The 55,587-nt window shown below is 44.2% G+C and carries 71 protein-coding genes (2 of these 71 running past the window's edge); 63 read left to right on the forward strand and 8 right to left on the reverse strand.

Features of this window, described 5'->3' with window-relative positions:
- From UQ64_RS03275 to UQ64_RS03320, 12 genes are all read left to right on the forward strand, one after another.
- A protein-coding gene (locus UQ64_RS03275; RefSeq protein WP_280818146.1) for a replication protein crosses the window boundary here: on the forward strand, positions 1–170 show its final stretch. 844 nt of this gene lie to the left of the window's left edge; the window shows 170 of its 1,014 coding nt (coding positions 845–1,014); its start codon lies off the left edge, out of view; its stop codon occupies positions 168–170.
- Positions 103–1,422, forward strand: a complete 1,320-nt coding sequence (locus UQ64_RS03280; protein WP_245237840.1) for a replicative DNA helicase — start codon at positions 103–105, stop codon at positions 1,420–1,422. Before UQ64_RS03275 ends, UQ64_RS03280 begins: the two co-directional genes overlap by 68 nt.
- 12 nt (positions 1,423–1,434) lie before the next feature.
- Complete coding sequence (locus tag UQ64_RS31200) at positions 1,435–1,596, forward strand: DUF6906 family protein (RefSeq protein ID WP_167348450.1); 162 nt, start codon at positions 1,435–1,437, stop codon at positions 1,594–1,596.
- Positions 1,597–1,598: 2 nt separating this feature from the next.
- Complete coding sequence (locus UQ64_RS03285) at positions 1,599–1,802, forward strand: hypothetical protein (protein WP_060622087.1); 204 nt, start codon at positions 1,599–1,601, stop codon at positions 1,800–1,802.
- Positions 1,783–1,980, forward strand: a complete 198-nt coding sequence (locus UQ64_RS30630; protein WP_156417430.1) for a hypothetical protein — start codon at positions 1,783–1,785, stop codon at positions 1,978–1,980. Before UQ64_RS03285 ends, UQ64_RS30630 begins: the two co-directional genes overlap by 20 nt.
- Positions 1,931–2,344: a RusA family crossover junction endodeoxyribonuclease gene (locus UQ64_RS03290; protein WP_060622088.1), complete on the forward strand. Its 414-nt coding sequence runs from the start codon at positions 1,931–1,933 to the stop codon at positions 2,342–2,344. Before UQ64_RS30630 ends, UQ64_RS03290 begins: the two co-directional genes overlap by 50 nt.
- A gap of 22 nt (positions 2,345–2,366) precedes the next feature.
- The gene (locus tag UQ64_RS03295; RefSeq protein WP_060622089.1) at positions 2,367–3,191 is read left to right on the forward strand and encodes a hypothetical protein; all 825 of its coding nucleotides are present in this window, start codon (positions 2,367–2,369) and stop codon (positions 3,189–3,191) included.
- A gap of 32 nt (positions 3,192–3,223) precedes the next feature.
- Positions 3,224–3,406, forward strand: coding sequence for an IDEAL domain-containing protein (locus UQ64_RS03300; protein WP_060622090.1), 183 nt, complete (start codon positions 3,224–3,226; stop codon positions 3,404–3,406).
- 4 nt (positions 3,407–3,410) lie between these two features.
- Complete coding sequence (locus UQ64_RS03305) at positions 3,411–3,842, forward strand: DUF5348 domain-containing protein (RefSeq protein WP_060622091.1); 432 nt, start codon at positions 3,411–3,413, stop codon at positions 3,840–3,842.
- A 34-nt stretch (positions 3,843–3,876) separates the two neighbouring features.
- Positions 3,877–4,107: a hypothetical protein gene (locus UQ64_RS03310; RefSeq protein WP_060622092.1), complete on the forward strand. Its 231-nt coding sequence runs from the start codon at positions 3,877–3,879 to the stop codon at positions 4,105–4,107.
- A 3-nt stretch (positions 4,108–4,110) separates the two neighbouring features.
- Positions 4,111–4,701 (forward strand): HNH endonuclease signature motif containing protein, encoded by a 591-nt coding sequence (locus tag UQ64_RS03315; RefSeq protein ID WP_060622093.1) that lies wholly within the window; start codon positions 4,111–4,113, stop codon positions 4,699–4,701.
- Between the two features lie 144 nt (positions 4,702–4,845).
- Positions 4,846–5,337, forward strand: coding sequence for a hypothetical protein (locus UQ64_RS03320; RefSeq protein ID WP_060622153.1), 492 nt, complete (start codon positions 4,846–4,848; stop codon positions 5,335–5,337).
- Positions 5,338–5,428: 91 nt separating this feature from the next.
- Here the strand turns inward: UQ64_RS03320 and UQ64_RS03325 are convergent, their stop codons facing one another.
- Positions 5,429–5,932, reverse strand: coding sequence for a hypothetical protein (locus UQ64_RS03325; RefSeq protein ID WP_060622094.1), 504 nt, complete (start codon positions 5,930–5,932; stop codon positions 5,429–5,431).
- Positions 5,933–6,378: 446 nt separating this feature from the next.
- On the opposite strand from UQ64_RS03325, the gene UQ64_RS03330 reads away from it, so the two are divergent.
- The 41 genes from UQ64_RS03330 to UQ64_RS03530 all read left to right on the forward strand — a co-directional run bounded on the left by UQ64_RS03330 (position 6,379) and on the right by UQ64_RS03530 (position 43,855).
- A complete protein-coding gene (locus UQ64_RS03330) occupies positions 6,379–6,990 on the forward strand; it encodes a restriction endonuclease (RefSeq protein ID WP_245237841.1) in 612 nt (203 codons plus the stop codon).
- Positions 6,991–7,488: 498 nt separating this feature from the next.
- Positions 7,489–8,133 carry a helix-turn-helix domain-containing protein gene (locus tag UQ64_RS30635; RefSeq protein ID WP_167348451.1) on the forward strand — a complete coding sequence of 215 codons (645 nt, stop codon included), beginning with the start codon at positions 7,489–7,491 and terminating at the stop codon, positions 8,131–8,133.
- A gap of 292 nt (positions 8,134–8,425) precedes the next feature.
- On the forward strand, positions 8,426–9,238 hold the full coding sequence (locus UQ64_RS03340; protein WP_060622095.1) for a hypothetical protein: 813 nt from the start codon (positions 8,426–8,428) through the stop codon (positions 9,236–9,238).
- A 59-nt stretch (positions 9,239–9,297) separates the two neighbouring features.
- Positions 9,298–9,834, forward strand: coding sequence for a ParB N-terminal domain-containing protein (locus UQ64_RS03345; protein ID WP_060622096.1), 537 nt, complete (start codon positions 9,298–9,300; stop codon positions 9,832–9,834).
- Positions 9,831–10,868, forward strand: a complete 1,038-nt coding sequence (locus UQ64_RS03350; protein WP_060622097.1) for a DNA cytosine methyltransferase — start codon at positions 9,831–9,833, stop codon at positions 10,866–10,868. The genes UQ64_RS03345 and UQ64_RS03350 overlap by 4 nt, the downstream gene beginning before the upstream one ends.
- Before the next feature lie 79 nt (positions 10,869–10,947).
- Positions 10,948–12,177 (forward strand): HEPN domain-containing protein, encoded by a 1,230-nt coding sequence (locus UQ64_RS03355; protein WP_156417432.1) that lies wholly within the window; start codon positions 10,948–10,950, stop codon positions 12,175–12,177.
- 243 nt (positions 12,178–12,420) lie between these two features.
- Positions 12,421–12,630, forward strand: coding sequence for a hypothetical protein (locus UQ64_RS03360; protein WP_060622099.1), 210 nt, complete (start codon positions 12,421–12,423; stop codon positions 12,628–12,630).
- Positions 12,631–12,731: 101 nt separating this feature from the next.
- Positions 12,732–13,061, forward strand: coding sequence for a nucleotide pyrophosphohydrolase (locus tag UQ64_RS03365; RefSeq protein WP_060622100.1), 330 nt, complete (start codon positions 12,732–12,734; stop codon positions 13,059–13,061).
- Positions 13,062–13,071: 10 nt separating this feature from the next.
- A complete protein-coding gene (locus tag UQ64_RS31945) occupies positions 13,072–14,076 on the forward strand; it encodes an HNH endonuclease (RefSeq protein WP_245237842.1) in 1,005 nt (334 codons plus the stop codon).
- Positions 14,077–14,140: 64 nt separating this feature from the next.
- Positions 14,141–15,040, forward strand: a complete 900-nt coding sequence (locus UQ64_RS03375; protein WP_060622101.1) for a phage terminase small subunit-related protein — start codon at positions 14,141–14,143, stop codon at positions 15,038–15,040.
- A gap of 67 nt (positions 15,041–15,107) precedes the next feature.
- A complete protein-coding gene (locus UQ64_RS03380; protein ID WP_425339566.1) occupies positions 15,108–16,343 on the forward strand; it encodes a PBSX family phage terminase large subunit in 1,236 nt (411 codons plus the stop codon).
- Positions 16,344–16,346: 3 nt separating this feature from the next.
- A complete protein-coding gene (locus tag UQ64_RS03385; protein WP_060622103.1) occupies positions 16,347–17,825 on the forward strand; it encodes a phage portal protein in 1,479 nt (492 codons plus the stop codon).
- The gene (locus tag UQ64_RS03390) at positions 17,818–18,648 is read left to right on the forward strand and encodes a phage minor head protein (protein WP_060622104.1); all 831 of its coding nucleotides are present in this window, start codon (positions 17,818–17,820) and stop codon (positions 18,646–18,648) included. Before UQ64_RS03385 ends, UQ64_RS03390 begins: the two co-directional genes overlap by 8 nt.
- 201 nt (positions 18,649–18,849) lie before the next feature.
- Complete coding sequence (locus UQ64_RS03395; protein ID WP_060622105.1) at positions 18,850–19,341, forward strand: NUDIX hydrolase; 492 nt, start codon at positions 18,850–18,852, stop codon at positions 19,339–19,341.
- 155 nt (positions 19,342–19,496) lie between these two features.
- Entirely contained in the window at positions 19,497–20,489 is a 993-nt protein-coding gene (locus UQ64_RS03400) for an aminoglycoside phosphotransferase family protein (protein ID WP_167348452.1), read from the forward strand.
- Positions 20,490–20,750: 261 nt separating this feature from the next.
- Positions 20,751–21,986, forward strand: a complete 1,236-nt coding sequence (locus UQ64_RS03405; RefSeq protein ID WP_060622107.1) for an XkdF-like putative serine protease domain-containing protein — start codon at positions 20,751–20,753, stop codon at positions 21,984–21,986.
- Positions 21,987–22,007: 21 nt separating this feature from the next.
- Positions 22,008–22,955 (forward strand): P2 family phage major capsid protein, encoded by a 948-nt coding sequence (locus UQ64_RS03410; RefSeq protein ID WP_060622108.1) that lies wholly within the window; start codon positions 22,008–22,010, stop codon positions 22,953–22,955.
- The gene (locus tag UQ64_RS03415) at positions 22,955–23,260 is read left to right on the forward strand and encodes a Rho termination factor N-terminal domain-containing protein (RefSeq protein WP_060622109.1); all 306 of its coding nucleotides are present in this window, start codon (positions 22,955–22,957) and stop codon (positions 23,258–23,260) included. Before UQ64_RS03410 ends, UQ64_RS03415 begins: the two co-directional genes overlap by 1 nt.
- Positions 23,238–23,624 (forward strand): hypothetical protein, encoded by a 387-nt coding sequence (locus UQ64_RS03420; protein WP_060622110.1) that lies wholly within the window; start codon positions 23,238–23,240, stop codon positions 23,622–23,624. The genes UQ64_RS03415 and UQ64_RS03420 overlap by 23 nt, the downstream gene beginning before the upstream one ends.
- Positions 23,621–23,947: a hypothetical protein gene (locus UQ64_RS03425; RefSeq protein ID WP_060622111.1), complete on the forward strand. Its 327-nt coding sequence runs from the start codon at positions 23,621–23,623 to the stop codon at positions 23,945–23,947. The genes UQ64_RS03420 and UQ64_RS03425 overlap by 4 nt, the downstream gene beginning before the upstream one ends.
- Positions 23,940–24,428 (forward strand): HK97 gp10 family phage protein, encoded by a 489-nt coding sequence (locus tag UQ64_RS03430; protein ID WP_245237845.1) that lies wholly within the window; start codon positions 23,940–23,942, stop codon positions 24,426–24,428. The genes UQ64_RS03425 and UQ64_RS03430 overlap by 8 nt, the downstream gene beginning before the upstream one ends.
- The gene (locus UQ64_RS03435; protein ID WP_060622113.1) at positions 24,425–24,901 is read left to right on the forward strand and encodes a hypothetical protein; all 477 of its coding nucleotides are present in this window, start codon (positions 24,425–24,427) and stop codon (positions 24,899–24,901) included. The genes UQ64_RS03430 and UQ64_RS03435 overlap by 4 nt, the downstream gene beginning before the upstream one ends.
- Before the next feature lie 87 nt (positions 24,902–24,988).
- A complete protein-coding gene (locus UQ64_RS03440) occupies positions 24,989–25,465 on the forward strand; it encodes a hypothetical protein (RefSeq protein ID WP_156417433.1) in 477 nt (158 codons plus the stop codon).
- A 117-nt stretch (positions 25,466–25,582) separates the two neighbouring features.
- Positions 25,583–25,828, forward strand: coding sequence for a hypothetical protein (locus UQ64_RS03445; RefSeq protein ID WP_060622115.1), 246 nt, complete (start codon positions 25,583–25,585; stop codon positions 25,826–25,828).
- Positions 25,809–27,161 carry a phage tail sheath subtilisin-like domain-containing protein gene (locus UQ64_RS03450; RefSeq protein WP_060622116.1) on the forward strand — a complete coding sequence of 451 codons (1,353 nt, stop codon included), beginning with the start codon at positions 25,809–25,811 and terminating at the stop codon, positions 27,159–27,161. The genes UQ64_RS03445 and UQ64_RS03450 overlap by 20 nt, the downstream gene beginning before the upstream one ends.
- 3 nt (positions 27,162–27,164) lie before the next feature.
- Positions 27,165–27,608 carry a phage tail tube protein gene (locus tag UQ64_RS03455; protein WP_060622117.1) on the forward strand — a complete coding sequence of 148 codons (444 nt, stop codon included), beginning with the start codon at positions 27,165–27,167 and terminating at the stop codon, positions 27,606–27,608.
- A 128-nt stretch (positions 27,609–27,736) separates the two neighbouring features.
- Positions 27,737–29,077: a DUF4062 domain-containing protein gene (locus UQ64_RS03460; protein ID WP_060622118.1), complete on the forward strand. Its 1,341-nt coding sequence runs from the start codon at positions 27,737–27,739 to the stop codon at positions 29,075–29,077.
- A 69-nt stretch (positions 29,078–29,146) separates the two neighbouring features.
- The gene (locus UQ64_RS03465) at positions 29,147–29,557 is read left to right on the forward strand and encodes a hypothetical protein (RefSeq protein ID WP_060622119.1); all 411 of its coding nucleotides are present in this window, start codon (positions 29,147–29,149) and stop codon (positions 29,555–29,557) included.
- A 179-nt stretch (positions 29,558–29,736) separates the two neighbouring features.
- Positions 29,737–33,903, forward strand: coding sequence for a lysozyme family protein (locus tag UQ64_RS31525; RefSeq protein ID WP_060622120.1), 4,167 nt, complete (start codon positions 29,737–29,739; stop codon positions 33,901–33,903).
- Between the two features lie 3 nt (positions 33,904–33,906).
- Positions 33,907–34,536 carry a hypothetical protein gene (locus tag UQ64_RS03475; RefSeq protein WP_060622121.1) on the forward strand — a complete coding sequence of 210 codons (630 nt, stop codon included), beginning with the start codon at positions 33,907–33,909 and terminating at the stop codon, positions 34,534–34,536.
- A 14-nt stretch (positions 34,537–34,550) separates the two neighbouring features.
- Positions 34,551–35,531, forward strand: coding sequence for an XkdQ/YqbQ family protein (locus UQ64_RS03480; protein WP_060622122.1), 981 nt, complete (start codon positions 34,551–34,553; stop codon positions 35,529–35,531).
- A 2-nt stretch (positions 35,532–35,533) separates the two neighbouring features.
- Positions 35,534–35,875, forward strand: coding sequence for a hypothetical protein (locus UQ64_RS03485; RefSeq protein WP_060622123.1), 342 nt, complete (start codon positions 35,534–35,536; stop codon positions 35,873–35,875).
- Positions 35,865–36,302 carry a GPW/gp25 family protein gene (locus tag UQ64_RS03490; protein WP_245237844.1) on the forward strand — a complete coding sequence of 146 codons (438 nt, stop codon included), beginning with the start codon at positions 35,865–35,867 and terminating at the stop codon, positions 36,300–36,302. The genes UQ64_RS03485 and UQ64_RS03490 overlap by 11 nt, the downstream gene beginning before the upstream one ends.
- Complete coding sequence (locus UQ64_RS03495; protein ID WP_060622124.1) at positions 36,299–37,129, forward strand: baseplate J/gp47 family protein; 831 nt, start codon at positions 36,299–36,301, stop codon at positions 37,127–37,129. Before UQ64_RS03490 ends, UQ64_RS03495 begins: the two co-directional genes overlap by 4 nt.
- Positions 37,126–37,683 (forward strand): DUF2313 domain-containing protein, encoded by a 558-nt coding sequence (locus UQ64_RS03500; RefSeq protein ID WP_060622125.1) that lies wholly within the window; start codon positions 37,126–37,128, stop codon positions 37,681–37,683. The genes UQ64_RS03495 and UQ64_RS03500 overlap by 4 nt, the downstream gene beginning before the upstream one ends.
- On the forward strand, positions 37,667–37,990 hold the full coding sequence (locus UQ64_RS03505; RefSeq protein WP_060622126.1) for a hypothetical protein: 324 nt from the start codon (positions 37,667–37,669) through the stop codon (positions 37,988–37,990). The genes UQ64_RS03500 and UQ64_RS03505 overlap by 17 nt, the downstream gene beginning before the upstream one ends.
- Positions 37,980–41,513 (forward strand): pyocin knob domain-containing protein, encoded by a 3,534-nt coding sequence (locus UQ64_RS31530; protein ID WP_060622127.1) that lies wholly within the window; start codon positions 37,980–37,982, stop codon positions 41,511–41,513. Before UQ64_RS03505 ends, UQ64_RS31530 begins: the two co-directional genes overlap by 11 nt.
- Positions 41,514–41,533: 20 nt before the next feature.
- Entirely contained in the window at positions 41,534–42,349 is an 816-nt protein-coding gene (locus UQ64_RS03515; RefSeq protein ID WP_060622128.1) for a hypothetical protein, read from the forward strand.
- Positions 42,350–42,555: 206 nt separating this feature from the next.
- Positions 42,556–42,852: a hypothetical protein gene (locus UQ64_RS03520; RefSeq protein ID WP_060622129.1), complete on the forward strand. Its 297-nt coding sequence runs from the start codon at positions 42,556–42,558 to the stop codon at positions 42,850–42,852.
- The gene (locus UQ64_RS03525; protein WP_060622130.1) at positions 42,852–43,118 is read left to right on the forward strand and encodes a phage holin family protein; all 267 of its coding nucleotides are present in this window, start codon (positions 42,852–42,854) and stop codon (positions 43,116–43,118) included. Before UQ64_RS03520 ends, UQ64_RS03525 begins: the two co-directional genes overlap by 1 nt.
- On the forward strand, positions 43,118–43,855 hold the full coding sequence (locus UQ64_RS03530) for an N-acetylmuramoyl-L-alanine amidase (protein WP_060622131.1): 738 nt from the start codon (positions 43,118–43,120) through the stop codon (positions 43,853–43,855). The genes UQ64_RS03525 and UQ64_RS03530 overlap by 1 nt, the downstream gene beginning before the upstream one ends.
- A gap of 266 nt (positions 43,856–44,121) precedes the next feature.
- Here the strand turns inward: UQ64_RS03530 and UQ64_RS03535 are convergent, their stop codons facing one another.
- Positions 44,122–44,328 (reverse strand): hypothetical protein, encoded by a 207-nt coding sequence (locus UQ64_RS03535; RefSeq protein WP_060622132.1) that lies wholly within the window; start codon positions 44,326–44,328, stop codon positions 44,122–44,124.
- Positions 44,329–44,434: 106 nt separating this feature from the next.
- On the opposite strand from UQ64_RS03535, the gene UQ64_RS03540 reads away from it, so the two are divergent.
- Together UQ64_RS03540 and UQ64_RS03545 are read left to right on the forward strand one after the other, a co-directional pair.
- Positions 44,435–45,202: a hypothetical protein gene (locus UQ64_RS03540; protein ID WP_060622133.1), complete on the forward strand. Its 768-nt coding sequence runs from the start codon at positions 44,435–44,437 to the stop codon at positions 45,200–45,202.
- A 254-nt stretch (positions 45,203–45,456) separates the two neighbouring features.
- Complete coding sequence (locus tag UQ64_RS03545; RefSeq protein WP_060622134.1) at positions 45,457–45,675, forward strand: hypothetical protein; 219 nt, start codon at positions 45,457–45,459, stop codon at positions 45,673–45,675.
- 66 nt (positions 45,676–45,741) lie between these two features.
- On the opposite strand, the gene UQ64_RS03550 is transcribed toward UQ64_RS03545, so the two are convergent.
- The 3 genes from UQ64_RS03550 to UQ64_RS31205 all read right to left on the reverse strand — a co-directional run bounded on the left by UQ64_RS03550 (position 45,742) and on the right by UQ64_RS31205 (position 48,548).
- Positions 45,742–46,629 (reverse strand): glycosyltransferase family 2 protein, encoded by an 888-nt coding sequence (locus UQ64_RS03550; protein ID WP_060622135.1) that lies wholly within the window; start codon positions 46,627–46,629, stop codon positions 45,742–45,744.
- A 176-nt stretch (positions 46,630–46,805) separates the two neighbouring features.
- Positions 46,806–47,669 (reverse strand): ATP-dependent DNA ligase, encoded by an 864-nt coding sequence (locus UQ64_RS03555; RefSeq protein ID WP_060622136.1) that lies wholly within the window; start codon positions 47,667–47,669, stop codon positions 46,806–46,808.
- A gap of 69 nt (positions 47,670–47,738) precedes the next feature.
- Positions 47,739–48,548: a hypothetical protein gene (locus UQ64_RS31205; protein ID WP_167348453.1), complete on the reverse strand. Its 810-nt coding sequence runs from the start codon at positions 48,546–48,548 to the stop codon at positions 47,739–47,741.
- A 398-nt stretch (positions 48,549–48,946) separates the two neighbouring features.
- On the opposite strand from UQ64_RS31205, the gene UQ64_RS03570 reads away from it, so the two are divergent.
- Positions 48,947–49,234, forward strand: a complete 288-nt coding sequence (locus tag UQ64_RS03570; RefSeq protein WP_060622138.1) for a helix-turn-helix domain-containing protein — start codon at positions 48,947–48,949, stop codon at positions 49,232–49,234.
- A gap of 13 nt (positions 49,235–49,247) precedes the next feature.
- The gene (locus UQ64_RS03575) at positions 49,248–49,580 is read left to right on the forward strand and encodes a YolD-like family protein (RefSeq protein ID WP_060622139.1); all 333 of its coding nucleotides are present in this window, start codon (positions 49,248–49,250) and stop codon (positions 49,578–49,580) included.
- A 36-nt stretch (positions 49,581–49,616) separates the two neighbouring features.
- On the opposite strand, the gene UQ64_RS03580 is transcribed toward UQ64_RS03575, so the two are convergent.
- From UQ64_RS03580 to UQ64_RS03595, 3 genes are all read right to left on the reverse strand, one after another.
- Positions 49,617–49,832 carry a DUF3006 domain-containing protein gene (locus tag UQ64_RS03580; RefSeq protein WP_060622140.1) on the reverse strand — a complete coding sequence of 72 codons (216 nt, stop codon included), beginning with the start codon at positions 49,830–49,832 and terminating at the stop codon, positions 49,617–49,619.
- Entirely contained in the window at positions 49,833–50,885 is a 1,053-nt protein-coding gene (locus UQ64_RS03585) for an MBL fold metallo-hydrolase (protein ID WP_060622141.1), read from the reverse strand. It lies immediately after the preceding gene.
- A gap of 803 nt (positions 50,886–51,688) precedes the next feature.
- Positions 51,689–52,192 (reverse strand): DinB family protein, encoded by a 504-nt coding sequence (locus tag UQ64_RS03595; RefSeq protein WP_036683089.1) that lies wholly within the window; start codon positions 52,190–52,192, stop codon positions 51,689–51,691.
- 307 nt (positions 52,193–52,499) lie between these two features.
- Here UQ64_RS03595 and UQ64_RS03600 point away from each other — a divergent pair, with 307 nt between their 5' ends.
- The 6 genes from UQ64_RS03600 to UQ64_RS03620 form a co-directional block, all read left to right on the forward strand.
- Positions 52,500–52,919 (forward strand): phage minor head protein, encoded by a 420-nt coding sequence (locus UQ64_RS03600; RefSeq protein WP_082650962.1) that lies wholly within the window; start codon positions 52,500–52,502, stop codon positions 52,917–52,919.
- 171 nt (positions 52,920–53,090) lie between these two features.
- Positions 53,091–53,879, forward strand: a complete 789-nt coding sequence (locus UQ64_RS03605) for a helix-turn-helix domain-containing protein (protein ID WP_060622142.1) — start codon at positions 53,091–53,093, stop codon at positions 53,877–53,879.
- Between the two features lie 156 nt (positions 53,880–54,035).
- Entirely contained in the window at positions 54,036–54,356 is a 321-nt protein-coding gene (locus UQ64_RS03610; RefSeq protein ID WP_060622143.1) for a hypothetical protein, read from the forward strand.
- Positions 54,334–54,720, forward strand: a complete 387-nt coding sequence (locus tag UQ64_RS03615; protein ID WP_060622144.1) for a head-tail connector protein — start codon at positions 54,334–54,336, stop codon at positions 54,718–54,720. Before UQ64_RS03610 ends, UQ64_RS03615 begins: the two co-directional genes overlap by 23 nt.
- A 318-nt stretch (positions 54,721–55,038) precedes the next feature.
- Complete coding sequence (locus UQ64_RS30645) at positions 55,039–55,260, forward strand: hypothetical protein (protein ID WP_156417435.1); 222 nt, start codon at positions 55,039–55,041, stop codon at positions 55,258–55,260.
- 301 nt (positions 55,261–55,561) lie between these two features.
- A protein-coding gene (locus UQ64_RS03620; protein WP_060622145.1) for an undecaprenyl-diphosphate phosphatase crosses the window boundary here: on the forward strand, positions 55,562–55,587 show its beginning. It continues 778 nt past the right edge of the window; only the first 26 of its 804 coding nucleotides appear in the window; its start codon is at positions 55,562–55,564; its stop codon lies beyond the right edge, outside the window.

Here is a 55,587-nt window from a genome sequence, read left to right on the forward strand (position 1 = left end):
CTTATGTCGGGGGGATTTTAAAGGGTTACCGGAAACGTGGAGGACCTGAGGCTGTGACTAGTGGGGGACGTGATTCGCCTGCAATTACAACCATTCCTGAAAATGATCCGATCATGGACCGGATACGAAAGGCAGATGAACAACGACTTGCTCAATACGGAACTGCTTGAAATTGAAATCTTAGGTTCTTTCTTCCTTGATCCGTCCCTTGTTTCTGAAGTTGCAATGTCCATCCAACCTTCTGTATTCACTCAGCCTTGGCATCGTAATTTGATCAAGATGATTCAAGAGCTTCACCAACAGGGGAAGGAATTGTCCTTTACCACCTTCGCAACAGTGTTCGGGAAGCACCTCGAAAGAGTAGGCGGATTTGATTATCTGACAAAATTAACCCATTCGGCTGTAACTGCCGGACGAATTGAAAACAATGTTCGTGAACTAATCGAAGCGGATGCGCGCAGAAAAGCAATGGCACTGGTTGAAGAGTACAAAGACAAATTCTCCGATTTTTCCGCCGGTAGCTTCGAGAGCATTCTCGATGAGTTTGAACAGCGTTCGTTGGATATACGACCAAAGGCGCTTCAGCAGGACACCAGGATGGATGACATCATCGATTGGTACGAGGAATTGGTTCTTAAAACTCAAGATCCAGGTCGTGCTCTTGGCATAATGACAGGTTGGGATGCTATCGATCGCCTGACTCTTGGCTTCCAGCGCACAAATCTGATCGTAGTAGGTGCCAGGACGAGTATCGGTAAATCGGCATTCGCTAATGAAATCGAGCTCAGAGTGACCAAACGAGGGTTTAAGGTGGCGAGCTTTTCACTCGAAATGTCCAAAGGACAGAAGTACAACCGAGCTCTATCGAATTTATCAGGAATATCAATGCAGGCGATTCGTTCAGGTAATTTGACCCCAGGTCACTTGGAGATGATTTCTCGACACATGGATTTGGTTCGACGGATTCACATCGATGATAGCCGTGGCGTAACGGCAGATTATATCTGTTCGGAGATGCGTCGGTTAAAGAGACAGGAAGGTCTGGATTTAGTAATCGTGGATTACCTGCAGGAAGTTCTTGAGGAAGCTGCGGCAAATGACAACAGTGGATCTGGTCTTCACCGGGTCTGTCAGAAGCTTCGTAAGGCAGCGAAGGATTGTGACTGTGTGATGGTTGGATTATCCCAAGTGAAACAAGAAGTGGATACACGGCAGAACAAGAGGCCGTTCATCTCAGACTTGTCTGGAAGTGCAGCGATAAGCGCGGTGGCTGATGACATTATCATGTTGTATCGGGATGAGTACTACAACCAAGATACACCTGATCCGGGAATCATGGAGGTTAATCTGGCCAAGCAGCGGAACGGTCCAACAGGAATGGTAAAACTTAATTTTAAAAAAGAAACACAGCAGATTGCATAAGGGGGCAACGGCATGAAGCAGGGGAAGCGGCCAACGAAGAAACAGAAGATCATGATTACAGCAGCGAAGGGTCTGGTGCTGGAGAATTGGTTGGTGGAAAGGGAGACACCAACACAGCTTGTGTTAATTCATCGAAAATCCGGCAAGCCGAAGACGATCAGTAAGGGGGCCTAACGATGGGTAGGAGGAATTACTGGCACGTGTATAACCAGATGCGTCGTCATTATATAGATACCGGAGTTGCTCTGGGACGTACCGATCTGCTTTCTGAGTTTTCGGACATGGAGCCCACGGAAGTGGATGAGGGTATTGCTGAGTTTGAACTCGCGATCGGTATACGAATGAGGGGAGTCGATCTTAATGGTTGTAAAGAAGCGTAAGCCGATTGATCCATTCTTTCAGCAGCAAAATTACTTCGTTGTTATGGATGAGACTGGAGCGATGGCAGGTATGGTGTACGTTCTTGATACAGCGATGATGCCGGTTAAGCATCGAGGAGGGAAACGTAATGATTCAGTTTACGGTTTACGGAGAACCGGTCGCCCAGGGCCGGCCTAAATTTAGCACTGCCGGTGGATTCCCGAGAGCCTATGATCCGGCCAAATCAAGAGATTATAAGGATTATGTCCGTTTGGCTGCCAGTGAGTATGCGCCAGCAGCGCTGCTGGAAGGACCTCTCGGAATTGCGGTTACTGCCTTCCGCTCTACACCTAAGAGCTTTAGTCAGAAAAAAGCAGCGGCTGCAGAGCGTGGTGATATTCTCCCAGTGACAAAGCCTGATGCGGACAACTATCTGAAGGGTGTTAAGGATGCGCTGAAGGGCATCATCTGGAAGGATGATAGCCAGGTAGTGGACGCTTTTGTTCGTAAGCGGTACAGCGCTAGACCGCGCATTGAAGTGAAGATCAAGCAACTCCAATAAAAAACTTGAGGGGAAGATCGATATGATAAAGGATTATGCGAAATTTAGTGCAACTATTGCCAAAGGAATTAAAGTCGGAGATGCCGACGTTGAAGTCAAATTGCTTGTGCCACTGAGAGTCATGCAGGAGAATTTCTTGTTCCTCAGCAGCAATCAAGGGGAAAAGATCAATGTCTTCATGGGAGATCCGCAGGCTGCTTTTGATTTCGATGAAGAGGACGGAGATATATACCGGGAAGTCACTGGCCGTCGTGTCACAACTGATGCTTCCGGTATCGTGATGAGCACAGAGAAGCTTGGTGAAGAAGATCCCGATCAAGGTAATCTCTTCGAGCAGCAGGAGGGTGAATCGAGCGGCGAGCAGAAGACTGATGATATTGAGATTGTTGAGCCGGATGCGGAAGAAGACACTAATGGCGTTCAATCATCTGAAGAAGATATTAATGATGGCGGTTCTGATGAGCGTTCAGAGGGTGCAGAACTCGAACCTGATTGGATGAATGATGGAGCTGGAACTGACAGCCAAGATTACGAGGGTGATCCTGTTGAATCAGGGGAACAAGTTGTGAAAGGTGAAAGCTCTGATCTACGTGAAGCTTCTGCAGATGAGACAAGTAAGGAAGAACTGGACGCTTTTATCCTTGCTGAACGCCCAATCTTTCCTGAAGTCGAATATGATGGACAGCCAATCCCATTCCCTGTTCTTCTGGAGAAACGTATCAATGAAGATAAGACATGGCGCGAAATCGCTAATGAAAATGGCATGACCAGTGGGCAACTATCGACAAGATGGACGGCATATCGCAAGCTGGCAGCAAAGAAAATGAAGAATGGAGGAGCAGCGTAAGCTGCTTTTCTCTTACCTAGGGAGGTGTCACTTTGATCTTTGCGGTTTATGCAATGGCAATTGATAAATATATCGAAGTGGTTTGGGAAACGGCAGTGAGGAAACATCGGATTGCCGAGCTTCGGACACTTATCGATCAAGCACTGGATGAGCGAGATGAGGAGATCTTTTATCGGTATTCGACGGAGTTAAAAAGATTAAGGAAGGGGGAGTGAAGAAATGAAAGACCTAATACAGGTAGAGCTAGAGAAGCTTGAACCTCGGATTAAGTGGGTTACAAATATGATCAATGAAGCTGAAAATGAGGGGGTTTACAACGAGGGAGATCCTCAAGAGATGTATCTTCGGGGTATGTTTTATCAGATTAGCAGTAAATTGGACGAGGTTAGGCGGTATATACGCCAAGTGACGGCACCTGTGATTGAAGAAGGTTTACTTCACAAAGGGAAAGATGGTAGATACACAACCGGAAAGCATGCTTATTACACGTCCGGTGCTTCTATTGAATATTTATCCGAAGATTCTACAGGAGAGAGTCGCTGGGTGTACTCTCATGTGGAGCACAATGGAGATTATTATATTGTCAGTAATCCGAAGCTTCCAATGGAAGGACTACGGGTTAGGGTCAAACAACTGCCTATGTGGGATTAAAGGTGCTTAGCTCAAATCATTAGGGGGTGTATTAATGCGAAACACATTAGGAGATTTGAATAATCACCTGTTTGCTCAATTAGAGCGGCTAAGTGACGAGGAATTAACCGGAGAAAAATTGGCGGATGAGATCGGTAGAGCAAAGGCTGTGACAAGCGTCGCTTCTCAAATTATTGCAAATGGTTCCCTTGTATTGGATGCAATAAAGCTGACTGATGACAAAATGAATGCTAATACAGCCATCCCTAAGATGTTGGAGGGATAATCAATGTTCCGATACAGTTTGGAGCACAAGGAATTTATCAGCACCAACATTCATGGACGATATGTTCTGGAATTGACTTCAATGTTTAATGAGAAGTTCGACGTGGAGATCCAGCCTTCGCAAATGAGAGCCTTCATCAAAAATAACGGGTTGAAGAGCGGAATCGATGCCAGGATCAAACCGGGTAGCGTTCCACCCAATAAGGGAAAGAAGAAGTTATGGACCGGCGGCGAAGATACTCAATTCAAGAAGGGCCATAAGCCGCACAATTACGTCCCTGTAGGCTCCGAGAGGGTCAATGGGGATGATTATGTCGATATCAAGATTGCCGACCCGAATAAATGGCGTGGAAAACACCTGATCATTTGGGAGCAGTACTGCGGTTGCTCTGTTCCCAAGGGACATGTAGTCATCTTTGGGGATGGGGACAGGCGCAACTTCGATCCATATAATTTGATTCTGGTTACCCGAGGGCAACTGGCGATCATGAATAAAAGAGGGTTTATCCAAAATGATGCAGAGCTCACAAGGAGTGGTATTATTTTGGCCAACATTATTCAAAAAATGGGGGAAAGAAAGCGGAGCAGACGTTAATGTACTTAATTGAACTGCAGCAAAAACTTTCTACTGATGAAAAACAATAATTGCAAAGACCCCCATTACCTTGGCCGGGGCGGGGGTCCTTCAGTTAAGCCATCCTCTTGACATTATAGCATAAAGGGGAGTAGGGGGATGGCGATGGCGATGGCGTGGGGGCAGGATGAGCTTTTTCCAACAGCGAGTGAGGCAGAGATCCAGCGGACAAAGTTCCTCCTTTGTAAATTTAAAAGCATGTCGTTGTTAATGAACGACTATGAAGGATTTATGCAAGATATGCAGCAAGTGTCTATTGATGGAGAAGTCGCACGAAGGATCGATCAAGATGAGCTGCACGCCGACAAGTCTGCTAATGCCGTTATTCTGATGGAAAAGCAACGGTGGGTATACGAGCAGTATCAGCTTTATACAGGGGTTATCCGGCGAGCAACTGCTCTAATTCAGGACAAGGAAGCACGCGATGCAATTCAACATAGATATATTGAAGGCCATTCATTTAAGGAAACAGTAATGTTTTTTCGACATGGCATGAGTGATAGTACAATTCGGCGGAAGCTCAACGAAGGGATCGATAGTATTGCAAATACATTAAAGCTGATGGGGTTCTTCGATAATGATAATTCGGAATTTTAAATGTTTAACATAAACGAATTATGATTGGAACAGCGACTGACGAAGAGAGGAATTGTTCCAAGTCTTTCGCTGTTTCACTTCAGTACGTGTCCTATAATTCAATTTCCCAGGCTCTTTGTTCAAGCTTTATATTCTTATTTACAAATTGAGGTCTGTTCCATATCGCCATAGTTAAAAAAATAACTGAATTAACGAATAAAAACCGATAATTTTTTTCTTTTTTTATATCTCCTGGAGTATTGGCTTGTAACTGTAAACAATAATTAGAAACAGGCTGACTAGAAAAACTCAATTCCTCAAGATTATGTGCAAATTCATTTCGTACTTTCCTAATCATATTAGCTTCTCTGGCTTCTTTGTCTGTAATAAAACCTAGGGCATGACATAGCTTGATTTTAGAACTAAATGTTCCAAGTGGTGAGTTCGGACCATTAAACAGTTCTGCTTTCGAGAAGTTGTCTACTAACGTTTCCTTGAGCAAATATTCTAATTTAGATTCAACCATTGCCGCTCCAATCAAAGCTGCTCCTCTATCTGTTTCCTTTTGGAAATATCCAATAAAATCAGTAAATGTTTCAAGATTGTTTTTTTTCATACCTAGCCTCCAATAGCATAGTTGTCTTTTATTTATAAAATTCGGTTGAATTATTTAATTTAGATGGAAGTAATCGATCTAAAATGATCGCGATTTGAGCATAGCTTGACCGTATGTTGAACACCATATGACGCTTTTTCCATGCTACTATGAGATTGTGGAAATCAGGCGAGAGTGACACATTCGGCCGCAGCAGCGGCGCTTAAGAGAAGCGTACCTCCTCTCGCTTTTTCTATGAAAACATTTGAAGTAGCTTGAAGATCATGGCTATTGATGCACCACCAACAAGAATTTTTAATATGACTGGTTTAAAAGCTTCGCTCACTCTATCCATAAGTATAGTCACCTCCGTTATTTGTAGGACTAAAGTTCGACACCAAAAGAGGGAATTCCTTCCTTTGTGACGAATACAGACCTATACGATCATATTCGCGGAGGGGTTTCAAGTGGCAAGAAGAAAGAGTAAGGCGAAGCAGGAAGAGGAATTTGTAAACGGGGTAATGGTACTATCGTTATTCGGATCACTTGCCTTAACGTATACATTAACGAAATCGATTCAGGTCTCAATTATTGTATGTATCCTAGTCGTAGCAGTTGTTATTGCGGCACTGATATCGCGTAAATTGAAGCATGAAGAAAGATTGAAGAAATCTGGTATTGCTGAGATCGATAAGATGGAGGGAGTTCAGTTCGAACAATACCTTGGCCACCTATTTCGATCTCAAGGATACAAAGCTGAAGTTACACAAGCAACAGGTGATTACGGCGCTGATCTGGTCCTATCTAAAGACGGGAAGCGAATTGTTGTCCAGGCTAAGCGATACAGTAAGAATGTTGGATTGAAGGCAGTTCAAGAGGTTCGCGGCGCAGTTTCGCATTACGGCGCGTCAGCTGCTTGGGTTGTAACGAACAGAGATTATACTGAGCAGGCTTACAAGCTAGCGAATTCAAATAATGTGCGTCTCATCGGCCGTGAAGAACTTATTGAAATGCTTCTGCAAATGAGAGAGAAGATGACAGCTGCTAAAAGAGCCAGTAATGCTAAGACGAGTGCTTAAGCGAAATAGTTAGCAATACAAAGCATGACATGTAAATAGATGTGCAAAAGCCTTATATTCACCGACGGTGGCTTTGACTCTTATTTCACCGGCTCTGTAAAATGGTCTTGTTCTCCTTTTTTACAAAGTCCGTAAAGATTTTAAGCAAAGAGCACAGCGCATTTGCTGCGGATGCGTAGCGGACGCCGTTCTTTATAAGCGTGTGAATTTGTCTGAAACGAAATTTCATCGCTAAAAATCATACATATCAAAGCTAAAGTCGCTCATTATTGGGTGGCTTTTTCTATTGGGGGAGTTAATTTGAAGAAGAAAAAACAGCAACGGCGATTAAAAGATCCGCCTCGGCAGCCAACTAAGTGTAAGGGTTGCATATGGGGCCGTTGGGAAGGAACAGCGCAGTTTTGTGGAAGGCCGATCTGTGTAAAAAAAACTAAGTAGAAATATAAAAATATTGTAAGATTTTAACTTGTGGCTTAGTATTGTTTTGGGGGGATGATAATGAATAATAGAACCAAAGTGCAGAATCCACTTACGATAATAGCAATTTTTGCGGGAATTGCTGAAATAGCTGGTACAGGAGTTTTACTAGGATTACCTTTAGAGATTCAAAAAATATTTATTTGGTTCGTCATGCTATTTCCTATTGGTTTAGTGGGGCTTTTTTTTCTTGTGCTTTTGTTTAATCATAAGGTGTTATATGCCCCGAGTGATTTTTCAAATGATCAATTATTCGTAGATCTTTTAAATAAAGGTAAGGTCCAAAGTGTTTTAAAAGACGCAACTAACATAATTCAAGAAGCAAAAGAGATTACGCAAACTGCCTCTGAAGATGAACAATCTCCTGAGGAGACTAAGTTATTAGGAAAACTTAATACGTTAACTAATATGCTAGAAAGTGCACTTCAATATAATGAAGAAAATTATGAGGATGTCTCAAGTTTCCTTAATGCACAGGGAGATTCAACAAATGTACAAAATTTAATTATAGAGCAGTTAGAAAAAGTAGGTAGTAATGGCATATGGTTAGATGATCTATGCAAAAAAATCTCGGTTAGCAAAGGTAAAGTAACTATATTAGTTCAAGTATTATTGAATAAAGGAGTAATAGTAAAAAAGAATGGGAAATATATGCTTAAACTATGAAATATAATGCAAAAGTATCCTATTAGGGTGCTTTTTTTTGCCTATAAACAGCCTTCTGTGAGCCGTTCTCAGGCTTAATATGAAAGAACGTGTGTTTGTGTGGTGAAGGGAAAATAGGAGCGGGACAGGCTGATTCTCTTCATCTCTTGCCGGATATCTGCCTGCCCAAAGATGAAAAACCAACTCAACTCAAATGCAATAATTATGAAAGATAAATCTGAGAAGGAAATGGTATACAGAATATAGAATACACTTCTTCATATAAACTAATATCAAAAGGAAGAGGTTCTATATGAGAGATGTTCATGTACAGATTTTTAATAGTGGCATGTACTACACAAAAAAATATGATCTGGGTAGCTATTGGGAAGTGAATCAAATTTTCACCAGAGAATATACTTACGATTGCTACTGTCCTAAGTGTGAGAGGGGAAGTGTTTTCACAAAGGTGCCAGAACCCCATAGTATTGGCGGTGCCAGTATTCCTTTTGTGGATACTATTCCTAGCCAAAGAGAAGTATGTAAAAGTTTGACTTTACATTGTTCTCGTAATGAGCACCATACTATTAGTTTTTATTTTAGGCTCTACAAACCTTCAATTCATTATATTGAACTTACTAAAGTTGGGCAGTATCCCTCAATTGCAGATTTAAGTAATGCAGATACAAAAAAATACTCGAAAGTATTGGGGAGGACTGACAACCACGAACTCAATAAGGCTATAGGATTATTTGCTCATGGTGTTGGTATAGGATCATTTGTTTATTTAAGACGTATTTTTGAAAATTTGATTGAAGAAGCACATCAACAGGCTATAGGAAGTCCGGAATGGGATGATTCAGAGTATTCTTCATCAAGAATGAATGAAAAGATAGCCTTATTAAAGGAATATGTTCCTGCATTTTTGCTTGAAAATAGATTTATTTACTCAATACTTAGTAAAGGTATACATGAATTAAGTGAAGAGGAATGTAAAGAAGCTTTTCCTGCTGTGAGAATAGGGATTGAGTTCATTCTCGACGAAAAAATCAATAAGCAGGAGGAGTTACAAAAGAGATCTGCTGCAAGACAATCTCTTGAGGAACTACATGCAAGATATAAATAAAGATACATACTTTAAGTCACTCTACGGAGTGGCTTTTCATTTTTTAGGGAGGCCCCACCATGGACATCAGAATCATACCGATCGAGCAGCTCAATGCAGCTGTCTATAACCCCCGCGTCGACCTTCAGCCGGGAGATCTAGAATACGAGAAGCTTCGCCGCAGCCTGGATGAATTCGGCTACATTGACCCGATTGTGTGGAATGAACAGACCGGAAACATGGTCGGCGGCCACCAACGATACAAGGTGCTGGTAAATGAGCAGGGCTGCACGGAACTGGCCGTTTCGGTAGTCAACTTAGACCCGGATCGGGAGCGACTGCTGAATCTGGCACTGAATAAAGTGTCTGGTCGCTGGGATGACGAGGCGCTGGCGCAATTACTAGGTGAGCTGCAAGAGGGTGGGGCCGATCTGGCGCTGTCCGGTTTTGATGCAGGAGAAGCTGAGAGGTTAATCGCTGATTTCACTGAGCCGGCTGCTGATCAGCTTGGAGATTTCCAGAACCGTGAGTTAGATGTCAGTGAATTCGATGAGTCACGCTTTGATTGTAAATGTCCTCGTTGTGGATTCGTCTTTGATAAAGAGGACGCTTCATGAGTCGTCCAGCATGGGATTGGAGGTTATCAGATCTTTCCAACGTCCAGAAGAATGGGAGAATGGTATTTTCTTGCTTCTCCTGTGGCGGTGGCTCTACGATGGGATATAAGCTGGCAGGATACACGGTGCTGGGCAATGTAGAGATCGACCCACAGATGATGCGGATCTATCGGCAGAATCATAAGCCGAAGTATCCATTTTTGTTGCCCATTCAGGATTTCAAGGCGTTGCCTAATCAAGAGCTTCCACCTGAGTTGTTTGACCTAGATATCTTGGATGGTTCGCCGCCTTGTAGCGTGTTTTCCATGGCAGGAGATCGAGAGGACAAGTGGGGTGGGGAGCATGCTTTCCGCGAGGAACAGGCAGTGCAGCGACTGGATGATCTATTCTTTGATTTCTTGGATGTGGCTGAGAAGCTTCGGCCCAAGGTGGCTATCGCCGAGAACGTTCGAGGCATGATGGTTGGAAAAGCCCGGGGCTTCATCAGTTTGGTCTTGTCTCGCTTTCGAGAGCTTGGGTATAAGCCACAACTCTTTCTACTAAATTCGGCTACTATGGGCGTCCCTCAAAAAAGGGAACGCCTTTTCTTTATCGCTTCTCGGGAGGATCAAAACCTTCCATCGCTCCAATTGGAATTCAACGAGCCGCCTATACTATATGGAGATATTCGTAGTGGAGAGGGTTCTCCGATAAATCCAGATAGCAAGACATATACCCGCTGGCATAAACGACGTCCACCAGATTTAAATATGGGCGATGTGACTGAACGAGAAGAAGGGAAAATGAGCAACTTCAACACGATCCTGCTTAAAGATCAGAAGGTAGCGAACACTCTAGCCAGTTCATCTGTGTTTCTTCGGACGGATCAGCCGAGACACATCAGCGATATGGATGCGATTCGTATGCAGACATTTCCTTCGGATTATGATTTTATGGATGCTAATGTGCAGTATGTATGCGGTATGAGCGTTCCGCCGTTGATGATGAAGAAGTTAGCGGAGCAGATCAATCTTCAATGGTTAAGTGAAAAATAGATAAAAAGGTGTAAATATCGATACATCTAAATATATGTTATTATTGATAGAAAATATATCTTAGTTGGTAGGTGAGTCCGTGGATCATACTAAAGTTTTAGATATGGTTAATGATTTACTGTTAAGAGTGGAACAGGGATACGTAGAGAGACAAATAGGAGAACCGTATATGTGCAATGGAATGGGTGATGGTGCCCTAACATTTCGTGGAATAGATAATGTTAAAGCATTTACTGACACTGTTGAGTACATGTGGACCAAAGACAGAGAGATTTATGACACTATTTCACGAGATAGAGTACGCTCTGAATTATTCATATTAGTCCGAAAGTGTGTTGATGAGGGTAAACTGATCTTAGACTACATAAAAGATTTGTTTAAAAATCTCAAGAGTGAGCCAATCTATTCATTCGAAGTATTGTATCATTTGTATGGTGCGGAATATTTTAAAGGTCACCCATTAATAATAGGACCGTACACAATTTATAATACAAAAACTCATCGAGAAAATTTACTGGAGAAATATCCACATGGTAAAGTTGAACTAGATGATTTAGATGAAATATCCTTAGAAAGTGAAGTTATTATTGGTGTTGTCGAAAAAACTAGAGATGCATCGAGAGCTAATGAAAAAGCGCTTTTGAGGTTAAGACAGTTTGAAGATACTATCCGATTTATGATCGGTGACATAGAAAAAAGATATGATGTAGGTATTTTTAATTTTAATGTATTTAAAAGAACAACAGGCATTCTTCTTTCAGACGAGATCACTAGTTCAACGAATAAGATGAGTGGGGCGATTAAGCCCATTCATCTTCATAAGTTTCCGATTAATGATCCGGAATATGGTCATGATAGATTATGGGAGATACTCGGTAAAAAAAATCCGACTGAATTAGAAAAGCGTATTATCTCTGCTATAGCTTGGTCAGGTAAAGCCTTACGGGATGAAGAACAAGCAAGAGCCTTAACTCAATATGTTTTTGCTTTAGAGGCTTTATTACAGTTTCAACAGAAAGGTTCTATGGTGTCACCTTCAATTACTTATCAAATGGCGGAATTTGCTGCTTTCATTATTTCAGATGATTTGAATGATAGACTAAAAATAGAAAAAATGATTAAAAGTATTTATGGAATACGATCTGCGATTGCACATGGTGGGAGCCATGAGGTTAGTGAAAATGTTATTTATGAAGTGTTCTCCTTATTAAAAAACCTGATTACAACACTTGTGAAAAATGAGACGTTTAAAGATTTTCAAACTATAGAACAAGTAGGAGAATGGGTTAAAATTAAAAAATATTCATAGCAAACGGTTTTACAAAACAGAATAATATTTGCTTGACTTATCAACTAATGAAAAACGATCACACAAAACTCTCCGTCTAATTATAGGCGGTTTTTCTTTTGCCCAAATTAAAAGGAGGACGCTTGAACGTCCTCCCCATCACCCAGGGTATCCCCCGGCTGAGACAGCGGCGCGCCACGCGTGGCATTTTCGGACATCCGCTGTCTCGCATTCCATCATAACGGAAAGTCGAGGGGTACGTAAATGGGAACACGAGATGAAATTTTATTGCAGCATGAGCTTGAAGTTATGGCTGGTATCCTAGAAAGCAAGGCTCAGTACCGTAAGATCGTTAAGGCTGGCATTGCAAAGTGGGTCAAGGACTTCCAGGACGGGCGGATTGAGATCAAGACTGTGGACGATCTGAAGAAGCTGATTGAGATAGATATTGAACTACAGCGAGAAGAACTGTGATTTATGGTAATTGCTTTAGAGGTATACTTTGATATTATTGTTTGTAAAATTTAAAGGTAATGCTTTCCTTTTTGTCGAAACATGAGACGAGGTGAATAACATTGGATGAGTTAATCGATAAAATCGTCGCGTTTAGAGACGAAAGGAATTGGAGTCAGTTCCATAATCCTAAAGACCTTGCTATTTCATTGAATTTAGAGGCAAGCGAACTTCTTGAACTGTTTCAATGGAAAAGTAGTGAAGAGGCCGTAGATCAGAAAAGAGACGAGATTCAAGATGAGTTGGCAGACGTAATGTACTACGCCTTGCTAATGTGTCACGATCTTGGAATTGATCCAAGGCAGGTATTGCTTAATAAATTAAAGAAGAATGCTGATAAGTATCCTGTTCATAAAGCATTCGGATCTAATAAAAAATACACTGAACTATAGGGAGATTTCAATGCTTTATTATTTCACTGCCTGTGATAAAAATGCTAGAAAGCATTACGAAGATACAGTTGCTAAACCATATCTAATTGCCCCTCTTCTTGAGAAAATAGACCCTGCAGTACAAAATGAGCTGATGACTCAAGGCTTAGATCAACATGTTCATATGTGGGGAGCTGTACCAGGTCCTTCAAATAAAAAACGTTGGAGCAATCTTAAGGTCGGGGACGGGGTTTTGGTTTATGTCAAAGAGGGTTTTAGGTCCTACGCGAAGGTAGTAGTCAAAACAATCAACAGGGAAGTTGCTGAGTATATCTGGGGAACTGATAATGAAGATAGAACATGGGAGTATATTTACTTTCTTAAAGAAGTGAAGTCAGTTAATTTTTCAAAAGAAATGTTCTCATCGTTCTTTGGATATAAGACGAACTTTATACCACAAGGTTTCAGTAATATTGAAGAAACAAAATTTCAAATTCGTATGAAGAAATACCCGAACGTTGATGCATTAGTTAATGATTTGAATAATAACTTTTTAATGTCCGATGAAGACTTGGAAGATGGGGACTATCAGAACTCATTAGAAACTGACTTCAGAAAAGTTGAAGATAAACCAGAAGTTCCAAAAAAGAAGAAGAAACAAAGAATTTTAAATGGAGTCAAAGTATGGGATAGAGATCCTAAAGTAGCTCAGAGAGCAATTAAAAAAGCTCTATTTCAGTGTGAATTCGACATTAATCATAGTACCTTCATTTCAAGTGTGAGCAAGGAAAATTATGTTGAAGCTCATCATTTAATACCAATGAAATTTCAAAATGATTTTGAGAATGTATCTCTTGATACTGAAAGTAATATTCTTGCTTTATGTCCTAATTGTCATCGTATGATCCATCATTCTCGTCCGAAAGAGAAAAAGTTGCTGCTAAAAGAATTCTATGAAAAACGTAAAGATCAACTGCACAATCTTGGTATTGAGTTTTCTTTAGTAAATTTAAATAACTTTTATGGTATGAAATAATTCCTATTGTGAGCAGCTCTTAAATGAGCTGCTTTTTTGTTGGAGGTGAGGTGGTGATATGTAGATGGTCAGAGCACGAAGTCCCGAGAGGGACAAGGCAAGACAGATGTGGCTGGAGAGCAGCGGGACAATGAAGCTCAAGGACATTGCCGCTGCTCTTTTTGTTGGCGAAAATAAGGTGCGTAAATGGAAGTCAATTGATCATTGGGAAAAGGAACTCAAAGGGAACGTTCCACCTGTATCTAAAGGGAGCGTTCCAATTGAAATGAAAGGGAACGCTCCACATCGCGGCGCTCCCAAAGGGAACAAAAACGCAGTCGGTAATTGCGGCGGTGCTCCCCCAGGCAATAAAAATGCCAAGGGAAATAGCGGCGGATCTGGGGGACCTGTCGGAAACAAGAAGGCCGTCACTACTGGTGAGCATGAAACGATCTGGATGGACACCCTGACTGAAATCGAGCAACAGCTAATCGATCAGGTGGACACCGACCCTATCAATCAAGCGAATGAGTCTCTTTACCTCCTAGCGATCCGTGAGCGCCGCATGATGCACCGGATCAAATCCCTGATGGATGGGTTATCCGAGACCGAACGCAGCGTGCTCTACGAAATGAAGGCCATCAAGGAAGTCGCGGAGATCCATGATGAGAAGACCGGCATTACGAAGAAAATCCCGCATAGCCGTAATGAAATGATGGAGTCTAAGATTGAGGAGAAGGGCTTCCGCAAACTGGACGACATCGTGAAGTTGGAAGAGGCTCTGACTCGCATACAAGATAAGAAGATCAGAGCTATCGAGCTCAAGAACCGCCTAACTGATGACGAGAAGCGTATTCGCATCGAAACCATGGAGTATGAGTTACAGATGCTTCGTGGCGGGGGTAAGGAAGACTTCGAAGACGATGGCTTTATGGATGCGCTGAAAGGTAGGGCGGCGGAGGTGTGGAACTATGGCGAAGCTTAAACTCAAGCCGCCGGCATTCAAATGGGCTCCATTCTCCAACAAGCAACTTAAAGTTCTGACTTGGTGGATGCCAGAGAGCCCGCACCACGATAAAGATGCAATCATCTGTGATGGTTCCGTCCGGGCCGGCAAGACGGTCTGCATGTCATTCTCCTATATAGCCTGGGCAATGGACACCTTCCGAGGAGAACAGTTCGGCATGTCAGGAAAGACCATTGGTGCGCTACGACGTAACGTGGTCGGTCCACTGAAACGCATGTTGGCCAGCCGTGGGTATCATGTTCATGACAATCGATCTGAAAATGTTTTGACTGTGACCCGGGGCTTAATAAGCAACCGGTTCTTTTTATTTGGTGGACGAGATGAAAGTTCTCAGGATCTGATTGCCGGGATAACGTTGGCCGGTATGTTTTTCGATGAGGTTGCCTTGATGCCGAAGTCCTTCGTTGACCAAGCGACTGCTCGTTGTTCCGTAGATGGTGCCAAGCTCTGGTTCAACTGCAACCCGGCAGGCCCGTATCACTGGTTCAAAAAGGAGTGGTTGGACCAGCTGCAGAAGAAGCACGCTCTGCATCTGCACTTCACAATGGAGGACAACTTGTCTCTCTCCGAGCGTGTGCGGGAGCGGTACCGACGGATGTACAGTGGGATATTCTATCAGAGGTACATCCTGGGGCTTTGGGTAATGGCAGAGGGAGTGATTTTCTCTAAGTTTAATGATGCAGTTCATAAGAAACCCAGAGACTGGTTCCCGGCCAAGTTTGATCGCAAGTTCATTTGTATTGACTACGGGGCCAACAACCCGACGGCATTTCTGAAATACGGAGTCCGAGGGAACGTCTATTATGAGCTGGATGAGTATTATCACAATATCCGCCATAAGGGAGAGAAAACGAATGGTGAATATGCGGATGACCTGGAAGCCTTTCTTGATGGCGATGAGTATTCAATCTTCATCGACCCGTCAGCAAAGGCTTTTATTATTGAACTGAAGAAGCGGGGGATCAACAATATCCGTGCTGCTGTGAATACTGTACTAGATGGTATTCAGACGGTATCCAACCGATTTCAGAATAATGAACTTTATATCTGTGCTGATAACACCAATTCCCTTCAGGAGTTGGTGTCTTACGTTTGGGATGAAAAAGCTGCTGAACGCGGCGAGGACAAGCCCATTAAGCAAAATGACCATACCTGTGACGCGCGTAGGTACGGTATCCATACGGATTATCTGCTACAGCGTGTGAAGCAGCGTAAAAAAGAGAGAGAGGAGCGATCTGATAATGATGTGGGGTGGGTGTAAGGCATGAGTGGCGAGGCACAGTGGTTCCAAATATCAAAAGCAGAGGAAAGGCATATTCCCTCGAGCGCACAGCTACCGGATAGTTTTGAAAACCTATACGATCAGCACGGGCTGCTGCCGTTTCCGCCAGGTAATGACCCTGCTTCCTGCAAACTACTGGTGAAAAACAGCAACATCATCCCACAGTGCATCGAGGCGTACAAGCGAAACATTGCTGGATATGGTATTGCTTTGGAGTACCTCCCTGGTGAGAGTGATCAGACCGCGCAGGAGGAGTGGAACAAGGCTGATAAGTTCTTGGAGACCTGTAACCTGGAGGATACGCCGGATGAGATTATCGGCTCCTTGATTGAGGACATCGAGAGCAGCGGGAATGCAAATGTGGAGGTCGCCTGGCCTGCCGGCAGTGAGTTCCCGACACTCTACCGAATCAATCCGAAATTCGTTCGTTGTACCCGGGAGACGGATAAGGTGACGATCAAGCGTAAGCGGCTGATTCGGTCATTGAAGAAGGTTGAGGAGTTCTCACAGGACATCTACGCTCGGAGATATGCGATGAAGCGCGGGCAGTCGGTGGTGTGGTTCAGGCCGTTCGGAACAGAGGGCCAGGGCAATCAGATCATCTCCCTGAAGCTGGGGAATGACGGCCCCTATGGGGAGCCGCGCTGGTTCGGAAATGCTCCGGGGGTGGTCGGCAGCCGGGAGGCAGAGGAGCTGAACGTTTCCTATTTTTCCAATGGACGTATGCTCTCCATGCTGCTGACTGTGACCAATGGCCGACTGACGAAGCAATCAATGGAGTTGCTACGGAATGTAAAAGGTTCGCAATCCCAGGGTGGCATCTTGTACCTGGAAGCAATCGGAGAAGAGACCGGCGGGCCGCTGGATGAGAAGGTCGAGAAGGTGACCATCAAGCTGGACAAGCTGAATGATCTACTGCAACAGGATGCCTTGTTCCTGGAATACGGGAAGGACAAGAAAGCCGATATCCTCTCCGCGTTCCGGCTTCCGCCAATTTTGGTAGGTCAGAGTTCCGATTATAACCGTGCAACAGCGCAGGCCGCGCTGCGGTTTGCAGAGGAGCAGGTCTTTGAGCCTTACCGCAAGTGGATCATGGACGAGATCTTTAATAAACGCTTATTCCCGGCTATGGGCATTTTCCGTGTACGGGCGACTTTGCGTGGACCGCGCATTATTGATCCAGAAGACCGCAAGGCGCTGCTGGACTTTATCGCAGACCGAGGCATTATGTTGATCAGAGATTTAATCCCGATCGCTGAAGAGGTACTTGATACAACGGTCGATGAGTCAAAATACACTGATGAATATTTGGATACACCGATTGCTCAACTGATTAATAGTCAGCCTGCATTAACTGTGCCAGAGCCTAACTCTGATGTAGACAATCTGCAAGAGCAGGTATCCACCATTGCCAAGCGTCTGTTGCGGCAGAGTCATGACGAGGTAGTCGGTCATGTGTAAGGAATGCTGGGAGCGAATCGCCAAAGCGGACGATACAGAGTTTCTGGATAGCCTGGAGCTCACCCATGCGGAGCGGACGGTGCTAGAGGAGCTGTACAAGCATGGTGAAACCCGAATAGTTGAAATCCTTGAGCTGCAAGGGAAGGCTCTGCATGATGCGATCCTGGAACTTAGTGAGGAGTTGCTGATTGATATTGGTGAGCTTGGGAAGGTTCTGCTGTCGGTTCAAAGCGGGGATCTCTTTACAGTCCAGTTTGAACAAGCGGTGTATGATGCTTTCACTCCAATGTACCATTTGGCTGGTGAATCGGAGTTGACGGTGTTGAACACCAACAAGACCTGGTCCACCAAAAACAAAGCGGCTTCCCGATTTGCGAAGAACCTCAAGAAGCTGGTGCCAGATATGAACGGCACCAGCGCGGATGTCATGACTCGGGCTTTTCAGAAAGCTATTAAGGAGGGAAAGACCCCTTCTGAGCGAGCGCTTTTAGTACGAGAGATAAGCGCAGCGGCCGCTAAAGGTGATGCTGGTCCATTCAACATGGAGAGGGCCATTACCGTTTCTCGTACAATGAGCACGGCAGCGGCCAACGGCGGTAAGATGGAGGGTTGGAAGCAATCTGAGGTGGTCACTGGTAAGAAGTGGAGGTCTTCCAAGGGCGATCGGACCCGTAAGACACACCGTAAAGCCAATGGCCAGGTGCAGCCGCTGAACAAGCCTTTTGAAGTCGGTAAGAGTAAGTTGATGTTTCCGGGAGATCCTTCTGGACATGCTGAGGAGATTATCCGCTGCCGGTGTACGATGCAATCTGTAATGGAATGAAAAAGGTAATTTCCCAACTAATCTTCTTCTTTTAGTTAATATGAATTACAAAAAAAGTGGAGGGGATTATTTTGAATGAGGAATAGAAGACTGAGTAAATAGAGTAATAAACTGATGATGATCATTAAGCGAACGGGCAGGATAACGCAATACTTATATGGAATATATTTGAAACATCAAATACTATGAGGAGTGAAAAATTTGCGGTATAGGGCTTGTTCTCTTTGCATTATTAAAAGAAGAGAATCAATATTACTTGAACAATTCCCGGAAGAAGATGGTATCATTACATTTCGCCCAGTTGGTGGCACGATTGAGTATGGGGAAGATAGCAAATCAGCTGTAATACGCGAAGTAAAAGAGGAAATTAATATTGATATTATTGAACCAAAATTGATAGGAATTATCGAGCACATCTTCCCTTGGTACGGAGAAATTGGGCATGAATATGATTTTATTTATGAAGCGAGCTTTAGTCGAATGGATGACTATAACAAGAATGAATTTGAAGGGATTGAGGGGGACAAAAAGTTTATAGCTGTTTGGAAGAGCTTAGATGATTTTGAAGAAAACCTTCAGTATAAACTTGTTCCTGACGGTCTTTATGAGATGCTTACAAGTGGGCAAATTTCTGATATTAAACATATTAACACAAAAGATTTATTGGCTTTTAAAGGGTCTTCATTAACCTAACGGGAAACTATAGTCAATAATGAGATGGCTACCGAGAGGTAGCCCTTTGTTCAACTAATGGGCAGTTTAGCGTACTACTTTAAAAAAAGTTCTTATTCATTCATGATACGGTTTCACCGTAAATTAACCTACAACTTATCAGAAGAATGCTGGAGTTGGGCGAAACAGGATTTTACATCATCTCATGTCGAAGAAGAGTAGAAGCAGACTACTTCGCTGAAAGGAGCCATTGCGGCATGATTGTGATCCCTGATACTTTTATTGAAAGAATGCACGAACTCTACGGTAAGCAAGGCATAGCATGGGCGGAAGTGCTGCCTGGGTTGATTACCGACTGTGCAAGCCGCTTCGACTTTAGTCCAGAAGCTCCATTTTCCAATTTATCCTATAACTTCGTACTCCGCGCAAAGCGCAGTGATGGGAAGCCAGCAGTCCTAAAATCATCTTTCATGAAGGACGAGCTTTCTAGGGAAGTTAGTGTGCTTCGTGCCTATGAGGGCCGGGGGGCGATTCATGTGCTAGATGCAGACGAGGAGTGGGGCGTGGCCCTGCTGGAGGGTGCCGACCCTGGCACACCGTTGTCGACAATTGAGGATGATGCGAGTGCGACGGATATCTTTTGCGAAGTATTTCGCCGCCTTCACCTTCCTGCACCAACCGGTAGTCTGTACCCGTCCATGAAGCAACACTTCGCGGCAATCGAGCGATACCGCGAGCGATTCGACGATGTAAACACTGCAGCGCCACTGCCTGAGAGCTGGGTGGAAAATGCCGAAGAATGTCTGGCGTATCTCATTACGACCACGAGAGAGAATCTACTACTGCATGGAGACCTGCATCATGAAAACATCCTCCGCCAAGGAGAAGAGCAATGGGTTGTCATTGACCCCAAAGGCATCATCGGCGATATCCATTTTGATACTATCCAGTATCTGCTTAACTACGTTGATCGAGGTGGTGATTGCGAGCAGGTGCTACGGGGCCGGATTGCGATTATGGCCGATCGCCTTGGCCTGGACCCTCGCCGAATCGCGATGTGGGGTGTGGTACGAGGCGTGCTTGAGGCGTGCTGGACGATTGAAAACGGAGGGCCGGATTGGCATAGAGGCATCCAAATAACGGAGCGCTTCGCCAAATACCTGGATTGAGGTCTATCCAAAAAGTAGGCCCGAGCCGTCGATCAATTGCTAACATTAGGGTATTCTCCGCCAACCTTCGTTTAGCTAACGGGACACGATAGTTAAAAACCGGCGGTAGTCTAGGGCAATTTTTGTCCATGATTGCCGCCGTTCTATTATTAGGCTCAGTCTATTATTTGTTTTACGAAGTTTGACACCATTATAATTCGAAATCTGCAAGGAGTCATCAATAATAGCTTCTTTTTTATTGAAAGGAGGTGAGAACAGAACATGAGCTATAAACTGAAAGATGCTAAGATCACGCACATCTCTCTAGTAGACAAGGGAGCTAACGGAGTGCCGTTTGCCATCATTAAGGCTCAAAAAGCCAATCAAGCCGGTGCTATCCAGAAACAAGTCCAGATCGCCAAAATCGACGACGATAAGCGGATTGTCAAAGGCGTGGTTTATCAGCCGGATGTGGTAGACGCACATGACGATCAAATGGATGAAATAGAGATTGAGAAGGCAGCCCATCTCTTTATGGAGAAGCAGCACACCTACAACATCGATAAACAGCACGATCTCGAAGTCGACAAGGGATTTGTCATTGAGTCTTATATTGCTCCCTGCGACATGACGCTCGGTGATCAGCAAATTGTGAAGGGCTCCTGGGTGGCAGCGGTGAAAGTTACTGACGACGACACCTGGGAGGACATTAAGAAAGGCGGAATCACCGGATTTTCCATGTGGGGTGTTGGTAAGCGTGAGGAGATCGAGGAGGAAGAGGAGGTATCCAAGGGAATCTTGAGCCGTATAGCTAAAGCGCTGGGCCTGATCGAAAAGGGCGCGGTCGCTGATAAATACCATAAGAACCGGAAGAACCGAGAATTTTGGGCGGCGCAGGATGCCCTCAACTCGGTTCTTTTTAATTGGGACAGTTATAACAGCGGGATGGAAACCGATGCTGAAACCATTCGAGAGGCGCTTCAAGATTTTGTAGATATTGCGCAGGATGTGCTGACCAAGGAAGACATCGTAAAAGCCATTGGCACACCTTCAGAACAGATTACGAAAGCTGGTAAGAAAATTTCCGCTGGCAACCTGAAGCACGTAGATGATGCGATCGCTGCATTGACCGAACTTAAAAATAAAACGGCTCCTGTAGAGCAAGAGCCCGAGGAGGATGACGATTTGAAAGCTGAAGATATTGCCAAGGCCATTACGACCGCAATGGCCCCGATCGCCAAGCAGGTAGAAGGCCTGACGGCAGAGATTGCGGAGCTAAAGAAAGAGGAAGGTGTCGAAGGTGACCAACCTGCAGGCGGTGCAGCTTCGACTGCGACCGCAGAAGAGACTGCGATAACCGACGCCATTGCCAAGGCTCTTGAACCGCTGAGTCAGCAGATGCAGACGCTGGCAGCTGACGTGCAGCTGGTAAAGAATAGCCGTGGTGCTTCCGTGCAAGGTGATGAAGAAGAAATCAGCAAATCAGAAGGCGCCGTTAGTTTCGGACGCTTCCTGTAATTCGAAGGAGGAATGCAAATCATGAGAACAAACGGAAATATTGCTCGAACCAGCATCCAGAAATCAACTATCGTCACACCTATGGACCAAAACGCTCTAAATTATGAGGAAGTCGAAGCCTTCACGGATATGGCATACGAAGCTAATGGCTTCCTAAAAGGTATTCGCCATGAGAATCGAAAGAGTTCCAAAGGGACCATTGACAAAGTCGGTGTACGTGGCCGTAACATGCGTAGTAAAAAAGAGAATATTATGGCTTCCAACACGCCTGGTCTGACCTTTCCACAGATTCCGTATTCAGTGGAGCCAGTAATTGTTCCATTTGATATTACTGAGGAATTTATTCGCCAGACTCAGCGGGTACGTGGCCAAAACGCAGAGGATATCATCATGCGGGCTATGGCAAACAACTACGGTGAGAATATGCAGGACATCGGCTTTAATGGTGATAAAGCAACCCCGAACACTGATCCGGATTATGAGTTTCTGAGCATAAATGATGGTTGGTTGAAAAAGGCGCGTACCACTGGTCATTACTTAGATTGGAAAACACTTTCGGCTAAAGAGAAAACTGGGGTTTTGTTTGAGGTGGAGCGGGCGATCCCGACCCGGTACAGAGCCGGCGGCGTGTTCAAATTTTTCTTGCATCCAAATACTTTCAGCGAACGTCTTCAGATGCTGGCCGAGAAAGACACCAGTGCATCCATTCAGCTGCAGATCATGGGCGGTGTGAAGAAGATCAATGCTTATGATGTCGAAGAGGTCTGGAGTATGCCTGAAGGTGCGATTCTCTTTACGTATCAGCCGAACTTCGCCATGGTTCACACCTACGATATGCAGATCCGGAAGACGACTGAGGGTAAGGAGGCAATCTGGACTGATAAGCGTTTCTATGCGATTCATTCCGACTTTGATGCCATCTTCGAAGAGCCGCAAGCTCTGGCCTACGTGGAAGGGGTGGAATTCTAATGCCATACGTGACCTACAGAGGCAAGAACGCCTCACTTCGGCTGTATAGTATTCGTTTTGAGCCGGCTAAGCCGGTATTGGTGGAAGATTCAGTTGTGCTAGAAAAACTGCATGAGCATCCTGACTTTGAGGTCAAAACGGAAAAGATCATTCCACTGGAAGATTTGTCTCTACCGCAACTGAAGGATAAGGCGAAGAAAGCCGGTATTGAAGGCTTTGCGGATATGAAGAAGCCCGAGCTTATCAATGAACTAAAGGCACTAGAAGGCGGCGGTGTGCCCGATGCTGACAGTAACACTCCTTAAGAGCCGTAGCCGCGTCAGCACCGTGCAGGAGGCGACTGGTGAACAGCTTGAGCAGTATATTGATGATGCACAGACCCGGATTGAGCTGTATTTGCCTGTTCCTTTTCCGGAGGTGGCAGACAAGCAGCTCATGTTGGCTTGGGTCAAACTGGCGGAGTCACTGGCTCTGCAGGATAGCGAAGAATACCTGGCTTCCGTTGCCCGCGGTTATTCAGCGGAAAGTGACGGCGCTTGGACATATACCCGACAGGCAGTTGAAGGGAAGACTACAGGCAATGCTGATGTGGACTCTATCCTCTTCCTGTGGGTCAAGAAGCAGCAGGCCGGGCCGGATGATGGGAACATCACGGCCTATTTGCTATGAATCACCGCATGAATACACCGCTGGCAGTGTACCGGGTCGGTCGTCAGCAGGATGCGGACAACCTATTCAGCGATCGGAAAGCAGGAAAGATCGCAGATTTGAAATGTTTCGTTGTTAAGACGCAGACTGATGCCAAAGCAGATTCCACTCCTGTCATATACATTGTCAAAAAGACAATAGGTGTGCCGAAGACATCGGACGTCCGAATAAGTGACGAAGTACTACTATTCGGACGCCGGTATCTGGTGATTGACTCTAACCCACGCCGTTACTGGCGTGAGTTATTGGTGACTTGTGAGGTGAAGGGCAGTGAACATGCATGACTTTGATGGTTTAGCGAAGAAATTCAAAAAGCTGAGCGACGAAGGGATTAGTCAGATCCTTAAGAACATTGCTGAGGCTGTGGGCGAAACACTTTTGAACCTGGTCATCGATGAGATTGATAAACAGGATCTGATTGACACTGGATTGATGTGGAACTCCTTTACTCGTGGAGAGGACAATAACATTTGGGAATGGGATGTTGACCGCAATTCTATTACTATCGAAGTCGGTTCTAATCTTCCTTATGCACGCCATCTTAATGATGGTTACACCATCCACAAGGCTCACTTTGTCCCAGGCTATTGGGCAACGAATGGAACATTTGTCTACGATCCCAGGGCGAAGACCGGATTTATGGCTAAGCCACGGTCGTTCATTGGTAGGCATTACTTTGACATCGCTGTTCAGCAATTGGAGGGCGGGATGAATGCACTGATTATGAAGCGGCTGGAGAAAGAGCTGGGGAGGATGCTGTCATGATGGATATGGGATTGAAAGCCTGGGCAGAAATCGTGCAGCGGATATACCCCGAGCTGCCGATTCTTCGAGATCGTTCCCTTTGGCTGGCAGGGCAGTTTGATCGTCCGAGTGTGTTCATTGAGACGGATCTTGTCTCTGACAAGGCTCATACTCCACAGGCAGATCGAATCGTAGAGGATGTAGGGTTAGTCTTTCATTACGACATCGACCATAGTGTGGTAGAGGAAGACGGAGAGCCAATTCCCCTAGACTTATCTCCCTTCTTCCTTTACCTCCGCCAGCGACGATTCTGTGTGGTTTCGCATCGCTTTGGAATCATAATGGTGATCGAGGCTCCACGCACGCGGCCGCAGAATGATCGGATGGAAGTTACGTTTCGGTATTCATATCTCCTACATGTTCCAAAGCTGCTTGTAAATGGCGATGGCAGTCCAGTTGATAAGATCAACGAATTTTTTATTGAACAAAGTTGAACTTAAGATTATCTTTTTTAGAAAAATGGAAATTATGTGCAACGAAATTCTTCTGTTTTCGTTAATATGTAAAGATGGGGTGAGAAAATGAGGAGAATTTCTTTGGTTTTTCTAATATTGTTAATTCTAATTACTGGATGTAGTGTCGGAAATCAAACCGAAGAAAGAAGTAAATCAATACTTTATAATTTAAATGAACCGTTTAGATTTCCATTTGAAGTAAATGAGGTTTATACAGAGATAGCTATTGATAATCCAGAAGTACTCCAACAATTTATTTTTCATTATAAAAACAAACAGACCACTCAAGAAATAAGGTTCATATTGAGCAAGGATATTGAAAAACCAGAGAAAGTATCTGAACAAGGCAAGGAACCTATTGAACTTAAAAATGGAAAACAAGCCTATTACGATGAGGACGAGACCTCACAATCCATTTGGTGGGAAAGTGAGAATGGTTTTTTGGCTAGATTTTCGTATTATATCAACGGAAATCTTGACCAGTTAGGTACTTATAAACTAAATGAATCCGACCTAATAGATTTAGTCAATCAGGTTCAATAGTATTTCTTTTGTACCTTTCTCTGTTCATTACCTTATGAAGGTTGATAGTACTTAGAAATTACCGCCCAAGGAGAGGCGGTTTTTCTTTTGGTCAGAAAAGGGAGGAGTTACTGAATCATGAACTTAAAAAAACAGATTCGCCAGCCTACTAATGTTGTTCCAGATACCCTGAACAAGCGAACAAAGCAGGAATGGATTGAGAGCGCAGTGGTTTTGAAGCGGGAACGCTTTGAAATCGCCGGCGCTCTTTTTGATTGTCTGGATGACTTCCTGTTGTCACAACAGGAAGTCATTCAAAAAGTAGACGCCTACTTGGGTCTGAAAACAAAGGAGGAAACAGTGAATGTCGATACAACGGAATAGACCAGGCGCGTATGTGGAGCTTCAGGCGGTTGCGAAGTCTCGTGTCCTATCGGTATCTGGCCGCGTTTTGGTACCGTATCAAGCGGAGTGGGGATTGCCAAATAAAGCAGTGGATATGGCGGATCAGTCCGAGCGCTTCAAGGAATCTGGTCTACTTGTAGATGAGTTGGAACTGGCTGGAGAGAATGGCGCGATGGTAGTGGGGTATAGGGTTACTAATGGGAATGAGGTAGTTGCTTCGGTTGCAGTAGCCAGCAGCTACACAATTGAGGCACGTTATCCAGGTACTCGCGGAAATGATTTTGAGTATCTAATTCGAGCGAGTCTGGTAGATGCAACAAAGAAAGAGATTATCATTCGGGATACGCTAGGTATCTATGATACTGAGACGTTCTTGATCGCTGATAAAACTGAAGCTATCAATGCTCTGAAAAAGTCCAACATGGTGCGTTTTAAGGACACAGGTGCAACGGCGTTGGTTGATGTTGCCTACACAAAGTTGGCTGGCGGAGTTACTGGTACTGCAGCGATCACGGCAGCCAATTGGAGCGGCATCTTTAATCGCATTGATGGTCTAGTGTTTGATGTCGTTTATCTACCTTCCTCAGAGTCTGCTGTACAGGCAGCCGCGAAACAATGGTTGCTGGATCGCCGCACCAAGGCTCGCAAACTTGCACAGCTGGTCATTGCAGGGGCATTGGAAACTGATGATGACATTGAAGATCATAATACGCGCAGTCGCGCGGCCAATGCCCGGTTTATCATCAATTGCTCTTTGGCTGGTGAACACACCAATGGTAAGACCTATGGTTCTCTTCACTGGGCAGCGTGGGTGGCTGGACTTGCAGCTGGAACACCGGCGAATAAATCATTTACGGGTGTTAAGGTACCAATGACTGAAGCTCTAGTGGACTGGAGTCATAGCGAAGTTTTGAAAGGGTTGGCCGAAGGCACACTGATGGCTACCCGCGACGGTTACGACTATATTATTGAGTCGGCAGTGAACACATTGACCACACTTGGGGCAGGGGAAAGGGAGGACTTCGGTAAGATTCGAGTTTCCATGACGATAGACCAAATTTTGAATGACATCTACGCTGCCGGCAAAGCGAATAAGGCAAAGTTGGACAATGACAAGGATGGTCGGGGTATGTTTATCGCAGCAGTCGTTAGTTATCTGAAGACTCGTGTTGAACAAAAGGCGATTGGCTCAGAATTTACATTTACTGAGCATCCAATGAAGAAAAGTGATATGGATTATGCTTATTTCTCCCTGTCTGCAAAACCCTTGGACGCTATTGAGATCTTTAATATTGATTGGGAGGTGGCGTAGTAAATGGAACGCGAACTTATTGGCCGTAATTTATCCGTGCAGGATGACAATGGCGACTCGATTCAGACCATTAAAGAAGTGGAGGTTATCCTGAAGCCGGAGACACTGGATATTATCCGTGCGCGGAAGATGTCTAAGACGAAACAGATTGTCGGGTATGAGATCACGGTGAAACTGGTTATGTCGAAGTTGGAGTCCTCTCTTCGTTACAGGCTCCTGGCTGATTTTAAGGCGGGTAAGACGATGTTCCTGGACCGGATTACCGGCTCTCTTGAGGACATGCAGACGGGTAATGTTGAACGTGTGATGATCAGCGGTGTGCATATTCATGATGAAATGGATCTGCTGGTTGCCAAGATTGATGACAACAATGGCATCGATATCACGCTTTCCGGTACAGCGAATGATTTTGATTTCATTGAACAGTTTCCAGATTATATGGCATAGGGACGGGTAACCGTCCTTTTTCTGAAGAAATAAGAGAGAAGATTAATATAATTTTTTGTCGTGGAAAATAAATCCATAGGATGTTATTGTATTTAGGGTATAAACATTCTATGTGATGAGGGATTCTCTTGAAAATATTTATAAGTTCAACTAGTCACGATTTAAGCGATTTTCGTGCTTTAATTGTTGATCGACTTGAAAAACGTGGTCATGAAGTGATATATCACGAAAGCCCGACCTTTCCAGCTAATACTGGACTCCATTCACATGACCATTGTATTAAAGCAATAAATCATGCCGACATAGTACTTTGCATTATTGATAGAAGATATGGAGGTATATATGAAGGGAAATTTAATTTTGCTATAGATCCTTTCAAAATTAAAGCAGGATCTGCGGAACTGGAGATAACAGTTCCCAGTGACAGATTAAGTATTACATGGTGTGAACTAATAGAGGCTTACAACCAAAATAAACAAGTTATGACATTTGCTAGACAAAGAACTTTAGACGAGAAACATACTCGTCGTAAAAATCAGGGTATAAAAGATTTTGAGCCAGCTTATGTTCAAGCAAATGAAGTTTTTGATCTACTCGATTGGATAACAAAAAAGAAAACAAATAACTGGATTGCATCTTTTGAAAATATAGTTGATTTTGAAAAGAAGTTAGAAGTTTGGATTACAGAAGTTGAAAAATCTTTAATATTTGCAGTAAATGATAATGAAGTTACCAATAATGAATTAATTGAAAATCCTCCTATTAGTGAAGTTGAAATCGAAGACTATGAAGAAGCTGAAAACGTAGGGAATGGGGAAGAAGATTCAAATCCGACTGATAAGATGATGAAGAGAAATGAAAAAGGAAAATATTTAAAAATTAATGGCAAGCGTTATTATTTAAAACAAGATGATCTGGAAAATTATAAATCTACAAAACGCATAACATTAATTGTTGAAGGTAATTCTGATAAAGCAATACTAAATGTTATTGTCAGACAGTTAAATTTACTCAGTGAAATTAATATTGTATCAATACAAGGCTCGTTTTCTCAAGTTAAAAATATTAATGAGTTTCTAGAGACTTATATTGAACCCACAAACTCAGTAGTAGTTGTTCTTGATAAAAGCGAGATTACAAGGGCAGTGAACTCTTACAATGAAGTTCATGAGAAAATAGATGGGAAGGTTATTTTTATTGAAGCTGATCCACGTATAGAAGAATGGTTATTCGTAGGTCTTTCTGAATATTCGGAGGAAAATAATGAATTTAAGAGAAGCAGCACAGGCTGGAAGATAAGGTTAATTAATAGAGCTATCCAAGGAAATTATGATTTACTAGCAAATAACTATGATTTGGAACTTGCCATGAGTTCTTCACAATCTCTTGAAATATTCGCTTCATTGTTAATGAGCCTAGATAGGGATAATATAATTAATCCTTTTATGCAGTTTAAAGAAGTATATTAATACAAAGTTTTCAAGGCTACCTTTTAAAGGTGGCTTTTTGATTTTAAAAAGATATATGGAGGTTTTCCCGTGAGCGACAAATTAGAAAAATATCTATCCAAGGGCAAAGCAGGCAGTAACGACGATACCATTACTGTGCCGGCAGACGGAGAAAAATGGTCTGTTCGCCGTTTGACCACCATCGAAGTGCGTCGTTCTTACGAACTGGCCTATGAGGAAAATGGTGATCCGAAAGATTCCTATAACGAGATCGACGTCATGATCGTTAAGGCAACCGAACATGAATTTGACTGGAACAATAAAGATTTACTACTCGCCTTCAATTGCACCAGTAAATATGAACTACCACCGCGTATCCTAGACAACCCTGCCGATTACGCTGAGCTAAGTAAGGCAGTGAACAAATTTCAAGAGACGAAAGATGCGCTACTGAAAGAAGCAAAAAACTCATCAAGCAAGACGGAGAAGCAAGCTGGGTAGCATCCTTTTGGATTAACCAGAAGCGGCTGCCGGCTGAAATCCTACCTTATGATGTGGATAAACAGCGGCAGTATTTTTTCTGTCTTGCGGCCGGTATGGTCGCCGAAGAAGAAGCCAAACGCCTGGCTAACAAGAAATAGGCAGGATGGGGGTGAACAATTATAGCAGCTACAACAAAGGTGACGGTCCCGTTCGAAGCACGGGATCTTATTTCCGGTGCTGTCCAGAATATGCGGAAAGCCATTCTTGGGGCGACTAATGATTTACTAGATTTTCGTCGAGCTTCTGGACAAATGGGGGACAACCTTGTATCTGATCTTCGGCGATCCCGAAGCGCAGCGGATGATTTAGGTAGCCGGATCAATGATGCTGCAGACGAAACTCGGAGACTTGGACGAGCGAACATTGATGATATTTTCAGGCGAGCTCGCTCCGGTGCTGAGGATTTGCGCAGATCAGCATCTCGTGCAGATTCGGAGATTCGCGGAATGAGTGATTCTCGGGTGCACTTAAGAGCACAAGATGAGGTTAGTCCAGTCCTTGATGGTATATCTTCCAAGATTACAACGATTGCGGCAACTGCAGGTGCTCTTGTGCTAGGTGGTGGAATCAAGGACGCATTATTCGGGAATGTCATGGATTACTATTCTGAAGCTTCCCGAAGCGCGGCCTTATTGCCTGCAACTGCACGTGATCAAGGTCTTCAGACTGTGAAAGATCTAAATGCTCAGGGTATTATCTCTTCTCAGACAGAAGGGGCCAGACAATTAGCAGATATTTCCCCACTAGTCCGGGATAAATCGCAAACTAGCGAGTTTCTTAGAGCTTCAGCAAAGATGAAATATCTCCTGCCAGATGCAGGGTTTGAAGAGATCAACCGCGCACTGGCGCAGTCAGCTGATACGTTTGGCGAAACTTATGCTTCCGTAACTGACAGCATGATATATGCCTATGAAAAAGTCGGAGATCGACAGAAAGATCTGTTCGACACATTTTGGGAGTACAGCGGTTATTTCAAAAACACCGGTGCAAACTCTGGTCAAATGGCCAACTTCTTGACACAGAGCGTGAAGGAGGGATCCTTCAATTTCGATAAGCCTGCCGATTTTATCAAAGAGACATTCGGCGTGAAGGCTCTCGATCCGGGGGACATGGAGAAGTATTTCACTCTGCGCGGAGCTGGTAAGAACGACGCAGCAAAGCAAGCTGCCTCATTTACTAGCGACATTAACTCTGGTGAGGAGCAACGTGCAAAGGGAGCGCTAATGGCCCTAGTTGCTGATTTAGCCAGTCAGTCACAAAGTGAGTTGAAAGCTTCTCTAGTATCCCTTGGATCGGCTACAGCGGAAGACAACGGAAGTGCTGTACTTAAGACCTTTCAAGTACCTTTTCAACCTGCACCTTCTGGTATTGCAGGGACGACGGAAAGAATGGTCCAAACTCAACAGGCCGCGAATCCGATGCAGGATATTATTCAGACTCGTGCGCAGATCGATCAGCAAATGCAGGAGTTGGGAGCAAATCTATCAACAGCAGTTCTTCCAGCACTTAAAGAATTCAATACTCTTATCACAGAAAATAAAGAGCAAATCCAAACATTTGGTTCGGGGATTGTAAAAGTGGTTACAACTGCGACTGACTTGTACGGAAAGTTCTTTGATGAAATCAATGTCGGTGTTGGATTGCTGATAGGAACCTTTGCTGTGAATAAGGTTTATAAGGGATACCAAAAAAGTAAAGATGTAGCCTCTGACATACGTGGGCTTTTTGGAAGAAGATCAACCAGTTCTGACTCATTACCAATAGAAGAAGTCGGTAGCTCTTCACGAAAACGATTTACACTCAGACGTGGTACTACTGGATCAACCGGCGGTTTAGGTGGTGGCCTGAGTTCTTTATCATCTATGACTGTAAATGCCAGTGTTGTTTATCTTAATGAGGCTGGTGGTTTGGGTGGCTCAATTGGTGGGCAAGGTAGCCGCTCAGGAGGTAGGTCGAACCGCCGTGGGCGTACTGGTAGCTCAAGTTCTAGCACCCGAACAATGACAGGCGGCAGCGGTACAAGTGGCTCGATCAGAGCGCGTCGGGGCACTCGAACTACTAATATTCCTGATATTGATGCAATTCCAGACGTTGCTGCAAGAAGAGGACGAGTTACCTATCGTAATACCGCACGGCTTCGTGGGACATCAGCAATCCCGGATATCATATCAGATGTTTCAGATGTACCAGCTAGGCGGGGAGTTTTAAAAGGCTTGGCCAAAGGTGGAACAAAGGCTGTAAAGGCAATGGGGGTTGTAGGTACCGTTGCGGGTATTGGCATGTCCGGGTATAGCTTGTATCAGGCGTCCAAGGACGAGGGATTAAAGGCTGGAGCTTCCAATACCGGAGGATCAATAGTCGGAGGCTTGGCAGGAGGCACAATCGGTGGAATAGTCGGATCATTAGCTGGTCCATTCGGTACCGCTGCAGGAGCAGCAGCTGGTGGCTGGGTTGGAGAAAAGCTTGGTTCCATGGCTGATAATGCTGGATGGACGAAAAAGGCTGTAGATGGCATCTATTCGATTGGTGACTGGATTACAGGTAAAGGAAAGAAGAAGGAAGAGCCTGCAGTTACCGCTAAAGTAGTACCTGAAGCCAAGATCACCTTTGGTAACTTGACACCGGAACGAGAAAAACAATTACAGGAGACCTTCAACGTTTTCCGGGCCAATGTGGCCAAGGATGGATTAAAGACCGCATTGACCAGAGCTGTTAACGAGAGCGGTGTTAAGGAAACGGTCGATAAGATTAAAAACACATTTGTTGGCGCGTGGAAAAGCACAGAATCGGGTAATGCTCAGCAAAATGTGCAAGCTGTTGGAGTAGCTGCACAGAAAACAGCTGGACAGACTCAGCAGTTAGGTGTAACCACGAAAACCAGCACTGCTGGAATTGTTCAGGGTGCTGGTGCAGCGGGAGCGAGTATGCTCGGAATCGGGACTGCAGTAAAGACGGCGACCGATGAGACGAAGCAGCAGTTGCTATCGATACAAACAGTTACGAGTCAGAGTGAAAGCTGGGGCAGTACCATTATTACGAGGATTTCCAAGGGGATGCAGAGTAAATTTCCTGAACTTAAGTCGACAGCAATCGGTGCTATGGGTATTCTGAACACCCTGACTGGAGCAGGTGCGGCGAAATCTTTTGTTACCTCGAGTCTTCCCAATTCCAGTGGTGGTGCCGCTTATGCAAACGGCGATATTATTACTCGACCTCATATCGGGTTGGTCGGTGAAGCTGGACCAGAGGCCATTATTCCTCTCTCTGCAGGACGTCGGCAGCGCGGTGTGGAACTGTGGGAACGTGCCGGGGCAATGTTAGGCGTTCGGGCTTATGCTAACGGTGGTATTGTTGGAGGGCAACCCCTACGAAACCGTGCTTATCAAGCTAAAGCCTACATTGATGATAACAACGACAGAATAGGTTACGGAGCCGGCTATGCCGAAGGGATCCATGGCTCACTTGAAATGGTAAAGAAGCAAGGCATGAAGCGTTATACCAAGGCCATGAATAAAGCCAGTAGTCTCACAGATGCTTACAAAATACGCTCAACGGGTCATCAACTGCGCAGACAAGCTGCCAAGATGAAGAACTTTACCAAGGGTACAAAGCTGCTCGGTAAAGTGGTTCGACCGGTTGGTTATGCTATGGACGGATGGGACATCCTCTTTGCTGGAAAAGGAAACCGCGGGCGACAGACTGCTAAAGTAGTTGGTGGAATTGGAGGCGGGATCTTAGGTGGTGCTGCAACGGGTGCAATGCTAGGAACCTTCCTCATGCCTGGTGTCGGTACAGCCGTTGGTGGTGCAATCGGGGGGCTGTTAGGAACAATCGGCGGTGAGAAGTTGGCCACGAAAATGTATGATGGCATTTCTGGATTCTTTGGCCGACGAAAAAAACGTAAGAAGAAATACGCTGATGGTGGGCTTATCAGTGCTCCACACATGGGCCTGGTCGGTGAAGCCGGTCCGGAGATGATCATTCCACTTTCGCGGCAGCGGAGTAAACGAGGAAGAGCATTGTGGGAACAGGCGGGGAGCTTACTTGGAATTCGTCCTTACGCAGATGGTGGTGCGGTAGGTATGAGATCGTCCAGTATCCCGGTAGCGAAGACATTGGCGCAGGCACCTGCAGCGATCCGCGATATCGTAATTGAGAACATCAACATCGATTTTGGTGAACTGGCCAAGGGAATTACCAACTTTGCTGAATTCGCTAAGATGCTGACCAGCCCACAGGGAAGAGCGTTGTTCCGTAAAATTTTCGGCGAAGAGTTGTACAATGCTCTGGAAAGTGGGGGATAAATCATGCTGACTATGATACGTGATAAGAATCGCTTCACATTTCCAATTACGCCAGCAGAGATCCAAATCACTAGCAGCAATGAGATAGATTCCTTTGTAGTAATCACAGGTGAAGAGAAGACAAGTAAGAGACTCACTTCGAAGCTGAAGCGGGTCTCTTTTTCTGTGATCTTCCCACGAGCCTGGGAGAAACTTTGGGAAACCGGCAAAGAGACGGTGGTTTACCAGTCTCCAGAACAGGCTTGGAAGTTGATGGAGGAATGGAAGCTCAAGCCGGTTGTTATTAACTTCGAATCGCTGTTCTCGCAGACTATGTGGTTTGAGAGTATCGAGGCTACGTATAAAGATGGCCAAGCGAATCTGCATATCAGTTTTAATTTTGTAGAGTTCAACCCAGTTAAAATCGTGTCGTACTCCAACACCAAGCAGCTCTTAAAGCCTGGCGTAATTATAACCAAGTCATCCAAAAGTCGACCTAATACAACCGGTAAAACTGATAGTAAAAATAAAACTAAGAAGAGCGATAAGCAGAAGAAAGCTGAAGCAAAAACAGCTGCCGACAATAAAAAGGGAAACTTTGATTATCTGGCTCAAAAAGAACGGATTCTAGATAAGAACTCTAGTGTTAAATAAAAGGCGGGATTAAGATGGATAACTTTGCGATCCTTTACGGAAAGGAGAGTAATCGACAGCTGTTGACGGATGCGGCAGTTGAATTGTCCTGGTCTTCAGCACGAGATGAAATCGCACGTAGCGCAACTGTTCGACTTCGTAACGCTGCTGATCTGAAGGTAGCCGGCATGCTGATGTGCTTTTCAGCGCGGTTGAAAGGCATGGGAGTGCTTCATCACAAGAATCAGTTCTTCCATGGACCCATCATCAAGTATGAACAAAATGAGTTCACAGATGAATGGGAGGTTGAAGCTCGGGAGATGAGCTGGTATTTAGCGAAGAACAAAGGCACACGACCATACCTGAAAGGCGAGGCCGGTGCAGAGCTTCAGCGTTATATCAAGACTACCGGAATCGATTTTCGATGTCCATCGTTAGGGTTTAACCTGGATGAACGGTATGGCACGATGTTCCATTCAGAAGTCATCTTGGATGTGCTGCAAAAGGCATATGAGCGTAGCGGCTACCGTTATCATGTAGATGTAGTTCGGACGGATTCGAGTTTCTACCTGCAGGTGGTTCGGGAGGGGACGAACACTCTTGTTCCGGTCTTTATTCCAGAACAGATGGAAGCGAGTACCGCCGGTTATAGCATTGAGGAGACTTATACGGTCGTCACCGCACAGAAGTATAAGGACGATAAGCTTGCTTCATCAGTAACTAAGATGGCAGTCGGTGCAGTTCAAGCCATGGGTCGAATGGAAGAGATCATCGAGGTTGAGGAAGATGAGGACCCGGCCACGATCGCAACGCAGCGCCTGAAGGCTTTGTCGAAGGCGAAGCAGATTAAGAAAATTACTGTAAAGCATGAAGACCATACACTGACAGGGCTTCGGGCTGGATGGATGGTGTTGATCAAAACGGACCATACCTCCAAGTGGATTGTAGAGTCCGCTGAGAGCAGTTTTAAGAATGGGTTATACACTGTGAAGCTTGAGCTGGAAAGAAGGGAATAACGTTGCTAAATGACGCATTGAATTTGTTGAAGGAAAAGACGAAAGGTCATATTGACGCTCGAGATACCGAACGAGCGACATTATTGAGTTGGCCAGATAATCCGAAAATTCAGGTAGAAGGTGACACAGAACCTTATCCTGCAGATAAACTGGTCTTTGCAGAATATCTGCAAGAACGCCGTATCGATGCTGTCTTTGAGGTTGAGCAACTTGAGATTCCGAAGTTAACTGGCGTCCTAACAATTCCTAGTCCCTTGAAGGTTGGAGACAGACTCATTGTTTCTAGGTTGACTGGCCAGCGGTATTACGTTCATGGCAAGGAGGCTGGCGGCGGTGGCAGATAGTTTGTTTCCTGAATTGGACATATCGGATATCGGAGAAGTCGAACTGACAGAATCGGTTGTCTCGGCCAATAAATGGACCTATGTTATCGATTATCGTAATCGGCGTGCCGTACTTACTGAAGATGGCCACCCGAAGAAGACAGGTTCTTATGCTGAGTACTTAGTTCAGACAGCACTCAAAGTCCTTAATACAGAACGCTTTCGTTATGTCTTGTATGGGGAAGAAGTTGGCGTGGAGAGATCCGAGTGGTCCACTTGGGAAGATGTAGAGATCAAACGAGATATGGAGGAAGCTTTGACTGCTCATACCGAGATTGTGCGTGCTGAGGTGCGATCGATGATGCGAGCAGGACAGGAGATGCATCTTAGAATATTGATAACTGGCTTAGCGGGTCAAGTGGAACTGGAGGAGGCAATTAGTGTATGACCATTAAACTGAGTGATTTACCGTCACTCCCCTACATGCCTATCTTAGAAGAAGAGCCAGAGGAAATCTATCAACGTTGGGTGAACCGTGCCATAGCCCTGGCGCTTGAACGAGGGTTACCACCGCCGCCAACAGGAGAAGGGGAGTACTTTTATGATTTGTGGTACCCTCTTGCGTTGGAGCTTGCCGAACAGCAAATGCTATGGACTTATGGATTCGTTCAGGGGTTTCCGATTTGGGCAGATTCCGAGTATCTCGATGGTCACGGATGGGCTGCAGGTCTTACCCGCAAGGAAGGGGAGAGTGACGATACATTTCGCCTACGGATGTTGGAGCGTGCTGCTACCGAAATCGGGAGCGGTCGTCGCAAAGATTATGAAACCTGGGCCACTGAGATGGCAGGTGTGGGTGGAGCCATTGCCCGTGAAAAAGAACGGCATGACAATTCCGTTGATCTTTACTTGACCAACCTGGACGGACAGCCAATTACTGAGGAATTTGCTGAGACGGTAAAAGCATGGATGTGGGAGGAGCGTCGGATCGCTGGGCATGACTTATTGGTACATCCGGCTCCGGTCTTTAATGTACGCTTAGAGACACGCTTGCTAACGACTAGCGGTACAGATCTGACTGTGCTGGCGGCAACTATTCAGCAGCGTGTATTGGATTACGCAAGCGGACGGTCCAAACTAATATACAATTATGTGGCTGCCTTGCTACTGTTGCCTGGTGTGGATGATTACGAGAGTTTAACCCTCAATGGGGATATGGAGGATATTGTTCTCCCCTTGTCGTCAGTTTTAAGAGTGGAAGTGATCTTGTTATGATCCCGCTGAGATATCGTGAAATGCTGCCACCTTATTGGTATGAGATTGATATGGCAGACCGGCATTTTTCAGTTTTTGAAAAAGAAATGGATGATCGCCTGCAGACGATAGATGATCTGAGCAATCAGTTTATCCTCAGGAGATCTACCTGGTCATTGTGGATTTGGGAGTGGATGTACTTCCGGAAGACTCAAGAGGGAAGTGACGATGAACGTAGAGAGGCGATACGCCGAAAGCGCTGGGGCGATCGTCCTTTTAAGCTTCCTCTGCTTCGAGAATTGGGGAATCAGCATGGTAAGTTGATAAGTGTCTCAGAGGATTTTTTAGCAAAAGAGATCCATTTTGAATTTTCCTTAGTTCAACCGTTTAACATGGCAGGTCTACAGGCTGATTTTGAATACGTGCGTCCGGTTCATATTCGTCGAGCAGTATTTAGTTCAGCAGTTCCGACGCAGGTCATTAATATAAAAGGTACTGGGTACTCGCATGGAGTAGACTTCCCGATTTGTGGGTTTGAAGTGCCGTTTGGGGGTAGTAATGGCAGACGTTATTAAGCAGTTGCTTCTAGAGAAGTTGATTTCGAATTTGAATGGCCACATCGTCAGCGCGCGGGTGAATATAGGAGGCGTTCAGACGACGTATCCTATTTACAACACAATTGTGTCTGGTATGTCTGTTCGAAAGTACATTTATATAACGGAGACGCAAGCCATCGGCAAACAACTTTTAGGCGCAGCCTTGCTGGATGCTGAAGGCAACATACTGGCAGATCAACCCCTTCTCGTAACTAAAAACGATAAGGGGTTTTTGATTGCCTTTGAATTTGTTTTGAGATTGGAGGCGAATGCTGGTGGTGTATAACAAACAGCAGTGGAAGGACGAGATTCCCGACTTGACCAAGCCGATAAAGGATTCCTCGGGAAAGCAAAAGACTGACCCGCAAACCGGGCGGCCTTTGTACGAACTGGTCCAAGAAGGTACACGTCTTACATCTCAGCGTTTGAATCACATAGAAGATGGTATTGAGACCGTCCATGAACTGGCAGATCAAAACGCTGCGGATATTGATACACATAAAAAAGATACGGTTAAGCACATAACGGCTGCTGAAAGAGCGGAATGGAAAGCCAAGGAGACACCTGCAGGTGCCCAGACTAAAGCTGATGCTGCTCTATCAGCTGCCAAAACCTATGCAGATACCGCGCTGCTTGCAAAGGCAGATAAGTCATCCACTTATAGCAAAACGGAGACTGACCAGCGTATTCAAACTGTGGTCGGGGCCGCGCCGGATGCTCTGGATACACTAAAGGAAATCGGAGATGCACTGAATAATGATCCAAACTTTGCGGCCACAGTCACCAATCAGCTCTCGGGAAAAGTGGACAAGGTATCAGGCAAACAACTTTCAACAGAGGATTATTCTTCTGCCGAGAAGGCAAAGTTGGCCGGGCTCACTCCTGGAGCTGGTGCTGCGGGATCGGCTACAGATGCTACGATAGGTAATCGTACTGCGGATCCTTCGATTACTACTCCCTATAGCTTAACGGGTTCGATCACTCAGTGGTTCTCATGGATTACCAAGTACTTCAAAACCATCACAGGGAAGGCAAATCCGTTTGATGCTCCAGACATCACACTAGCTGCAACTAAGACACACGTTGACGATACTACAAGGCATATCACAGCCGCAGAACGAACTGCTTGGAACGCCGCTGAGACTAATGCTAAAAATGCATCTATTCCCTTGGTACAAAAAGGTGCTGCCAGCGGTGTTCCTGCCATGGACGCAGCGAAATATATGCTAGGGGACGGAATCAGTCTAAAAGAGTTTTCTACTGAGGCCGTGAGCACATTTAGCTTTACACATAACGTAGCTAATCAAAAGGTAGACTTGATCACTACAGGTTCTCTTGCTGGTTTTTTTGAAGTAACCATCACAGGCACATTTGGTAATCAGAACAATGTAGGCAGAATGACTAAGCGGTTTAATATCATGACCAATACATCAGGTACAATAAACAGCCAGTTAACACAGTACACGGAAGTTACTGGTCCTATAGTTAACTGTGTATCTATCTCGGACGTGTCGTGGGATGCAACTAGTAGCCAATGGCGTATTACCATAGAAGCACGTACGAGTAACGGTAACGGGTATGCGGTTCATACTAAGCGGCTTACGTCACAATCAGCACTTAATACCAAGCCGTTCACCTTAGGCACTCCATACACAGGTACTGCCGCTACTACTCTTCCTGTAGCAGTTCAGACTATACCAGATGATACCGTAACTCAGTCCGGTTATTTAATTCAGAAGCACCGGCTTACTCAGAATGATGGTTCTACTATATTATTCAGCTCAGGGTCAATGGACACACTTTTTACAGCTGGTTTTTACTACGTCACCACTTCTGTGACAGGAAGACCACCTGAGGTTACGGGCGGTGGACTATGTGATGTATACAAACTCGTTGGCGGGACATCTAGTACTGGTGCGTACCAACGTATTACCGATTTCTTAAACTTACGCACGTTTATACGCTACTGTCATAATAGCGTCTGGTCTGCTTGGGTAGAGATTGAGAATGCAAACAGGAAGAACGTAGCTAACGGTTATGCAGGAATAGGGAATGATGGTTTCATATTTGATGCCGTTATCTCTGGTAGTATCGCACGCAAGGCGCGGGGAATATCTGCAAATCAGAGCTTAAGTGATACCGGAGTTTTCGTAGAGGGTGAATACTATTGCGCTACTGACGTTACTGCCGCCACTCTTTCCGGTATGCCTCCAGAAGTGGCCGGGAAATCGTTCCACCTGAAGGTTGTACCGAATACTGCAGGAGGCTTTAACCAGACCCTAACGGCCTACGGGGCGAATGTTGCGGCGCTAAGGGTATTCACCCGTAATTACTACAACAGCGTTTGGTCGAACTGGTATGAAATCGAGCATTCCGGCAAAAAGAACACAGCCAATGGTTATGCGGGACTTGATGCACTTATCAAGTTACCACGAGTTAATACCTACAACTCTCTAGGCGGTCCGTCAACAGTCCCCACAGCGGATTTAAACCTCGCACTCACCGCAGGCGTATACCCTATCAGCCCTGCTACACTGAATAAGCCGTCAGCTAGTATGTGGGGGCAGGTAATGGTAATTGTCAGCGGCGGAGAAACACACGTTGATGCGAGCATGTGGACATGGCAAATTATATTGCAATCCAGTGGTGATTCGTATGTAAGGCGTAAAGATGCCACGAACGCTTGGAGTGCATGGGTTCCACTGTGGACAGGGTACAACGACGCTCCTTTATTTACTACTAGAGGTAATGTCTCTAATAACACAGACTACAATACCTTAGTAAAAAACGGGGTATATATGATTTACAACCCTACAGGAACAACAAATTCTTCTCCTGTGGCATATGGTATCTTGACTGTATCTGCGACTAATCCATCTGACCTTTCCAGCAGCTATATAAAACAGGAAGTCATAGAAGTTACCACAGGCACTATATACAGTAGATCAAAGTATACGCCAACTTCTTGGACTCCTTGGGTATCTAACATAACCGGCGCTGGTGGAACTATGACTGCCGCTCTTGTTAGGAACTATGATGGTACTTTCTATAGCTACCGTAACTTAGTAGGGTATAATGCCACTGGTACTGCTACAGGGACTATTAAGATCACAATGCCTAAGACCTGGAGCAATACTATGATGAGTATCAAAATAAAAGGGTATGATTATACCACTGGTAAAGGTGCCTGGGAATTAATCCTGGGTGGCTACAACTACTCTACTACACCTGCTTGGGCTAACATCAGTGCAGTGTTAAATGGTAGAGTTCCATTTGATCGAGTTCGTTTAGCCCATGATGGTACTAACAACTGCATCTTATTAGGAAGCCTGACTACTGTATGGGGCATTACTCACATAGAGGTATCTGAGTTTACAGCCGCTTTTGGTGCTATAACAGGCTGGGAGAAAGGCTGGCAGATGGGTTTGATTACCTCTGAAACAGGTATCTTCAATGCGGTAACACCAGCATTGACTCCGCAATATGGAAAAGCTAGTGCGACAAATTACTTCGTTACGACTACTTCTGAGTTTGCCTTTCTGGCACGTACGCCTGCGGAGAGTGGTAACTTCGAGGCGAGAGTGTACTTACGTCTGACTGCTGCCTCTAGTGTAAAGGTAACAGCTACTTACAAAGATCATACCTCTGTAGTACAGAGCACGGTAATCGTAGACGATGTATTTCCTATAGGAAGCTACTCTCTACCCGTTGCTTTCTTCGCTGCTACTTCAGATAGCCCTATAAGTCTTTTAATTAAGTGTAGTGCAGCAAACGTAGTCTATGCGTCCGGCTCAATCATAGATTGTTAATAACAAATGGAGGTGAGACAATGGCTACTATATATACATCAGGGAACGCTAAGGCATCACAAGTACTTGCGGGAACTAAATTCAGTGCCGGCCCAACCTACGGAGGGTTCGGTACAATGAAGAACATGGGTGATCAAGAAATACTCGCGAGTGCCGCCTACATGCAAGAGGGCTATCTATCAGTATCAATACCTCAGCTGGGCGTTGGCGAATCTCTAGCCGTAAATGGTGGTACAGAGTTTACTTATGTCGATGCTGTCCACGTCTCCGCCAAGAACATCCTAATGGGGGTTGAAATGTTAGGGCTAGAAGGTACAGCTACCTCAGACGCTACCGCAACAGCGGCAGATATCTTGTCCAATAAAGTAGCCTATAGCAAGGGGCAAAAAACAGTTGGAACAATTCCTGTTATCACCTCCGGCGAAGATCCGGCGCAGGGAGTTGGTTTATGGCCGGATGGATCACTAGCAGTTTATCCGAGGGAGGGATATCGCAAAGGTGGAGCGGGAGCCGGAGAAATTAGGGTAAGCACGACTCAATTGAATAGTGTTGGTTTAGTTAAGTTGTCTACAGGTTCACTTACTCCATCTGGTTCCGCCTTTAGCCAGTATCTAGGATTCAGACCGAGAGTAATAATAGTCGAGTACGCTAACAATGGTACATATCGCGCTGTCTATGTATCTAATGGTCACCTAGGAGATAATAGATTCTCCTATTATGGGGTAACAAATGCTTACTTCAATTCGGTAGTTTGGACAATCACAGATACAGGATTTACGCTTACTGTTACCGGAGCATCCGGTATGGGAAATGCTCAATTCTGGGCGTTCTCATAAACTATTGCCCTATTAAGTACTTTACATGGGAATTATATAGAGGGGGTGTCAGTAGATAGTGGCTAAAGTATATACAAGCTTGATTCGCAATGGACTCACAACGCTGTTAGAAGTTGAATGAAAAGTAGTAGAGCGCCTAATTGAGGCGTTTTTATTTTGCCCTCGTAGCTGTTACGGGGGCTATTTATATTAAGGGGGGAACGGGAGTGGAGCCTACAACAATCGTAGCAATGATTGCGGCAGTAAGTGGGATTGTCTTGGGTTGGATGGGTAAGACTCAGGCATTTAAAAAAGATGTTGCACAAGAGGCTGGTAATGGCGCGTCACTACGTACTGACGTTGAGTACATCAAGCGAGGCGTGGATGATATGCGGTTAGAGCAGCGAGCACAGGGGCAGAGATTTGATGTCCTATCTGAGCGTGTGACGCGTATTGAAGAGTCAGCCAAGCAATACCATAAACGATTGGATCGATTCGAAGAAAATAGAAGAGGTGATCTGTAATGGAATGGAATGTAGTTATGGAGTTTATTAATCCTGAATTAATGGTTGTTGTCGTAGCTTGTTGGATCATCGGTTATTGGTTAAAACAAACGCCGAAAGTACCGGACTGGAGCATTGTGTATATTGTTACGCTGGTCGCCATCGTATTTGCTGTATGGATGCTAGGGTTTGTTATTACAAGCTTCATACAAGGCATCCTATGCGGTGCTGTAGCTGTGTACGGTAACCAACTGGTCAAACAAGCAAAGAAAAGCGGTGACGAATAATGAAGAAGGTATGGATCGACGCAGGTCATGGTGGTAAGGATCCAGGAGCAGTTGCAAATGGTTTAAAAGAGAAAGACATCGTATTGTCAGTGGCTTTGGAGATTAAAAAGCGACTCGAGGCAAATTATGATGGAGTGTATGTTTTGCTCTCTAGAAGTACTGATGTATTCTTGGCACTCGCAGAGCGCACAAGTCTAGCAAACAAAGCTGGAGCTGACATCCTAGTGTCCATCCACGGTAACGCTGGAGGCGGCTCTGGTGGCTTTGAAACATATAGATACATCAATGCATCTGCTGCATCTACAGCACTGCAAAACGGGCTACACACGGCGATTGTGGACATGCTTAATAAGGTTGCGGTTGGCGTGATCGACCGAGGGCAAAAGGCAAAAAACCTGCACATGGTGCGTGAGAGTAACATGCCGGCAGTACTGACGGAGAATTTGTTTTTGGACGTGGCGACCGACGCTGCCAAACTCAAAAAAGATGTGGTTATCCAAGCAATCATTGATGGCCATGTGATCGGGATTGCAAAGTATTTGAGTCTGAAGAAAAAGGATGCAGGGGACCAGAAAAACAATGACAATAAAGTGGCAGTACTCGTAAACGGCAAGAAAGTAGCTGATGGAGTGCTGGATAATGGCACGACCTATACACCTGCACGAGCTGTAGCAGAGGCACTAGGTGCTACGGTTGTATATGACGCAGAAACAAAGACTGTTAATATCACAAAGTAATTCCTAAGCGTTTGGGAATATGCCCACTGGATTCGGCTGTTTTTTTGTTTTTTGCATAAAATCCCAGCAAGTTGAGGCTTTCGTTCGACTCGATTTAAGTTATCTGAAAGATGTTTTGTCTGGAATGATATTAATTTAGAGAATACCTAAAGTAACCCGCCGTTTTAATTACTCGGTGGGTTACTTTATTACCTTTGAAGATACTAACACATTGTTATTTAGCACATTCCCATAATAGAAATTACATATCCTAATCTCCTACATCATTATTTTTTTTTGAAAAAATTTATTACTATATTGATAGCGAAAAGAACTATCAGGATAATTAGTAGAGTGTTTGTGTTTTCCAATGCATTCCTTAAATTAAAAATCTGCCCAGAAATTTCAGATAAACCTTTACCAGTTTTGTCGCCAATTTCGCCTAAACGACCACCGATTTCATTTGTATATTGTGACAATTCAGTTAAATTCATATTAAACCTCCTGATTGAGTTTTTAATGTTATTTATTGACAAGTTAATTTTAATAGATTAGGATACTAGAGTAGTTTACCATAATATTGAAATAGGAGGAACAATTATGAAAAAGATTAAGAAAGTAGTAGGAATGGCGTTTTGTGGTTCGTTATTGATGGGGGCAGTACAGGTATCTGCTAACGCTGCAGATCCAGTGGCTTCTACGGTCGTTTCCAATGACACAGAGCAAGTACATAATTTCGAAGTTAATAACTTTAGAGAGAAGGTTACTCTTGATGAGAACGTTACTTCGGACGATCTAAAATTGAATTACATAAAGATCGATGATATCATACCTTCAAATGCAAAAGCTGTTAGAACAGAATCACCTAACTCTGTAAAGCTGGATTTGTTTGATAAGGATACAGGAGCACTTTTAGTTAGTTATTCAGAAACCGATAAGCCGAATTTTTCGGCAAAAAGTTTTGCTACTGTTTCCGCAGGGGAGAATAGAATTGTAACAACATCTACTCAGAAATATTGGGGTCCAGCATATCTTGATTTGACTGTAAATATGGATGTCTTTGTCTCAGGTGGGTTTAAACAAATCAATGGAATTTTAAACACTTCAATGCAGGTAATTAATAGTGGGACATTTACGATGGAAGACAAGACTATGAGTGCAATATCTACAACAGGATCTTTCCCTACTTATAAAATTTCTGCCACTGGTCAGGGCAGTGTTGTTTATCATTACACTGGAACTTTTGAAGCAGGTTTCTCATATTCTGCTTTTGCTGCAGGTGATTACTCTATGAGTGGTTCGATCACAGGTGATTGGTATGCTAGAAGATGGACTACTATGGGTCTTTCATACAGCGTTGGTAATTAATTTTTAGTAGCTTTAATTTGAACGAATACTAAATAGAAGAAATGTGTCTATATATCTTTCCAGAATAAATAAAACAGAAACAATAGAAGTACCGTACCCTGCCAGTAATGGTGGGGTATTTCTTTATGTTCTTTCCTTACCAGTAATATAGAGTACATATACATAATGTTACAAATGAATTATATTAAAACTATGTGAAAGCATCATAACCTGTCTGCGATGGTATGGTATTTTTTTGCATAGGAGTGAAAGAAGTGAGCGTTACATATAAGGTATTGGTGACAGATTCTGAGTTTCTGACAGCAGCACTGACTCAAACTAAGGTATCAGTATGGTACCGGGAATCTCGAGATCCTATTGGCCACCTCATGGATTACGGTGGTGTAGTTGAGGGTTATACTCCGGAGTCGATCAAGATAGCCGGCGCCCGTTTTGTCCGGGAGAGATTTGAATTTAGAGCATACATAAAATAACCCGCCGGGCTTGTGCCTGACGGGATGTTTTTCCTTCTTAAGACAGAAACTATTTGACGATGTTGGTTACATATTAGTAGGCATTCTTGATATACATCTGGATAAAGCCATTTTGAGTGCCTCCTGGTCGAATACCTGGTATTGACGATTCTGATCAATTAGCCAATTCGCAAAACCCTCTGCTATACGATAGTCCTCAAAATCTTCAGAATTAACCCTATACTCAGCTAATTTAACCATTATAGCGTATTCATTATCCGACAATTGGATGCCTAGTTGAGAAAGTTGTCTCTGTCGGATTCTTCGTGCAGAATCATCTTGTATTACCCGGTGCTTATTGGACACTTGTCCTTCATGAGGCCGATAGTACATTAAATTGTGAGGGAGATTCGCTAATTTCGCGCTTGAGGAAAGCCTGTTCCACAGTTCGTAATCCTCTGCATGAGGGTAATTATAATCATAACTAATCCCGAGACGATCTATCGAGCTTCGGCGCATCATAACAGAAGGATGTAGAATGCAGCTGTGAAATAACAGCCAGACCTTAATTTCTTCGTGATGCATAGGGTTTAACTTGACAGGCCCGAGGTAGTTCGTTGTATATCCTGTTCCGCAAATATCTATGGTGGGATTAGTGTCCATAAAATAAGCCTGCATTTCTAATCGATTTAGTGCTGCAACGTCATCGCTGTCCATACGGGCGATGTACTTACCTTGGGCCAGATCGAGTCCTTGATTCAGCGAAGTGACAATCCCCATATTCTCAGTATGAAATATCTTTTTTACTCTGGTATCTTTAATATCATGTATGATTCCCGCTGATCCGTCTGTTGATCCGTCATCAATGATTATCAGTTCTAGGTCGTTTAACGTCTGCCACAAGATTGTGTTAATTGCTTCCTGTAAATACATAGCGTTGTTGTAGACCGGCATAATTACAGAAATTTTGGGCACCAGGCATTCCTCCTAAGAACTTGTCTCTGATTACACGATATGTTGAAACACTCTTATGCGCGACTGGAGAACCGAAAAAGGGCGTATTCCGAAGTAGGTCACGCCAAAAATAATAACAAAACAAAATAAAACATGTAAAATAGCCGCCACAGTAATTGATCCTGGGCGGCTATCTTTTAAACTATAAACTCTGTAAACACCGGGCTTCTAAGCATTCCAGATTTGGTCCAGTTCCTCATTCGCACCTTTGCCCGCAATCTTGGCTCAAGATGTACAAACTCTTTGTCCTCGCCTTTTACAAGTTGCTGGGCAACGCCTCTGAATGCTTGCTTATGAATTGGTGACGCGCCGAGTTCTATAATCCCGGCTGGACGTAGTTTTCCAGATGCACCGGATGGAACAGCAGCCAGCCAACCGAATTCCTGTTTGCGATAACCTGTAATATATACATCCGCATAAGTCCAATTGATGACCTTTTGCCACGCATGGGAGCGGCGGCCAGTCTCATATATGCTGTTTTTACGCTTACCTACTACGCCTTCCATACCCCGAGTTTCGATCTGCTCAAATAATGCCTCTCCAGCACCTTCTACGTGCGGTACTACTCCAAAGCTATTAGACGGTAGAGTTAATCCCGTCAGTATCTCCTTGCGGCTCATCAGGGGCAACCCACGCACATCCTGACCTTTGTACATCAAGATATCGAAGATGGCATAATACGCTGGGAGTATCCCGGTGAGTTGTACTATCCTATCTGCTCGCCTCGTCTGAAATCGGCTCATAACAGATTCAAAGTCTGAAACACCAGTTGTTGGATCGACACAGGCAACCTCGCCATCCAAAACAACATCATCCATAAATGGGAGATGTAGTTCAGGATACTGTTGAGTACAATCATTATCGTGCCTGGTATATAACCGGATCTTACCTGACTCTTGAGAAAAAATAAGGCGATGCCCATCTATCTTTGGTTCATATATAAAATCACTGTGACTGAATGGTCCAGCAGCAGTTTGTAATAACATAGGGGATATAAACATAACAAAACCTCCTGTATCCCATTATAGCTGGTGGCTACTAAGGATAGAGGAGGTAAGTGATGGGAAAGGTTATTTTGTTACGGTATACTCACTAACTTCAAAGGTAAGTATTTTATCGAATACAACATAGTCTTTACGTTTGTTGAATGGACCTTTGTTATTTGAATGCTTATCAATAGCATATAATCCAGGTCCTCTTCCTGCATCACGAGCATCGTACCAATTAAGGAAAGCATTTACTTCAACAATCGGAAGATCATATTCTTTTTCTGTCCCATTAATTAATGTGATTGTAAGAATCGCTCTATCACCGGGAGGTTGTTCTGGTGTTGGTGTTGGTGTTGGTGTTGGTGTTGGTGTTGGTGTTGGTGTTGGTGTTGGTGTTGGTGTTGGTGTTGGTGTTGCAGTTGGTGTTGGGATTGAGCTACCAAAAATATCGAAGTCAGCGATTTGAATGGGGTTGCCGCCAATATTCGAAAGCGTTAAGTATTTTACTGATTTAGCGGAGAGCTTAATTTTAGTTCCATTCGTATCTTCAATGATTTTATTAGTCACAATATAATTGCCATTAGGATCATGTAAAGAAAAGGCTAGATTGGTGCCCTTCATAGAAATCTGATAAGAGTCTATATCTACAGGAGTATCAAAAATATACCATATACTATAGGGATTTTGACCGGAAGAATCGGGTAAAAAAAGTATCGTCGAGTTATTTCCATCAGTAGCTACTGTAGTAGTTCCGCCTGTACTTGAGTTAAGTCCTCTCCCCATGGTCATTGTTTTTCCATCTAAAATACCACCTTGATAGGCTAGGGCATTATTTAGAGGGAGAACAGTAAAGATAAGTAAAAACATCAAAATAAATTTAATCTTTTTCATTGGTTGCACTCCTCATTATGTATTATCGTTTATGACTTTACAAAATTAGACAAGGATTGTCTAAACATATATGACTATATATGTAATAAGATGTTTAAATAAATTCATTTTTCTTTTTATTCCAATTAGTGATTAAATTCCTTGTTGTTTTAAGAATGCATGTTTGGTTATGATACAAACAAACGTTCTTGTTTTCGGAGGGGATCATATGAAAATGAGTGTCGGCCAAATAGTTGAAATTATATACCAGGACAAAGCGGGCAAAATTACACAACGCAAGATTGAGATCATAGGCATTCGTGACGGCTGTATCCGGGCTACGTGCCTAACCACCAACTCTCCCCGTGTATTCCTAGAATCCAGTATCCTGTCATGGCAACCCATACAGGAGGGACGATATGCTTAGCGATACGGCCCGCAAGCTGCTGATGATCATGCGGCATTGCTCGGTGCATCATGGATACATGCCTACCCTAGAGGTACTGGAGACAAAGAGTGGGCGAACAACAGATAAGATCCGAGCCGGGCTGCAGGAATTGACAGAGAATAACTACATTCTGTGGGAGTTCGGGAAACCGCTAGAGAGTGCAGTTGTTGTTGAGGGATGGGAGCGAACTGAGGATCGTTCAGCATCAGTTACATGGAGCGTAGATGGTGGCCATATAGATTATTGGACAGATTACTAGGAGGTCAGACATCTTGGTTAAGAAATTGGAAAGTATTTGGGATTGCAGTAGAATGATGCTACCGGAGCATAAACTTCGGATTATCAGTGATGAGCGAGGACAGCAGTGGAGGGACCGTAAAAAGCCGGTGCTTGATGCGCAGGAGTGGGAATTAATTGATCAAGTACTCACTTACTCGAAACGGTATCGGGAGCAGATAACAATCACTCAGTTTGAACCGGTTCAAGATATCAAGATCCGGGGAGTTGTGATGGCCATAGCCAGGCAGCTACGACGGATCAAGCTGCAAATGGAAAATGATTATGACTGGATTAATATTGACGATGTGATTCAGGTGACTACATAAAAAAATGCCCCGGAAGCCTTCACCGGGGCATAACTATTATTCCTCGAATAAGTCATCCATTAAACTATCGATTTCTTCTTTCCGCGAGGCCGTAGCCTCAGTATCAATCCTGACCTTGCCTTCTTCGAAAATAAGGGTGTCTCCAGGCTTAACCTCCGCCGGTAGTTCTGATCTAAGAACATCTTCGGTTTTACCATCAAATTCAATGACGGCATATTCACCCTCGAAGCGATCAATGATTCCTTTCTGCATTTACTTGCCCCCCTTAGTCGATGTAAAAGTGATTTTATTGCCATCACTTATTGCAGTAATGGTTCCTTTTTGATCAGTTCGCAAAACTGAAGCATTCGCATTTTTTAACCTTGTAAGTATTCCGGAATCTGGGTGACCATAATTGTTTTTACCTATGCTTATTACTGCGTACTGTGGTTTAACGGCGTCGAGGAATGCTTTGCCGGTTGAACTACTGGAACCGTGATGACCAACTTTTAATACATCAGCTTTTAAATTCATGCCATCGGCTAACATATCGTTCTCTGAAGCTTTTTCAGCATCACCAGTAAAGAGGAAGGACTTGTTCTTATAGGTGACCTTTAAGACAGCACTCCAGTCGTTAAGATTATCCCCATAAGTTCTAATAGGAGCCAGGAACTTAGCCTCAACACCAGTTAAAGGAATAGTAACGCCTTTAGTAACTGATTTGATGGAACGTCCTTCATTCTTTACAGCGGTCAAAAAATCTTTGTATGTCTCAGTGGTATGTGATACCTTTGGAGCGTAGACAGATTTAACATCCAACGCTTTGAGAACATCATCTAGCCCACCAATGTGATCTGCGTCAGGATGAGTAGCAACCAGGGCATCAAGTGTCTTTACACCAAGGGCGTTCAGGTATTTTACTACTTTCTTACCCTGATCGTTATTACCTCCGTCAATGAGGACATATTGATTATTCGGGGTCCGGATTAAGGTAGAGTCCCCTTGGCCAACATCGAAAAAGTAGACCTGAAGAGTGCCAACATTCTGTTTCTTTGGTAAAAGCAAAGTTGGAGCTGGCGTAGCAGTAGGCTTTGCTGTTGGTTTCGCGGTAGGTTTAACAGCTGGTTTAGCAGTGGCTGCTGGTTTTGAATTTGAACTTCCACCATTGTGGTAATGGTACTCTCCGTCTTCCAGTCCCCACTTTGCGCAATTGGTGCGGCAATAATGACCGCCATTTGCATCTGTGCGTCCTGGATGTGCCTCAGCAAGTACAGGCATCAACAATAAAACAAGAGACATGATGATTGGAACAATAATTCTTTTCATAAAAAGTAAATACCCCCAATGTATGATTCTGGGAGTAGTCTATCAGAATAAGGTAATATTTTCTACTTGATTTCGTAACTATTTAATTTATCTTGGTTGTGTTCGTATGAAAAATTAATTTGTTCTTCTATTATGTAGTCTAAAAAAATGAGGATATAGAAGGGCACATTGGTCACAAATTTGGTCACAAGCTCATTTTAATTAAGTTTAATCAATATTAGCTAATCCCAATAAAAATAAGAATTCTTGAATAGAGTTTAAGCCATTTATCCCTTTCCTCTATATCAGTTGGTTAGAGCGGTCGGCTCATAACCGATTGGTCGGGGGTTCGAGTCCCTCAGGGCCCACTTAGAGAAAACCCTTACCTAGTAAGGGTTTTTTGCTGTGTATAGGCTCGCTAAAGCAAACGGGTGAGAGTGGGGAAAGGTCATATTTTGGAGCTTGCTAACGGATTTGCTAACGTAGACTTCTATTCCACAGGTTCAAGCTGCTTTTCTGCGAATTTATTAAGTTCATTTTCAATTCTGTAAACGGCCGTAGAAAGACGATTAAACATCTCAGGCAAGGAAACATATGCCATCAATTATACAGAGGTAACTTACCCGTTAGCCATTCATGCATCCTCTGCAATGCACCACAGAGCATGAAAGTTACCCCGTTCTTTCATGGTAGTTCAATAGAATCAACAGTTTCAGTCCGATGGTATCCTCTTGTCTATGATTCAAGCCACCACTTTCAATCCTATGATAAAATACTTATAAATCCCACTATAGCCAAACGGCCAAAGCGGATATAATCTTACTCTAAATTACTGGAGGTAGCGCTCCGTACTCGGCCCACTGCTCTTTTGTCGGGCCGTAAAGATCCGGCACACGAAGGCCTGCCTGACGCATCAGGACTGTCATCTGACCACGATGATGAATCTCATGCTTTACGAGAATATCCAGCATTAAGCCGTTTGGCCATTGATCACCATACATATCGCTCATGATAAGCAGATTCTCATCTTTCCAACTGGACTGTATAGCATCAAGGAGCGCTTGTGAGGTCCTCTTATAGACTGACGCGATGTCTGCTGCCGAAGCTGGCACCGGCATATCTTCGCCCGGTCCTTCGAAAGACAGTCCCGTCCGAGATGGCATTTCGTGCAACGTCTGTACAAGGTGCCATGCAACACGTCCAAGCGTTCTATGATCGCTTGTTATCTGTTGGCCAAGAGACTCGTCGGTCAGCATCTCCAGTGTCCGCATTGTTGCTTCCGTTTCATTCTGCCAAGTTGCGGCAAAATCTTTAATGTGTTTATACATATCCAACATCTCCTTTTTGTAATGGAATCAAGTTTATTATACCGAACATTAGTTCGCGAGTAAATATTTACATTTACTTAAACTACCCCCGTTAACCAAACGAAGCTGCCGAAAATCATTGCGCTAATCCCGAAATGTAATTAACAACGTATGGTTAATACTTTTGATCATTTTGTTTACGCTAGCCTGCCAGTTAGCTTAATGATCATTATCAGTCTATCACTCTATTTACTCACTCTTCTATTCTTCATTCAAAAACAAGGCGGCATCCCGATTTGCGAAGAACCTCAAGAAGCTGGTACCAGATATGAACGGCATAAGTGCGGATGTTATGACCCGGGCTTTTCAGAAAGCTATTAAGGAGGGAAAGACCCCTTCTGAGCGGGCGTTGCTGGTACGTGAGATCAGCGCGGCGGCCGCCAAAGGTGATGTTGGTCCATTCAACATGGAGCGGGCTACTACCGTTTCGCGAGCCATGAGCACGGCAGCGGCAAATGGCGGTAAGCTTGAAGACTGGAAGCAATCCGAGGTGGTCACCGGTAAGAAATGGCGTTCTTCTAAAGGTGACAGGACCCGAAAGACACACCGTAAAGCAAACGGTCAGGTGCAACCTCTGGATAAGCCTTTTGAAGTTGGTAAGAGTAAACTGATGTTTCCGGGAGATCCATCCGGACGAGCTGAGGAGATTATCCGCTGCCGCTGCACAATGCAGTCGGTGATGGATTGATAATGTTAACGGGCAGACCAATGATTGATTAACTAAGAACCGTTTATTCTAAATTTATTGTTTATTACGCACTTGCAACTGCAAGTGGCGCAAACGCAACCTCAATCATATAGCATTGACTCCATTGTTTTTCTATAATTAAGGAAATATATAGCAAAGGAGAGTAAGCCAATGTCTTTTAGTGAAAAATTGTTGCAACTTAGAAAAGAAAAAGGTTATTCCCAGGAAGTGCTGGCCGAAAAACTGTGCACAACCAGACAGGCAGTCAGCAAGTGGGAAAACGGACAAGGGTTTCCCGAAACCGAAAAGCTGCTTATGATTGGAAACTTGTTCGAGGTGTCCATCGATTATTTGCTAAAGGAGGGAGAGGTAAAGGGCAGCGTTAAAGAGCTTGGGTATTATGTCAGCCAAGAGATGGCGGAAGGGTATTTGATTCATCAGCAAAAGTCATCCAATCGCATTGCGACAGGCGTGTTCCTGCTAATTATGTCTTTTTTGCCATATTTGATGCTTCGGAAGGAATCAGTCATTTATTCGGTTCTTATTATCATTCTGTTGGCGGCAGGGGGTGTCGTTGTTCTCGTGTCCGCTATACTGAAAGACGAGGAAAGGTACCATGTGCTGGATAAAGAGCCTCTTATATTGGATCAAGGTTATGTAAAGCAATTGACTGAGCGTTTGAATAGATTGAAAAGTAGGTACGCAACTGTGATCATCGTGGGTGCTAGCATGGTAGCGGTAGGCGGAATGGGCTTTTTGCTAGAAAGAAGGGGGATCTCCGAAGGCGCGTTAGTCCCTTATTATCCTATTTGTGTTATTTTGATCGCTATTGGCGCAAATGTAATTATTCGAACATCTACTATGTGGTCCTCCTATAGTCTGCTGATCTACAATGAGAATCATATTAATCGGAGGAATAACGGCTTCTGGAGAAAAATCAGAAAAAAGTTGGCCGAATAAAAAGCTTGGCACTTAAATCAATGTATAACATTTGGCAGATTTCTATTGTTAACAATATGTAACGAATCCTAGTTAAGAAAGTAAATTAGCTAAGAACATTATGCTAATGGAAACGATAGTTAAAAAAACAGCGGTAGTCTAGGATGTTTTTTGTCCATGATTGCCGCTGCTTCTATTATTAGGGTCAGTCTATTATTTATTTTACGAAGTTTGACGCCATTACAATTTGCAAGGAGTCATCTAATAATAGCTTCTATTTTATTGAAAGAAGGTGAGAAAATAACATTTAAACTGAAAGAAGCAAAGATCACGCACATCTCCCTGGTAGACAAGGGGGTCAACGGTGTACCGTTCGCCATTATCAAAGCGCAGAAAGCCAACGAAGGTTTGGCGGATCAGAAGAAGCCGGAGTTGATCGCCGCCCTGAAGGCACTGGAAGGCGGCGGTGTGCTGGATGCTGACAGCGACACTCCTTAAGAACCGTAGCCGCGTCAGCGCCGTGCAGGAGGCAACTGGTGAACAGCTTGAGCAGTATATAGACGATGCACTGACCCGGATCGAGTTGTATTTACCTGTTCCTTTTCCAGAGATGGTAGACAAGCAGCTCATGTTGGCCTGGGTGAAGCTTGCGGAGTGGCTGGCTCTACAAGATAGCGAAGAATACCTGGCTTCAGTCGCCCGCGGCTACTCAGCGGAAAGTGACGGAGCTTGGACATATACCCGACAGGCAGTTGAAGGGAAGACCACAGGCAATGCTGATGTGGACTCTATCCTCTTCCTGTGGGTCAAGAAGCAGCAGCCCGGGCCGGATGATGGAAACATCACGGCCTATTTGCTATGAATCACCGCATGAATACACCGCTGGTAGTGTACCGGGTCGGTCGCCAGCAGGATGCGGACAACCTATTCAGCGATCGGAAGGCAGGGAAGATCGCAGATTTGAAATGTTTCGTTGTTAGACGCAAACTGATGCCAAGGCAGAATACAACCCTGTCATATACATTGTCAAAAAGGCGATTGGGGTTCCGAAGACAGTAGACGTTCGAATCAGCGACGAAGTGTTGTTATTTGGAAGAAAATATTTGGTGATTGACTCTAACCCACGCCGTTACTGACGTGAGTAATTGGTCACTTGTGATGTAAAAGGCAGTGAACATGGATGATTTTGACGACGGATTTGGTATCCGATAAAGCACACACGTCGCGGCCAGACCGAATTGTTGAGGATGTAGGGTTAGTCTTTCATTACGACATCGACCGAAATGTGGTAGAGGAGGCATGGGAACCGATCTCCTTGGACTTATCTCCCTTCTTCCGTTACCTCCGCCAGCGACGGTTCTGTGTGGTTTCTCAGCGCTTTGAAATTATGATGGTGATTTAGGCTCCGCGCACGCGGCCGCAGAATGATCGGATGGAAGTTACCTTTCGGTATTCGTACCTGCTGCATGTTCAGAAGATAAACGAGTTTTTTATAGATCCAAGCTGAGTTTAATGTTTGATTTTCTTGTTAAGCTAACAGGAATGATAGTTTAATAAAGTCGTTACTTAAGACTGAAATAATTCAATGTGACAATTATGTCATTCTGAATTGAATATTGTTATGTTAATCGATGGGGAAGTTTACGTGTCTCCCTTATACTGGAAATTAAATGTTCTTATTTCCGAAAGGGGACTATCCACTGATGACTGATGTAATTAAAGCAATAAT

The organism is Paenibacillus etheri (assembly GCF_001012825.1).
GTDB lineage: Bacteria > Bacillota > Bacilli > Paenibacillales > Paenibacillaceae > Paenibacillus_AQ > Paenibacillus_AQ etheri.

What these genes read in the sequence shown, in the direction of transcription:
- UQ64_RS03280 (WP_245237840.1), top strand. Translation starts at nt 103, where the DNA reads ATGATCCGATCATGGACCGGATACGAAAGGCAGATGAACAACGACTTG.
- UQ64_RS31200 (WP_167348450.1), top strand. Translation starts at nt 1,435, where the DNA reads ATGAAGCAGGGGAAGCGGCCAACGAAGAAACAGAAGATCATGATTACA.
- UQ64_RS03285 (WP_060622087.1), top strand. Translation starts at nt 1,599, where the DNA reads ATGGGTAGGAGGAATTACTGGCACGTGTATAACCAGATGCGTCGTCAT.
- UQ64_RS30630 (WP_156417430.1), top strand. Translation starts at nt 1,783, where the DNA reads ATGGTTGTAAAGAAGCGTAAGCCGATTGATCCATTCTTTCAGCAGCAA.
- UQ64_RS03290 (WP_060622088.1), top strand. Translation starts at nt 1,931, where the DNA reads ATGATTCAGTTTACGGTTTACGGAGAACCGGTCGCCCAGGGCCGGCCT.
- UQ64_RS03295 (WP_060622089.1), top strand. Translation starts at nt 2,367, where the DNA reads ATGATAAAGGATTATGCGAAATTTAGTGCAACTATTGCCAAAGGAATT.
- UQ64_RS03305 (WP_060622091.1), top strand. Translation starts at nt 3,411, where the DNA reads ATGAAAGACCTAATACAGGTAGAGCTAGAGAAGCTTGAACCTCGGATT.
- UQ64_RS03310 (WP_060622092.1), top strand. Translation starts at nt 3,877, where the DNA reads ATGCGAAACACATTAGGAGATTTGAATAATCACCTGTTTGCTCAATTA.
- UQ64_RS03315 (WP_060622093.1), top strand. Translation starts at nt 4,111, where the DNA reads ATGTTCCGATACAGTTTGGAGCACAAGGAATTTATCAGCACCAACATT.
- UQ64_RS03320 (WP_060622153.1), top strand. Translation starts at nt 4,846, where the DNA reads ATGGCGATGGCGTGGGGGCAGGATGAGCTTTTTCCAACAGCGAGTGAG.
- UQ64_RS03325 (WP_060622094.1), bottom strand. Translation starts at nt 5,932, where the DNA reads ATGAAAAAAAACAATCTTGAAACATTTACTGATTTTATTGGATATTTC.
- UQ64_RS30635 (WP_167348451.1), top strand. Translation starts at nt 7,489, where the DNA reads ATGAATAATAGAACCAAAGTGCAGAATCCACTTACGATAATAGCAATT.
- UQ64_RS03340 (WP_060622095.1), top strand. Translation starts at nt 8,426, where the DNA reads ATGAGAGATGTTCATGTACAGATTTTTAATAGTGGCATGTACTACACA.
- UQ64_RS03345 (WP_060622096.1), top strand. Translation starts at nt 9,298, where the DNA reads ATGGACATCAGAATCATACCGATCGAGCAGCTCAATGCAGCTGTCTAT.
- UQ64_RS03350 (WP_060622097.1), top strand. Translation starts at nt 9,831, where the DNA reads ATGAGTCGTCCAGCATGGGATTGGAGGTTATCAGATCTTTCCAACGTC.
- UQ64_RS03360 (WP_060622099.1), top strand. Translation starts at nt 12,421, where the DNA reads ATGGGAACACGAGATGAAATTTTATTGCAGCATGAGCTTGAAGTTATG.
- UQ64_RS31945 (WP_245237842.1), top strand. Translation starts at nt 13,072, where the DNA reads ATGCTTTATTATTTCACTGCCTGTGATAAAAATGCTAGAAAGCATTAC.
- UQ64_RS03375 (WP_060622101.1), top strand. Translation starts at nt 14,141, where the DNA reads ATGGTCAGAGCACGAAGTCCCGAGAGGGACAAGGCAAGACAGATGTGG.
- UQ64_RS03380 (WP_425339566.1), top strand. Translation starts at nt 15,108, where the DNA reads ATGCCAGAGAGCCCGCACCACGATAAAGATGCAATCATCTGTGATGGT.
- UQ64_RS03385 (WP_060622103.1), top strand. Translation starts at nt 16,347, where the DNA reads ATGAGTGGCGAGGCACAGTGGTTCCAAATATCAAAAGCAGAGGAAAGG.
- UQ64_RS03390 (WP_060622104.1), top strand. Translation starts at nt 17,818, where the DNA reads ATGTGTAAGGAATGCTGGGAGCGAATCGCCAAAGCGGACGATACAGAG.
- UQ64_RS03405 (WP_060622107.1), top strand. Translation starts at nt 20,751, where the DNA reads ATGAGCTATAAACTGAAAGATGCTAAGATCACGCACATCTCTCTAGTA.
- UQ64_RS03410 (WP_060622108.1), top strand. Translation starts at nt 22,008, where the DNA reads ATGAGAACAAACGGAAATATTGCTCGAACCAGCATCCAGAAATCAACT.
- UQ64_RS03415 (WP_060622109.1), top strand. Translation starts at nt 22,955, where the DNA reads ATGCCATACGTGACCTACAGAGGCAAGAACGCCTCACTTCGGCTGTAT.
- UQ64_RS03420 (WP_060622110.1), top strand. Translation starts at nt 23,238, where the DNA reads ATGCTGACAGTAACACTCCTTAAGAGCCGTAGCCGCGTCAGCACCGTG.
- UQ64_RS03425 (WP_060622111.1), top strand. Translation starts at nt 23,621, where the DNA reads ATGAATCACCGCATGAATACACCGCTGGCAGTGTACCGGGTCGGTCGT.
- UQ64_RS03430 (WP_245237845.1), top strand. Translation starts at nt 23,940, where the DNA reads ATGCATGACTTTGATGGTTTAGCGAAGAAATTCAAAAAGCTGAGCGAC.
- UQ64_RS03435 (WP_060622113.1), top strand. Translation starts at nt 24,425, where the DNA reads ATGATGGATATGGGATTGAAAGCCTGGGCAGAAATCGTGCAGCGGATA.
- UQ64_RS03440 (WP_156417433.1), top strand. Translation starts at nt 24,989, where the DNA reads ATGAGGAGAATTTCTTTGGTTTTTCTAATATTGTTAATTCTAATTACT.
- UQ64_RS03445 (WP_060622115.1), top strand. Translation starts at nt 25,583, where the DNA reads ATGAACTTAAAAAAACAGATTCGCCAGCCTACTAATGTTGTTCCAGAT.
- UQ64_RS03450 (WP_060622116.1), top strand. Translation starts at nt 25,809, where the DNA reads ATGTCGATACAACGGAATAGACCAGGCGCGTATGTGGAGCTTCAGGCG.
- UQ64_RS03455 (WP_060622117.1), top strand. Translation starts at nt 27,165, where the DNA reads ATGGAACGCGAACTTATTGGCCGTAATTTATCCGTGCAGGATGACAAT.
- UQ64_RS03475 (WP_060622121.1), top strand. Translation starts at nt 33,907, where the DNA reads ATGCTGACTATGATACGTGATAAGAATCGCTTCACATTTCCAATTACG.
- UQ64_RS03480 (WP_060622122.1), top strand. Translation starts at nt 34,551, where the DNA reads ATGGATAACTTTGCGATCCTTTACGGAAAGGAGAGTAATCGACAGCTG.
- UQ64_RS03495 (WP_060622124.1), top strand. Translation starts at nt 36,299, where the DNA reads ATGACCATTAAACTGAGTGATTTACCGTCACTCCCCTACATGCCTATC.
- UQ64_RS03500 (WP_060622125.1), top strand. Translation starts at nt 37,126, where the DNA reads ATGATCCCGCTGAGATATCGTGAAATGCTGCCACCTTATTGGTATGAG.
- UQ64_RS03505 (WP_060622126.1), top strand. Translation starts at nt 37,667, where the DNA reads ATGGCAGACGTTATTAAGCAGTTGCTTCTAGAGAAGTTGATTTCGAAT.
- UQ64_RS03515 (WP_060622128.1), top strand. Translation starts at nt 41,534, where the DNA reads ATGGCTACTATATATACATCAGGGAACGCTAAGGCATCACAAGTACTT.
- UQ64_RS03525 (WP_060622130.1), top strand. Translation starts at nt 42,852, where the DNA reads ATGGAATGGAATGTAGTTATGGAGTTTATTAATCCTGAATTAATGGTT.
- UQ64_RS03530 (WP_060622131.1), top strand. Translation starts at nt 43,118, where the DNA reads ATGAAGAAGGTATGGATCGACGCAGGTCATGGTGGTAAGGATCCAGGA.
- UQ64_RS03535 (WP_060622132.1), bottom strand. Translation starts at nt 44,328, where the DNA reads ATGAATTTAACTGAATTGTCACAATATACAAATGAAATCGGTGGTCGT.
- UQ64_RS03540 (WP_060622133.1), top strand. Translation starts at nt 44,435, where the DNA reads ATGAAAAAGATTAAGAAAGTAGTAGGAATGGCGTTTTGTGGTTCGTTA.
- UQ64_RS03555 (WP_060622136.1), bottom strand. Translation starts at nt 47,669, where the DNA reads ATGTTTATATCCCCTATGTTATTACAAACTGCTGCTGGACCATTCAGT.
- UQ64_RS31205 (WP_167348453.1), bottom strand. Translation starts at nt 48,548, where the DNA reads ATGAAAAAGATTAAATTTATTTTGATGTTTTTACTTATCTTTACTGTT.
- UQ64_RS03570 (WP_060622138.1), top strand. Translation starts at nt 48,947, where the DNA reads ATGCTTAGCGATACGGCCCGCAAGCTGCTGATGATCATGCGGCATTGC.
- UQ64_RS03580 (WP_060622140.1), bottom strand. Translation starts at nt 49,832, where the DNA reads ATGCAGAAAGGAATCATTGATCGCTTCGAGGGTGAATATGCCGTCATT.
- UQ64_RS03585 (WP_060622141.1), bottom strand. Translation starts at nt 50,885, where the DNA reads ATGAAAAGAATTATTGTTCCAATCATCATGTCTCTTGTTTTATTGTTG.
- UQ64_RS03595 (WP_036683089.1), bottom strand. Translation starts at nt 52,192, where the DNA reads ATGTATAAACACATTAAAGATTTTGCCGCAACTTGGCAGAATGAAACG.
- UQ64_RS03600 (WP_082650962.1), top strand. Translation starts at nt 52,500, where the DNA reads ATGAACGGCATAAGTGCGGATGTTATGACCCGGGCTTTTCAGAAAGCT.
- UQ64_RS03605 (WP_060622142.1), top strand. Translation starts at nt 53,091, where the DNA reads ATGTCTTTTAGTGAAAAATTGTTGCAACTTAGAAAAGAAAAAGGTTAT.
- UQ64_RS03610 (WP_060622143.1), top strand. Translation starts at nt 54,036, where the DNA reads ATGATTGCCGCTGCTTCTATTATTAGGGTCAGTCTATTATTTATTTTA.
- UQ64_RS03615 (WP_060622144.1), top strand. Translation starts at nt 54,334, where the DNA reads ATGCTGACAGCGACACTCCTTAAGAACCGTAGCCGCGTCAGCGCCGTG.
- UQ64_RS30645 (WP_156417435.1), top strand. Translation starts at nt 55,039, where the DNA reads ATGATTTTGACGACGGATTTGGTATCCGATAAAGCACACACGTCGCGG.